Source organism: Streptomyces sp. BRA346 (genome assembly GCF_052851135.1).
This window is the reverse complement of sequence record NZ_JAIWIH010000051.1, coordinates 1-56,359: the sequence shown is the minus strand read 5'-3', so window position 1 is coordinate 56,359 and position 56,359 is coordinate 1. Positions and strand designations below refer to the sequence as shown.

Genomic DNA, 56,359 nt, shown 5'->3' with positions numbered 1-56,359 from the left:
GCCCGGGCCGTGTTCGCCGGTGGTGCGAGCGTCGAACACCTCCTTGGCCAGGCTTCGCCAGAAGGGTTCCGTACCGTCGATGTCGACGTTGGTGTGCAGATAGATGCGGTCGTAGCCGGGGGTGTCCGCGACGAAGTCGCGGGCCGCCTCGACCAGGGTGCGGGCAAGCCCGCGGCGCCGGTGTTCGGGGTGCACGTAGACGCGGACCAGTTGTGCCGTGGTGTCCTTCGGGTAGCGCTCTGCGAGCCGGCGGGGGTGCGGCGGGTGGGCGGGGCCGCCGGACCGTACGCCGGTCGTGGCGACCACCTCGCCCTGGTGGACGGCCACGAGTAGCAGATGCCGCGGGTCGTCGAGATACGTGTCCTTGATGTCCACCGTGTCACGGTGCCACTGGGGTACGTATCCGTAGCCGAACTCCCGGTAGAAGGTGTCGAGCATGACCCGGCGCGCGCCGTCGACGTCGTCCGGTGTCGCGGGGCGCACGGTGTACTCCTGGTGCGCGGTGTGTGTCACTGAGGGTTCCTCCCTGTCCGGCCTGGGCCGAGCGTGCGGCAGCGCGGGCGGCGGGATCCGGTGCCGCGCCGCCCGGATCCCGCCACACTAGCCAAATGAAAACGCTTTTCAAAAACGCTCGGCGTGTCTCACGGCACCGAGGGCAGACCGGGCCCCGCACAGCGCACATCCGCCCTCGGCTCCGCCCCGTCGACGAGGTACGTGGCCACGGCGTCGTCCACGCAGGCGTTGCCACGGCTGGCGAACACGCCGTGGGAGTAGTCGTTGTCGAGGGTGATCAGGCGTGAACCCGGCAGGTGATGGCGCATGCGGCGCGCCCCCTCGATGGGCGTGACGGGGTCGTGGGCGGAGGCCACCAGCAGAGCGGGCGGCGCGTCGGGGCTGCCGAGCGGGGTGCGGCGGGCGGGGTGGTGGTGCCAGTAGGCACAGGTGGACGCCTCCATGCCGGTGAGGACCGGCTGGGGGTCGAGGCGTCGGGTGCGGCGGATGTCCGTCACGATCCGCCGGGGTGTGGGGCCGGGGCCGTCGGCGCATTTGACGATGCGGTTGGCCGCTTCGTAGTTGCGTGAGTCCGGGCCGGTGAAGTCCTCGTCGGGACGGAGCCCGGCGGGGCTGCCGTCGCGCAGGTAGCGGCGCAGACCGTCGGCGAGATCCGCCCAGCGTTCGGTGCGGCCGAGGGCGCGGTACACGGCTCGGTCGAACTCCGCGGGGCCGAAGGCGTTCACGGGGGCGGCGGTGAGTCCACCGCGTACGCGCAGGTAGGCCCGGCGTACGGCCTCCGCGCTGCCGCCCAGGCGGAAGTGGCCCGGATGGGCGGCCGTCCAGGCGAAGAAGGTGTCACGCTGCCGCAGCAGTGCCCGGCTCTGGATGACGTCGAAGTCGTACCAGTCCCAGGGTCCTACGACGCTGTCCAGGACCATCCGGCCCGTGCGATGCGGGAAGGCGGCGGCGTAGGCGGCGCCGAGGTAGGTGCCGTAGGAGACGCCGAGGAAGTCGGTCTTCCGTTCGCCGAGCGCTGCGCGTATCGCGTCCATGTCGCGTGCGGTCTGGTCGGTGGACAGGTACGGCAGGGTGTCTTCCGCGCCCGCCGCGCAGTCGTCGGCCACGCCTCGCAGCGATGCCAGATACTTCTCCTCCGCCGCCGGGCCGACGGGTACGGGATCCGCTCCGGGGCTGCGGAAGAGGCCGCCCATCGGGCCGCAGTCGACGGGTGCGCTCCGGCCGACGCCGCGCGGGTCGAAGCCGATGACGTCGTACGAACGGCGCACGCTCTCGGGGAGTTTGGCCCGCTTGGTGACCGCGTAGGGCAGCCCGGAACCGCCCGGCCCGCCGGGGTTGACCAGCAGGGCGCCGCGCCGCTCGGCGGGCGTGCCGGAGGCACGGACGCGCGAGACGGCTATGTCGATGCGCGGTCCACGGGGGTGGTTCCAGTCCAGCGGCACGCTCAGCCGCCCGCACTCGACGCGCTCCGGGGCGGGCGGCTCGGGTACGGATGCGGGGCAGGCGCCGAAGCGGAGCGCGGGTGCCGAACCCGCGGAGGAGACAGGGGCGGCGGACTGGGCGGGCGCGGCGGGGCCGACCGTCGTGGCGACGGCCGTCAGGGCGCACAGCAGTGCCGTGCGGTGCATGGGTGAGGTCACAACGATTTCTTCCTCGGGACTTCGTTCCATCAGGTGACAATGAAAACGATTATCGATAGCGTGTCCGCGACGGTATCCCACACGACTGGAAAAGGGGAGCTGTGGCTCATCTGTTGGTGGTCGAGAGCTGGGTCGGGTCGATGAGCCGACTGCTGCCACGGGCGATACGCGAGGGTGGGCACGAGTTCACCTTCCTCACCCGCGACCTGCACCACTATCTGCGTTCCGCTCCCGAGGGCGCGGCACACCCGCTGCTCGGGGCGCGCAACGTGATCACCGCGGACACCAATGACACCGAGGCGCTGCTGCCGGAGGTCGAGCGGCTGCACGCGGTGTTCGGCTTCGACGGGGCGATCACCTCCTGCGACTACTACCTGCCGACGGTCGCGCGTATCGCCGGACACCTCGGCCTGCCGGGGTCGAGGCCGGAGGCGGTCGAGAACGCCTGCCGTAAGGACGCCACCCGTCGCGTCCTGTCCGACGCCGGGGTGCCCGGGCCCCGCTTCGCCGTGCACGAGGAGTGGGCGGACATCGCGCGGGCCGCGCGGGAGATCGGCTACCCGCTGGTCGTCAAGCCCGTCGACCTGTGCGCGGGCATGTACGTACGGCGCGTGGACGATGAGGGCCAACTCGCCGCTGCCTGCGCGGCGTTGGCCGACTTCCCGGTCAATGCGCGCGGGCAGCGACGCGCGCCCACGGTCCTGCTCGAAGAGCTGCTGGACGGCCCCGAGGTGAGTGTCGAGACGGTGTCGCACGGGGGTGCGGTCCATGTGGTGGGCGTGACCGACAAGAGCGTCGGCGGGGTGCCCGCGTTCATCGAGACCGGGCACATGTTCCCCGCCGCGCTGACGGCCGCCGACACGGAGGCCGCCGAGCAGACCACGTTGAGCGCGCTCAAGGCGCTCGGGCTGGTGGACGGCGTGGTGGCGCACACCGAGGTCAAGCTGACCTCCGCCGGGCCGCGCGTGGTCGAGGTCAACCCGCGCCCCGCCGGGAACCGCATCACCGAACTCGTCCGCCACGTCACCGGCATCGACCTCGCCGCCGCCTGCGTGGACGTCAGCCTCGGCCGCGCCCCCGATCTGCGGCGCACGGACACCGGGCTGCGCAGTGCCGCCATCGGCTTCCTCGTGCCGGAGCGCACGGGCACGCTCGCCTCGCTGGACGGCGCCCCGCTACGGGACGCTCCCGGCGTGCTGGAGGTCCAGCTCGCGGAGCCGGGCAGGCAGGTGAAGGCGGCGGGCAGCAACAACGAGTACCTCGGGCACGTGATGGCCGGGGACCCGGACGGGGTCGGAGCCCGGAAGCGGGTCGAGGCGCTGCTCGCCGAGGTGCGGTCCGGACTGGTGATCCGATGACCGCCGACACCTCCGACATATCCGTCGGCAACACCGCCTGGGCCCCTTCCGTGATCCGCGGGGCGACGTACGACGATCTCGTGAGGCGGGTCCGCTCCGGCGAACTCGGACCCGACCCGCGTACCCGGCGGATCGCCGTGGCCTTCACCACGCGGCAGGCCGTACGGCACGACGGGCGCGGCACCGGCTACCGCAACGAGGTGCTCAGCCTGCGGCTCGCCGAGGCCGTCGGCTCGTGCGCGGTCGAGCCCGGCGCCCTGCCCGACAGCGCCGTGGAGGAGTGCGTCGGCGCCGATGTGGCCGGGCTTCTGGACCATCCGCTGCTTCCGGTGCGGGTGGCCGCGCTCGACGCCTACCTGATGCACATCGCTCCGCACACCCCGGAGCACGGGGCCCGTCCGGTCGCACTCCCCGCCGGGACGTCGCTGGAGAAGTCCCGGGCGCGGGCGCGGGCCGTCGTCGAACTGCTCGACCAGCCGCCGGGGGCGACGGTGCTCGTGATCGGCGTCGTCAACTCCCTCCTGGAGGCGCTGCGTTCGCACGGAATCGGCTATGTGCCGTGCGACCTCAAGGGTGGGGTGACGGAGTGGGACGAGCCGGTCGTCACCGACGCGCTCGCCGAGGCCGCCCGCTGCGACGCGCTGCTCGTCTCCGGGATGACACTCGGCAACGGAACCTTCGAGCCGCTGCGCGAACACGCACTGCGGAACGGCAAGCGGCTGGTGCTGTTCGCGCAGACCGGCAGCGCCGTACTGCCCCGGCTCCTGGGGCACGGGGTGAGCGCGGTGTGCGCCGAACCGTACCCGTTCTTCTGGCTGGACGGCGGTCCCGGCACCGTCCACCACTACCGGGCCGACCGCCCCGGGGGTGCCCGGTGACCGCGACAGCCGTCCGTCCCACAGCCCGCCGGGAACTGCTCGCCCTGCTCGGCCGTACGCCCATGGTCCGCATCGCCTCCGACCTGCCGGGTCCACACCCCGGCTTCTGGGCCAAGCTCGAAGGGCTCGCGGCGGGCGGTATGAAGGCGCGGGCCGCCGTGTCGATGCTGCTGGGCGCCAGCGAACGGGGCGAACTGCGCCCCGGCGCACCGGTGGTGGAGTCCACCTCCGGCACCCTCGGCATCGGGCTCGCCTTCGCCGGACAGGCCCTCGGCCACCCCGTGGTGCTGGTCGGCGACAGCGAACTGGAACCGTCCATGCGCCAGTTGCTGCGCGCCCACGGAGTGCGGCTGGAGCTGGTGGACCGTCCGGCGGAGAGGGGCGGCTGGCAGGCCGCCCGCCTCGCCCGGCTGCGGGAGCTGCTCGCCGAACTGCCCGGCGCGTACTGGCCCGACCAGTACAACAACCCCGACAACGTCGCCGGCTACGCGTCACTGGCCGCTGAACTCGCCGCCCAGCTCGACCACCTGGACGTCCTGGTGTGCAGCGTCGGCACCGGTGGCCACAGCGCGGGGATCATCGGCCCGCTGCGGCGGCACTGGCCCGCGCTCCGGCTGGTCGGCGTCGACGCCACCGGCTCCACGATCTTCGGTCAGCCCGCGCGGCCCCGTCTGATGCGCGGGCTGGGCAGCAGTATCCACCCGCGCAACGTCGCCCACGACGCCTTCGACGAGGTCCACTGGGTCGGCCCGGCGGAAGCCGTGGACAGCTGCCGTCGGCTCGCCCGGGGGAGTTTCGTCAGCGGCGGCTGGAGCACCGGCGCGGTCGCGCGGGTCTCCGCCTGGGCCGCCCGCGTCCACCCCGGGGCGGTCGTCGCCACCATCTTCCCCGACGGCCCGCACCGCTACCTCGACACCGTCTACGACGACGACTTCGCTGCCGCCCACGGCCTCGACCCGGCCACGGCGGCCACCCGGCCCGTCGAGATCCCGCACGCCGGTGCGGCCGAGGCCACGGGCTGGACGCGATGTACGAGGGTCACCGACCCATTGACTGCCGACCTGCTGTGGCCCGCCCCACCGGGGGCCGTCCCCCACCACCCGGAAGAAAACCTGTGAAAGCCAGCCAGCGCACCATCCGTCTGAACCTCACCGAGCCGCTGCGCATCTCACGCTCGACGATGGCCGCCCGCGACGCGGTATGGCTCAGCGTCGAACACGACGGGGTCAGCGGCCACGGCGAGGCCGTCACCAGCGTCTACTACGGCCTCGATGCCGAGACTTTGCGACGACTCCTCGCGGCCGTCGGCACGGACCTGGGCCGCTTTCGCCACCCCGAGAGCGCCCTGGAAGCCCTGCGGACGGGCGAGCTGCCCGGGGCGAGCACTCCCCCGGCCGTGACCGCCGCCCTCGACGCGGCGCTCCTGGACCTGGTCGGCAAGCGCGAGGGCACCCCCGTGCACCGCCTCCTCGGCGCCCCCGAACCTCCCGGCGCCGCCACCGCACGCACCATCGGCATCACCTCGCCGGGCCGTGCCGCGGCCGAGGCCCGCCGCCTCGCCGCGCGCGGCTTCGAGGTCCTCAAGGTCAAGGCGGGAACCCCCGACCCCGAGGACGACGTGGAGCGCGTACGCGTCATCCGCGACGCGGCACCCGGTGTCCGGCTGCTCCTCGACCCCAACGGCGCCTGGACCGTGGCGCAGGCCATGGCGCTGCTGCCGCGCTTCGCCGAACTCGGTGTGGAGGCCGTCGAACAGCCCCTCGCACCAGGCCACCCGGACGCGCTGGGAACTCTCGCCGAGCGCTCACCCGTGCCGATCATCGCCGACGAGGACGCCGTGGGCCTGGAGGACGTACGCCGTCTTGCCGGACGCGTCCAGGGCGTCAACGTCAAGCTCGCCAAGTGCGGCGGTGTGCACGCCGCCCTGCGCATCGCCGAGGCGATCGAGGGCAGCGGCACCGCGCTGATGCTGGGCTGTCTGACCGCCAGCAGCCTCGGCCTGGCGCCCGCTGTCCACCTCGCCGACCGCGCCCGCTGGGCCGACCTCGACGGACACCTGCTGCTGGCCCACGACCCGTGGTCGGGCATCGGCGGTGCCGACGGCTTCGTCCGCGCGAACACCGCTCCCGGGCTCGGAGTCCAGATGCGGGAGGTGAGCCGTGAAGACGTGGCATGAGATGCGCCGCTTCCCTGTCGCGATCCAGCTGCTGCTGGTCAACCAGCTCGGCGTCAACACCGGCTTCTACCTGCTCATCCCCTACCTCGCCACCCACCTCGACGAGAACCTGGGCATGTCGGCCGCCGTCGTCGGCATCGTCCTCGGCGTGCGCAACCTGAGCCAGCAGGGCCTGTTCATCATCGGTGGCTCCGCGGCCGACCGGCTCGGTGCCCGCGGCGTCATCATCGCCGGATGCGCCCTGCGCACGGTCGGGTTCGCGCTGTTCGCGCTCGGCGACAGCCTCGCCGTCCTGATCGCCGCGTCCGTGCTCAGCGGGTTCGCCGGGGCGCTGTTCAACCCCGCCGTGCGTGCCTACATCGCGCAGGAGGCGGGAGAGCGCAAGGCCGAGGCGTTCGCCCTGTTCAACGTCTTCGCCACGACGGGCGCGTTGATCGGCCCGCTGCTCGGCAGCGCACTGCTCCTGGTGGACTTCCGTACCTCGGCGCTCACCGCCGCCGCGATCTTCGCGGTCCTCACCGTGGCGCAGGCCCTGGTGCTGCCCGCGCGCGAGGTGGAGCCGAGCAAGGGCACGGTGCTCGCGGACTGGCGCGAGGTGCTCGGCCACCGCGCCTTCCTGGCGTTCGCGCTCGCCATGGTCGGCATGTTCACCCTGGAGAACCAGCTCTATCTGCTGCTGCCCGACGGAGCACGCCGGGCCACCGGCTGGGACGGCGCCGCCGGGCTCGTCTTCCTCGTCGGCACCCTCGCCAACCTCACGCTCCAGCTGCGCATCACCCGCGCCCTGAAGGTGAGCGGCGACCGGGCGCGTTGGATCACCGTAGGGCTCGGTCTGATGGCGCTGGCGTTCCTGCCGCCCACGCTGGTGGCGGGCGGCTCCGGCGGACCGGACGGCATCGCCGACGCGGTACTGCGCGCCCTGCCCGTGCTGGTCGGGGCGCTGCTGCTCTACCTCGGGGTGATGGTCGCGCAGCCATTCGTGATGGAACTCGTCCCCGGCTTCGGACGGCCCGAGCTGACGGGCACGTACTTCGGCATCTTCTACGTGGTCTCGGGCATCGCCGCCGCCCTCGGCAACGCCGTCGTCGGCTGGGCCATGGACGCCGGCGAGCGGGGCGACGCCGACTGGCTGCCCTGGGCGTGCTGTGCGCTGTTCGGGCTCGCCTCCGCACTCGGCGTGGCCTGGCTGCACCGGCTGGGCTCCCTGCCGACGACACCGAAGTCCGCTGCCCCGGCCGTGGTATCCGGCCACCCCGGACACGGTGCGACGAAGGAGACGAGGGAGAAGAGGGAGACGACATGACGACCACCACGGCGGGCTCGGGCGCCCACAATCTGCTCACCGACAACCCCGAGCTGTACGAGGCCAGGTTTCCCGATCCTGATCGGCTGGCCGCCCGCTGGACGGAGGACTGCCTGCGCCGGCACGGCGCCGGGCCGCGCGTCCTGGACCTGGGCTGCGGCACCGGCCGCGACGCCGCCCACCTCCACGGCGCGGGCCGCGACGTGACCGGGGCCGATCTCTCCGAGACGATGCTCGCGCACGCCCGCAGGCACCACCCGGGGCCCGCGTACGTCCGCGCCGACCTGCACGGGTTCGACCTGGGACAGGGCATGTCCGACGCGGTGGTGTGCCTGGACAGCGCGCTGCTGTACTGCCACACCAACGCCCAGCTCGACGGCTTCCTGTCGTCCTGCCGGCGCGCCCTCGTCCCGGGCGGGCTGCTCGTGGCGGAGATGCGCAACGGGGCCTACTTCCTCGGCCGTACGGACCTGCTCGACGCGCCTGCGGTCGGTGAGTTCACCTGGCAGGGCACCGCTTACCGGTCCACCACCACGCTCACGGTGGACCGCACGGCCCAGCTCCTGCGCCGTACCCGCGTATGGACCGCGGACGACGGATCCGCGCCCGTGGAACAGCACTCCGCGTGGCGGCTGCTGTTCCCGCAGGAGCTGCGCCATCTCCTGGCCGCGCACGGCTTCGAGGTCCTGGAGCTGCACGACGGACCGGGTCCGCGCACCGAGCCGCCCTGGCGCGAGGGCCACTCCCCCGGCCGTACGACCGACGCCGACCGGCTGCACGTGGTCGCCCGCGTCACCGAGCCCGCCCCCTCGGCTTCCTGAGGGCCGCGCCCGCGTCCCGTCGCCACTTCTCACACCCCGAGGAATCCCCATGCATGACGAACCCGCCCGCCACCTTCTTCCCGTGGGCGATCAGTTGGACGAGCACCACTTCCCCGGCCTGCGCCGCCGCGGCTTCCTCGCCGCCGCCGGTGCCGCGTCACTCGGCGCGTTCGCGCTCACCGGATGCGGCGGCACCGACGACACCCCGGGAGGGGACGGCAGCGCCGGTCCCCCCCGGCGCGGCGGACGGCTGCGCGCAGCGTTCGCCGGCGGTGGCGCGAGCGAGACCCTCGACCCGCACCTGACCAACCTCTTCGCCGACGCCGCCCGTGCGAAGGCCCTCTACGACAAGCTCGCCGACTACGACGCCGACCTGTCCGCCCAGCCCCGACTCGCCGAGAAGTGGGAGGCGAACAAGACCCTGGACCGCTGGCAGGTCACCCTCCGCAAGGCCACGTTCCACGACGGCAGGCCGGTCACCGCCAAGGACGTGCTGCACAGCTACCGCCGCATCGCCGATCCCCAGAAGGCGTTCCGCGCCAAGGCGTCCCTGGAACCCATCGACCTCGACGCGAGCCGCGCGACCGGCGAGCGGGGCATCGAGTTCGTCCTCAAGCGGCCCACCGCCGAATTCCCCAACGTCCTGGCCGCGTTCGGCGCGTACATCGTGCCGGAGGGCGCCACCGACTTCGACAAGAAGCCGATCGGTTCCGGCCCGTTCCGTTTCGTGTCCTTCTCTCCCGGCCGGTCTGCCGTCTTCCGCCGCAACGAGGACTACTGGGACGGTGCCCCGCACCTCGACGAGCTGGAGTTCGTCATCGCCAACGAGGAGTCCGCCCGGGTCAACGCCCTGCTCGGCGGGCAGGTCGAGTACGCCCACGAACTCAACCCCACCACCGCCCGCGCCCACGAGGGCAAGGGGCAGATCACCGTCATCCGGCTCCGGGGCAGCGACATGCAGGGCTTCGCGATGAAGACCGACCGGGCCCCCTTCGACGACAAGCGGGTGCGCCAGGCGTTCTTCCTGATCGCCGACCGCAAGGAACTGATCGACGGCGCCCTGTCGGGCGCGGGGGTGATCGGCAACGATCTGTTCGGCAAGGGCTACGAGTACTACGCCGACGGCCTCCCGCAGCGCGAACAGGACCTCGACCGGGCCCGCGCCCTGCTGAAGGCGGCCGGTGCCGAGAAGCTGAAGGTCACCCTCGACACCTCGGCGGTGGCCACCGGGTTCACCGAGGCCGCGAGCATCTTCCGCGACCAGGCCGCGAAGGCGGGCGTCACCATCAAGGTGAAGACGGGCAGCAAGGACTCGTACTGGAGCGACATCCTGGACAGCGGCGCCCTGTGCTCCTACCGCTCCGGCGCCATGCCCATCGAGGCCCACATCTCCCAGCGGCTGCTCATCGACTCCAGCACGAACGCCACCAAGTGGCACCACAAGGACTTCGACGCGCTCTACCAGCGGGCCCAGTCCACCAAGGACAAGGCCGACCGCGCCGCCGTCTACGCGCGCATGCAGCGCCGCCTGTACTCCGAGGGCGGCTTCCTGGTGTGGGGCTTCGCCGACGCGATCCTCGGAACCGCGCGCAACGTCAAGGGGGTCGAGTCCAAGGCCCCCGCCAACACCCTCGACTGGGCGCGTTTCGACAAGGTGTGGCTCGCATGAGCCCACTGCGATCCTTCGTCGCCCGGCGGCTGCTGCTCGGCGTCGCGCAGACCGTGGCCGTGGTGCTGCTGGTCTTCGCGCTCACCGAGGCGCTGCCGGGCGACGCCGCGGTCGCCCTGGCCGGCGACCAGCCCGACCCCGCGCGCATCGCCGCCATCCGTGAGTCGCTGCACCTGGACCGGCCCGCCTACGAGCGGCTGGCCGACTGGGCCGTGGGCCTGCTCCACGGCGACCTCGGGACCTCGCTCACCTCCGGCCGCCCGGTCAGTACGTACATCGCCGACGGCTTCGGGCCGACCCTGCTGCTGGCCGCGCTCGCCGCGGCGCTGCTCGTTCCGGCCGGTTTCGGCCTCGGGGTGCTGGCCGCCCGGTACGAAGGCCGCCTGGTCGACCGGCTGGTCAGCTCCGTGACGCTCGCCGTGTACGCGGTGCCCGAATTCGCTCTCGGAAGTCTGCTGGTGACCGTCCTCGCGCTCCGGCTGGAATGGCTGCCGCCGACCGCCGTCGGCTACGGCACCGACCTGCTCGGCCACCCCGCCGCGCTCGTGCTGCCCGTGCTCGTCCTGCTGTCCCGGCCGGTGTGCTCGCTGTCCCGGCTGGTGCGCGCCGGCATGGTCGACGCGCTCGCCTCCCCGTACGTGGCGCAGGCCCGTCGCTACGGCGTCTCCGGAGCCAAGGTCCGATACGCCCACGCCCTGCCGGTCGCCCTCGCTCCCGCCGCCCAGCAGTTGGCCCGCACCATCGACTGGCTGCTGTGCGGGGTCGTCGTCGTGGAGGCCCTGTATGTGATCCCGGGCCTCGGGACCGTGCTGCTGAACGCCGTCGCCGAGCGGGACGTGCCCGTGGTGCAGGGTCTCGCCGTCGTCTTCGGCGTCCTGACCGTCGTCCTCAACCTGGGTGCCGATCTGGTGACCCATCGGCTGGCGCCCCGGGCGGGGGTGGCCGCGTGAGCTTCCCTCCCGTCGCGGAGCGCGCTCCGCGCGAAGGCGGCCGCCCCATGCCGGTGCCCGGCCATGAGGCGAAAGGGCGTACGGGCCGCTTCGTGATCGGCCTCGCCGTCATCGCCGTACCCCTCGTACTCGCCCTCCTCGGCCCGCTCTTCGCGGGCGCCCCCGGCCCGCGGGACGCGTCCCTCACCCTCGGCGACGGCCACTGGCTCGGCACCGACTTCGTCGGGCGGGACGTGTGGCAGCAAGTGCTGCACGGCGGGCGTCCGGTCGTGCTGACCGCGCTCGGCGCGACCGCACTGTCCTATCTGGTCGCCCTCCCGGTGGGACTGGTCTGCGCGCTCACCCACCACCGCTGGCTGGAGGAGCTGCTGATCCGGCCCCTGGACGTGCTGCTGGCCGTGCCGTCGCTGCTGCTGATCCTGCTCGTCGCCTCGGTGTTCTCCCCCGGCGCCGTCGGCCTCGCCCTGCTGGTCGCGCTGGTCAATGTGCCCGACGCGGTCCGTATCGTGCGGGCCACCGCGGCCGAGGCTGCCGCCCGCCCGGCGGTCGAGGCCCTGCGCATGCAGGGCGAGACGTGGTGGCGCATGGCCGTCGGTTACGTCGGGCGCTCCATGCTGCGCACCCTGGCCGCCGACGCCGGCACCCGGCTGACCGGCGTGCTGTACCTGGTCGCCACGGCCGCGTTTCTCGGCGTCGGGGTCGCGCCGGACGCCGCCGACTGGGCGGTCATGGTCGACCGCAACCGCACCGGTCTGTTCGTCCAGCCGTGGGCCGTGGTCGTCCCCGCCGTACTGATCGTCGCCCTGACGATGGGCACCAACCTCCTCTTCGACGCCGCGCTCGCGGGCAGCCGACGGCACACCCGAAACCGGGACGAGAAGACCAGGATCAACCGGAACCGGGCAGGAGAGCCACGTCCGTGAACCATGACAACGACACCACAGACTCCGCAGCGCCCCTCGGCCACGGCACCCGGCCCGCCGCCGAGGTCCGCGGCCTTCGCGTGGAGATCGGCGGCAGGGCGATCGTCGACGGCGTGCATCTCAAGGCCCTGCCCGGCAAGGTCACCGCCCTGGTGGGCGCTTCCGGCAGCGGCAAGACCACCACCGGCCTCGCCCTGCTCGGCGAGTACCCGCCCGGCGCGCGGGTCGGCGGCGACGTCCGCCTGGCCGCCGAGGGCCGGGTCGGCTACATCCCCCAGCACCCGGCGGCCGTCCTCAACCCCGCCCGCCGAGTCTCCGCCCTCCTGACCGACATCGCCCGCTCCCAGGTACGCCACCTTCCCCGCGCCCGGCGCCGGGCGGCGGCCCGCGAACGTGTCCTGCGGGCCCTGGAGGAAGCCCAGATCCCCGGCGGTGAGGCCCTGCTGCGGCGCTACCCGCATCAGCTGTCCGGCGGCCAGCAGCAGCGCGTCGTCCTCGCCCAGGCGCTTCTGCTCGGCGCCCGCGTCATCGTCGCCGACGAGCCCACCACCGGACAGGACGCCCTGACCAAGCGCCGTATCGTCGACCAGCTGGCGGCCGTCGCCGCACGGGGCATCGCCGTCGTGCTGCTCAGCCACGACCTGGACGTGGCCCGCGCCCTCGCCGACGATGTCCTGGTCATGCGCGCCGGGAGGATCGTGGAATCGGGCCCCGCCGAACGCCTGTGGAGCGCACCCCGCCACCCGTGGACCCGCGAACTACTCACCGCCCGACCGGAGTTCGCGCCCCCCGCCCCCTCAGCCGGAATCGGTGAGCCCGTCCTGCGGATACACGGCCTCACCGCCCGCCACCGCGACGGCGGCGCCCATGGCCGCCCGACCACGGTGCTGCACGTCCCCGAACTCAACCTGCACCCCGGCGCGTGCCTGGCCGTCGTCGGCCGCTCGGGCAGCGGCAAGACCACGCTCGCCCGCTGCCTTGCCGGACTCCACCGGGACTACGAAGGGAAGATCATCCTCGACGACACCGCTCTGCCCCGCACGCTGCGCACCCGCGACCGCGCGCAACTGGCGGCCGTGCAATACGTCTTCCAGGACTCACGCGCCGCCTTCGACGAACACCGGCCCGTCCTGCACCAGGTCGCCCGCACCGCGATACGCCTGCGCGGCACCGACAAGGACACGGCACGGCAGGAGGCCCTGGCCACCCTGACCCGCCTCGGCCTGCCGGAGGAACTGGCCGCCAGGCACCCCGGGCAGCTCTCCGGCGGCGAACTCCAGCGCGCCGCCCTCGCCCGCGCCCTGCTCGCCCGGCCCCGCGTCCTCATCTGCGACGAGATCACCTCCGGCCTCGACACGGTCAGCCGCCGCGGCCTGCTGGAGCTTCTCGCCCAGTTGCTCCAGGACCGCGACGACCTTTCGCTGGTCCTCATCACCCACGATCTGGACATCGCGGCCCTCGCCCACCACATCGCCGTCCTCGACGCCGGAGAACTCGTCGAGCAGGGGACGGCCCCCCGCGTACTGACCGCACCGGAGCACCCCTTCACCGTCTCCCTCATGGAGACCACGGCACGCCTGGAGGCGGGAACGGGACGGTGAGCGGTTCCCGAGAGGTCCAGGCTGCTCAACAACGGTGGGTCGGTCGGCGGCGGCTCCGGCCGGGACACCGGGGCGGGGGCCACCAGCGGCCGCCGGCGCACCGTCTCCTCCGCCTCTCAGTTGAGGTGCGCGACATGCCGTGGGGCGGGCGCCGCACGCAACCGGTCCGGGAGCGTGCCGTCCTCCGGCATTCCGGCGCGCAGCCGCTCTCCCACGGCCTCCGCGTCGGCCTCGGTGACGAGAGGTCCGATGCGCACGACCGGCCCGCTGGGCCAAGCGCCGGGCCGATCTCCTGCGCGCTCACCGGCACCACCTGGGCCGACTTCCTCCGCAACCAGCCCACAGCCCTTCTCGCCTGCGACCTCTTCGAAGTCCGCACTCTGACCGGAGCGCGCCTGTACGCCTTCGCCGTCATCGAGCACACCACGAGCAGTCTGATTTCGTGATCTTGCGGCGGACCCGGCTGGGAACGGGTACGGCCACCGCGTGATCATCACGCCCGGCCCCGCGGACGCGCCCTTTACCACCCCATGCTCGCGAGCGGGGCCCCACCCTACGCCGGGGTGTCCGCGACCCTCGAGATGAGGAAGCACTGCACGAGAGCGGAGAGCACGGCACGATCAGCCCACGAAAACCGCGGCCGACCTGTCGGCGAAGCACAGCGACCTCATGACGAAGCACGAGGACCTCGGCGTTGTTCGCGGCGGTCGATCGGCCCAGCAAGAGCAAGCAGCCCAGCAGCCGGCAGAAGATCAGGAGAGCAGTTGCAGACCCACAATCATTGATCATGCCCACACGCAGGCAATCGCAAAGTCCCAGGTCAACCACCGTACGACAATAAAGACACCCTTCACAAAGCACCGCTCGACTCACCGGGACTGCTGAACGGATGCCGGATCGCGGCCGGCGGCCAGGCAGGAGCGGTATATGGCCGCCGGAAAGTGCGATGCCCGGAGCCAATCTCGAACGGCTCGCCATCTCCGGGCAGTTGGACCTCGGCCCTGGTGTTGGGCGGGACGCACACCTCCACCACCAGCGTCTCGCCCTCGATCCGCCAGCCCGCCTCCGCGCGGCCGTACGGCGTCTCGTGCGCCGCCTTGGCGAAGACGAGGTCCGCGCCAGGGACGGGCGCGATACGCAGTCGGCGCCAGCCAGGTTCGGCGGCCTCGAGCCCGGCGACCCTCCGGTGCAGCCAGTCGGCGACGGCTCCGAGGGCGTAGTGGTTGAACGAGGTCATCTCGCCCGGGTTGATGCTCCCGTCAGGCAGCATCGAGTCCCATCGCTCCCACACGGTCGTCGCCCCCATGGTCACCGGGTACAGCCACGACGGACAGCCCTGCTCCAGCAGCATGCCATACGCCAGCTGCGGCTCGCCGCCCGCGCAGAGCGCGTCGCAGATCAGCGGCGTACCGGCGAACCCGGTTGCGATGCGGAAGCCGGACTTGCGCACGAGCAACGCCAACCGCTCGGCGGCACCGAGCCGCTGACGTACCGTCGGCAGCAGCGAGAAACACAGGGCGAGCGCGTACGCCGTCTGCGCGTCGCTCGACAACCGCCCGCCCGGGGTGACGAACTCCTCGCCGAACGCGGCCCGTACGGACCGCGCCAGCTCCTCGTACCGCACGGCGTCGTCCTCCTCGCCCAACAGCCGTGCGACTTCTGCGAGTACGTCGGCCGAGCGGGCGACGTACGCGTTCGCGACGAGGTCGCCGTCGGTGCGGGCGGCTCCGGGGTCCTCAGGCGGGGCGGCCGGGTCGAGCCAGTCGCCGAGCTGGAAGTCCTGACGCCACAGGCCGCCGCCTTCCTCGACGAGACGCGCACTGGTCTCCACCCAGCCGCGCATGCTCGGATACTGGGTGCGCAGCACCCCCAGGTCGCCGAAGCGCCGGTAGAGCGTCCACGGCAGCAGCACGGCGACGTCGGCCCATACCGCGTGCGGGATCCCGCCGAACTCCAGCGGCAGCACGTCGGGGACCACCAGCGGCGGCACCCCATCGGCGCGGGCGAACTGTTCGGCGGCGAGGTCGCGCAGCCAGCCGCCGAGCATGCCGGAGCAGTCATAGAGGAAGGACGCCGTGGGGGCGAAGACCTGGATGTCACCGGTCCAGCCGAGGCGTTCGTCGCGCTGCGGGCAGTCGGTGGGGATATCCAGGAAGTTGCCGCGCATCCCCCAAACGACGTTCTCGTGAAGGCGGTTGACCAGTTCGTGCGAGGACTCGAACCAGCCGGTGCGGGCCATATCGGTGTGCAGGACGACGGCTTCGACAGCGGAAGGGTCCAATTCGCCGGGCCAGCCCTCCACTTCGGCGTAGCGGAAACCGTGGAAGGTGAAGCGGGGTTCGTACGTCTCCACGCGTCGGCCCGCGAGTGTGTACGTGTCGGTGGCCGCGGCGAGGCGCAGTGGGCGTACGCCGAGTTCGCCGTGTTCCAGCACCTCCGCGTGCCGCAGGGTGATCGTGTGCCCGGCCGGTCCCGAGACGCGGATGCGCAGACGGCCCACGAGGTTCTGGCCGAAGTCGAGCACGGTCCTGCCGGAGGGTGTGGTGATGACCTCGACGGGGGTGAGGGTCTTGGTACGGCGCACGGGCGGGCCGGTCGGTGCCACCAACTCGGCCTCAGGGGCGGGCAGTTCGGTGACTGGTGACCAGTCGGAGGTGTCGTGCCCCGGTTCGGACCAGCCCGGCCGCGCCAGCCGGGCGTCGTACACCTCACCGTCGTACAGCTCCGACCGCACCACCGGACCGGTTGTCGCGCGCCACGCCTCGTCGGTGCGGATCGTGGTCACGGTGCCGTCGGGGTGGGTCACCTCTAGTTGGGCGAGGAGCGCGCGATGATCGCCGTAGAGGTTGCGTCGGCCGCCGTGGAAACCGAGCCGGCCCGTGTACCAGCCCTCGCCGAGGAGAGCCCCGATCGCATTGTCGCCCTCGCGCAGCAGGTCCGTGACGTCGAAGGTCTGGTAGCGCAGGCGGTGGTGGTACGAGGTCCAGCCGGGGGCGAGGACGTGGTCGCCGACGCGGGTGCCGTTGATCTCGGCCTCGTAGACGCCGTATGCCGTGATGCGGAGGCGGGCCGATGCGACGGCCTTGTCAAGGGTGAAGGTGCGGTGCAGCAGGGCCACCGGGAGCGAGGCGTCGGCAGGTTCCCGGTCGGGGGTGATGGGGCGGGCGGTCCAGTCGGTACGGGTGAGCAGTCCCGTCTCCGCGTGGGTGACCGGCGACCAGGCGGAGGGCTCGGCGCCCTCGCCCCAGACCTGGACCCGCACCCCGACCCGGCTGCCCGAGCCGAGCGCCGGGCCAGGCCACGCCACCAGTACCGAGTCGGCGCTCGCCACACGCCCGGTGTCGGTGAGGACTGTCCCTTCGGCGTCCGTGATCTCGATCCGGTACGCCTGCTGGATCCAGCCCGGTGTGTCGGTCTCGCTGCGCCAGCTCAGGCGGGGGCGGGACTCGCCGATGCCGAGCGGTTCGCGGTGGTGTTCCAGGACAGGCGCGGTGACCTTCATCGAATGGCTTCCTTCTCCCGTACGGCGGTTGCGACCGTGGCCCGGCCCTGCGGTGCGATGCCGCGGACGATCCACACACCCATCACACCGGAGCCGGCGACGCACGCTGTGGTGATCCACAGCACCGCCGAGCCGCTGGCCGCCATCAGCGCGGGCGTCGCGAGGCCGGCGAGACCGCACAGGGCGCGGCTGAGGCCGTAGGTCAACCCCTGTGTGGTGGCACGGAGCTCCTCGGGGAACGCCTCCTGGGACCAGATCTTGTAGTTCGCCTCGCCGGCGAACTGGTTCACGACGTTGTACAGCAGCAGGAAGAAGATCATCGCCGCGATCACCGATCCGCCGGTCGAGGCGGCCACGGCAAAGGCGAGGACCTGGAGCGCCGCGCAGACGTAGAAGAGCCGGTCGCGCCAGGGGGTGTCGGCCAGCCGTACGAAGGCCAGCGAGCAGGCGAGAGCCACGGGGAGGCCGGCCAGGCCGATTCCTGTGGCGAGGGTCTGAGAGGCGCCGCTGACGGTGGTCAGGAAGTAGGTGCCGTACTGGCCCATGGTGTTGGCGGCGAGGTTCCAGGTGAGGTAGAAGCCGCCGGTCGCGAGGAGCGGCACGAGGATCGGCTTCGCGGCGAGGCGGCGTAGCGCTCGGGCGTCAATGCCTTCGGCCCCTCCGCCCTGCTCGGCCTCCTCCAGCACCGGAGACAGACGCAGGCGGTTGCGCAGAACCCAACTGATCAGGGCGACGACACAGAGGTGGGCGAAGAGGATCTGGGCGGAGAGGTAGCCCAGCGTGGAGGTGCCGAAGCCGATCGCGATCGCGGCCGTGATGCCGACGACCCACATGGTCTGGGTCGCGCCGATCAGCCGGCCCCGGACCGAGCGCGGCGAGTGCTCGGAGACCATGGCGAGCGAGGTCGGCAGATCGGCACCGGCCGCGAGACCGCCGACGATCATGCCCGTGAAGAGAACGGCGCTGTTGGGGGCGAAAACCAGCAGGGCGGCACCGATGGCGTACACAAGGATGTCGATGCCGTACACACGCTTGCGTCCGAAGCGATCGGCGAGGCGACCGCCGACGAGCGAGCCGAGGGCGATGGAGAAGGTCAGAGCGGCACTCAGCGCGCCGACGCTCCAGGACGACAGGTGGAAGCGGCTCTGCCAGAAACCGAGTGACAGACCGGAGGAGACGATGATGCCGGCGTCCAGATAGGAGGCCATCCCGGACAGGACAGCCAGGCGCCACTGGGCGCGGGTCACTCGAGGCTTGCCGGGCCAGCTGGAGATGGCGTCGTTGCTCATAAGAGCGGCCTTTCGGGGAGCAGAATTCGGGGACGGAGGGCTGGATTCGTCACGGCGGGAATGACACGTGCAACCGCCCCTGAAGCAGAACGTGAAACGTTTCAATGAATCGTGAGCCCGTGACGGCATCCCGTCAAGGGCTCCGACAGAGGAATCTGCACAGCCTTGCGAACGGCCAGAGGCGCTCCCAGCTGCCGATGAGCGACCGGGACAAGGATGCGGAGATCCTGGCCCTCCGCCGCCAGATCACGGTGCTCGAACGTCAACTCGGCGGTGACCGAGTGCGGTTCCCTCCGGGCGACGGGCGTTCCTGGCGGCTCTGCTGCACCGGTTGCCGTTGCCGGTTCTGCGGCAGGTGCGGCTGCTCGGACGTCCTGACACGGTGCTGCGCCGGCATCGCTGCCCGTCGGGGACCCCGCCCGCGAGGACGTGGCGCTCGGCCCGATCATCGACCGGCAGCAGCTGGAGCGGGTGCACGGCATCGTCACCGACAGCGTCGCGGCGGGCGCGACGCTGGCCGCGGGCGGCGAGATCGACGGCGCCGGCGCCGGCACCGCGATCCACTCCGACGCCGACACGCCAATGCCTCCCGCCCCAAACGGCCAGGGCGCCCCCACAAGCCGGGATTCTCCCGGTCACCGAGGTGTTCCACGACGTAGTCCCGCACGTCGTCCAGGACCTCTTGCCGCGTCCCACTCGATCCGGTTCAGCAGCCGGTGGATGCGATCGGGACCGCCATGACCGGCCTCCTCCGCCAGCGTCCAGCCGTTCTTCCGCTCCAGCGGCGCGACCAGCCCCCGCATACCCGACGGAACCCTCAGCGTGTCGCCGTCCGCCGCCCCAGCAGATACGGCGCCCCGACCAAGGCATCGGGCCAGGGGCAGCAGCGGATGAGCCCTGCCGTCTGCTGCGGGCGGAGTGTCCGCGGATGGCGGGTTCGTGGTGGGACTGATCAGGCGTTCACGAGCGGCTTGATGGTGGTTTCTCGCTGTTGTGCCCAGTTCTCCAGTGTGGTGCGGCAAGCGTGGTCGAGGTGGCGCACCTGGGAGAGGTCGAGTTCGACGGGTCGGTCGTGAGGGACTGCTTCGAGGGTGGCGACAATATAGGGCAGGCGGAGGAAGGTGGCGTAGCCGGTGAGGGTGACGATGAGTCGGCCGTCGGTTGTCTCGTGGGTGTCGAGGTGAACGTTGGAGGTTTCCCAGGCGCTCTTGATCACGGCGAGGACGATGCCGAGGAGGACGCCTTCGAACATATTGGTGGTGATGATGGCGACCGCGGTGGCGGCCAGGATGAGGGCTTCGCCGCGGTGGGTGCGCCACAGGGGCAGGAGGTCCTTGACGGGGATGAGTTTGCAGCCTGCGTGGATGAGGACTCCGGCGAGTGTGGCCAACGGGATGATGCCGATCGCGGCCGGCAGGAGGGCGGCGAAGAGCACGAGCCACAGGCCGTGCAGGATGCGGGACAGCTTCGTCTTGGCCCCGGCCTGGACGTTGGCGGAGCTGCGCACGATAACGGCGGTCAGCGGTAAGGCTCCGAGGATGCCGCAGACGGTATTGCCCACGCCCTGAGCCATCAACTCCTTGTCGTAGTCGGTGCGGGGGCCGTCGTGCATGCGGTCGACGGCGGCGGCGCTGAAGAGGCTTTCGGCCGAGGCGATGAGGGCGAAGGCGATGACGGTACCGAGGGCGGCGAGGCTGCCCAGCGAGGTGAAGTTGTCCATTCCCGGTGGCTGGATGGCGGACAGGAGTCCTTGGACTTCGACGCGGGGGACGGACCAGCCGGCCACGGTGGTGGCGGCGGTGGCCAGTGCGACGCCGGCGAGCGGCGCGGGCAGGATCTGTGCCTGGACCGGGAGTTTCTTCCACAGGACGAGGACGGCGATGGTGGCTGCCCCGATGGCGAACGCGGTGAGGGCCTGGCGGGAGGTGGCGATCTCGGTGACCAGGCGGGGCACTTGGAGGATCTTGTCGAGCCCCGAGCGGGGCTGCTTGACGTTGGCCATGGTGTAGAGCTGGCCGAAGATCAGAACGAGGCCGATGCCCGCGAGCATGCCCTGGACGACGGCTACCGATATCGCGCGGAAGAATCGGCCGAACCCGAGGGCACCCAGGGCGAGTTGGACCAGGCCCGCGAGCAGGACGATGGCGCCGAGAGCGCCGAGCCCGAATTCCTGCACGGCCTCGAAGACCAGGACGGTCAGGCCGGCGGCCGGGCCGCTGACCTGTAGGGAGCTGCCGGGCAGGATGCCGACGACCAGGCCGCCGACGATGCCGGTGATCAGGCCGAGTTCGGCCGGCACTCCCGAGGCCACGGCCACTCCCACGCACAGGGGCACGGCGACCAGGAAGACGACGAGGGAGGCTAGGACGTCATGCCGCAGGTGGGCAGTTTTTCCGAGGGTGGGGAGCATCAGTGGACTTCCTCGCACGACGGAAGTGAAAGTGGGGAGGTAGCCGGCGGCCCATGGTGCGGGCGGAAGCCGGTCACAGCGGCCGGAAAGACGTCTCGTCCGGCCCGTACTGCTGCACCGCTCCGGTGTGCACCTCGTAGTACCAGGCGTGCACTGCCAAGGTGCCCGCCGCGACCCGCTCTGCGATGCAGGGGTGGGTGTGCAGCCGCTCCAGCTGAGTGACCGCGTGGCGCTGGACCGCCTCGGCGAGGTCCGGCGTAGCAGGCGTGGTGGTCTCGGGCTTGGTTGCCGCGCGCTCGAGCCAGCCTCGTACGGCGGGCAGGCCCGACAGATCGCCTCCGCTTACCAGAGCCTTGACCGCGCCGCAGTGGGAGTGTCCGCACACGATGACGTCGCGGACGCCCAGCACGCTCACCGCGAACTCGATGGTAGCCGCCTGACCGGTGAGGTGGTCTCTGCTGTACTCGGGAACGATGTTGCCCGCTGTGCGCAGCTCGAAGAACTCGCCCGGCCGTGCGCCGGTGATCAGGGACGGCACCACGCGCGAGTCGGAACAGGAAATGAACAGGACCTCGGGGTTCTGACCGGCCGAAAGGGCGCGGAACTCCTCAGCGCGCTCGGCCACGTGCGTGGTGAAGGATCGTGCGTTGTCAACCAGGAACTTCATGGTGGCCCTTTCTCCTGCGCCCCAAGCGTGCCTGTGGCGCGGGTGTTCAGGTCATCAGGGGAAGAGTGGTCTCCGACGTGCCCGAAGGACATGGCAGCCGGTGTGCTCCTGCGTCATCGTCGACGCGGACAGGCGATCCGAGGACGGGACGACGCTCGCGCCTGGTGCCGATCGCCCCGCCACCGCACGGCGGCGTGGCAGGAACGCCCGTGGCCCGGGGAGCGACCGTACCCACCGGAGTCTCGGATCGTATGGAACCCGTCGCCACTCCATCAGCACATCTCCGCCGAGTATGTGTCCGTTGGCCAGACCATGCGTACCGCTGTGTCAGTGCGTCAAGGCGACACAACTTGGCTACCGCGAACATCTCTTTGCCTGAAGATTACCTCACGACCGAAGGTCAAGTCATGGTCAATAATTGCTCCATTCAGGAATTGTCGCATTACCGAACATGACGTGCGCAGGCGTGCGCCCCGCACGATCAAGCCACAGTCGCGGTAGAACGAACTGGATGTCCGAAGTGTGAAGCCCCTGGGCAGTCTCGTATGGATCAGTAGAGCCCAGGCCGACGCGGACGGGGACCTCGACTGGGTCGTGCCGGTGGACTCCACGGTCGTGCGGCAGGCCCTTGGCATCCGTCCTCACCCCCGGACAGGCCGGGGATGCTCCCGCTTTCGCCGAAGTGATGTCCCAACTCGCGGCCGCGGCGCACCAATCATGATCTGTGACTGTCGATGGAGACTCATCGGCCGTCGCCCGCCCTTTCGGCAGATTCGCATCTGCGCGGCCGTCCAACGGGGCCGATCATGTGCCAGAGGTGGGGCCCATGGCGATGAACGAGCTCATGTTGCTGACCAGTGCATAGCGAACACCGCCTCATCATCCCAACCGACGACGTCACAGGATCAGGAGGAAGAGGAAGAGGAAGAGGAAGAGAGGATGAAGCCGGTGTAACCACTCCGGGTCGCGGCGTCGCACTCCTCCCGGTACCGGTCCAGTCCGCCCGCGTAGGCGAGGAACACGCGGGGTTTGCCCGGGACGTTCGCTCCCGTGTACCAGGAGTCCGCCGCCGGGTAGAGCGTACGGGCGGCGATCTCTGCCACGCGCACGCCCCAGTCCGCCTCGGCGCCCGGGGCGACGTCGATCTCCGTGAGGCCGTTTCTCCTCAGGTGGGCGATGCAGTCGGTGATCCACTCGACTTGCTGTTCCAGGGACACTGCGATGTTGGTGAGCACGGACGGACTCAGCGGCCCCAGGAGGGTGAAGAGGTTGGGGAAGCCGACCGAGGCGAGCCCCAGATAGTTCCGGGGGCCGTCCGCCCACCTCTCCCGGAGCGTCACGCCGCCCTTGCCCACGATGTCGATGGCGAGTTGGGAACCGGTCAGGGCGTCGAAGCCGGTGGCGAAGACGATCGTGTCGAGGACGTGCTCCCCGTCCGAGGTCCGGATGCCCCGGGGCGTGATCGTCTCGATCGGGGTCGTGCGCAGGTCCACCAGCGACACGTGCGGCAGGTTGTAGGTGGCGTAGTAGCCGGTGTCCAGACAGGGACGTTTGGTCGCGAACGGGAACGTGCGCGGGGAGAGCAGTTCGGCAGTCGCCGAGTCGGTGACGATCGACCGGATCTTGGACCGGACGAACTCGGCCACGGTCTCGTTGGCCGCCTCGTCGGTCAGGATGTCAGTGTAGGTGCGCAGTAGCCCGTTCAGGAAACCCGAGTCCCAAGCGGCCTCGTAGGCGGCAGTGCGCTCCGCCTCGTCCGCCTCCAGAGCCGACCGGGTCGGTGGCTCGAAGACGGTCCCGCCCCGGGACAGCCGTTGGGCCCGCCTGAACTCCGGGTAGCGAGCCTTGAGTTCCGCGACCTCCGTGGCCCGCAGCGGGCGGTTGTGGGCCGGCAGCACGTAGGCCGGGGTGCGCTGGAAGACGGTGAGGGCGGCCGCCTCCTCGGCGATGACGGGGATGGCCTGGACACCTGAGCATCCGGTACCGATCACGGCGACCCGCTTGCCGGTGAAAGAGACGTCCTCGCGCGGCCACCGGGCGGTGTGGTAGATGGGGCCCGTGAAACTGTCGGCGCCGGATATCCCGGGGTCCTTGGGGACCGACATGCAGCCCGTCGCAAGGACGACGAACCGGGTGGTGACGGCCCGTCCGGTGTTCGTGGAGACCTGCCAGAGGTGACTGTCCTCGTCGTACACGGCGCGGGTGACCCGGGTACGCAGCATGACGTCCCTGCGCAGGTCGAAGCGGTCTGCGACGTGGTGGATGTAACGCAGGATCTCCGGCTGGGAGGCGTAACGTTCGCTCCACTCCCACTCCTGGTCCAGTTCCGGGGAGAAGGAATAGGAGTAGGACATGCTCTCTATGTCGCAGCGGGCCCCGGGGTACCGGTTCCAATACCAGGTTCCGCCAATGTCGTCACCAGCCTCGAGGATTACCGCCGTCAGGCCGAGCTCGCGCAGCCGGTAGAGCTGGTAGAGACCGGAGAGCCCGGCCCCGACGATGACGGCATCGACCGGGTGGGCAGCGGAATGCGGGCCGGGGGTGGCAACCATCGGGGTCTCCTGTTCTGCCGGATCATCTTGAGGACCGGATGCGGACACGTGCGGTGTGAAGGGCGGCGAGGTGGACGGTGGCGGTGTTTCCATGACGAACGGCCGGGCCGCGTCACTGCGCGAGGTCGGCCCTTCCTCACGGGCGCCGGCGTGTGCCGCTCAGCGCCACCGTCGGGATCACCGCCAGGGCGAGGGCCCCCGCCGCCGTCGCCAGGGCCGGGTAACCGCTGCTGCCCACCACCAGGCCCGAAACCATGCCACCCGTCGCGCCCGCCACGGACATCCCCACGTCCGCCAGGCCCTGCACCGCAGCGCGGTTCTCGGCGGGGGCGGCGTCCGTGATCAGGGCCGTGCCGCCGAGCAGGGCCAGGTTCCAGCCGACGCCGAGAAGTACGAGCGCGCAGGCCAACAGCGTGGCGGAGGTCGGTGGGACGAGGCCCGCGAACAGGCCGGCGCCCAGCAGGACGGCACCGGCCGCGGCAGCGACCCGCCGTCCGCCGATCCGGTCCGCGAGCAGGCCGCTCAGCGGTGACGGCAGGAACATCGCGCCCACGTGCAGGGCGATGACCAGACCCACCGCCTGCGTCGCATGGCCGTGGCCGGTCATGTGGACGGGCGTCATCGTCATCACGGCGATCATCACCAGCTGCGCGGTGATCATCACCGCGGCGCCGGTGATGACACCAGGGGTGTCGCGCACCGGGCGGTGGACCTCTGTGCCGGGCTCGGCCACGGCATCGCGGGCTTTCTGGGGCTGCGCCAGGAGCAGCGGATCCGGGCGCAGCCACACCAGCAGCACCAGGGTCGCGGCCGTGTAGGCGGCCGCCGCCAGCAGGAAGGGGCCCGCCAGCCGTGGGATGCCCCAGGCGTGGGCGAGGCTGCCGGTGGGGCCGATCAGGTTCGGGCCCGCGACCGCGCCCAGTGTCATGGCGAACAGCACGGTTCCGGCGGCCCGGCCGCTTCGCTCGGGCGGGGCGAGGTCGGCGCCCGCGTAACGCGCGAGCAGCCCCGTGACCGTACCCGCCCCGTACACGAAGAGGGCGGCCAGTAGCAGGGCGGGCCAGCGCGCCGCGGCTCCCGCGACCACGCCCGCGCTGCCCAGTGCGGCGATTCCATTGCCGAGCGCCAACCCCGGGCCGCGCCCGAAGCGCTGACAGACGCGGCCGAGGACCGCGGCTCCGAGAGCCGCACCGATGGTGTACAGCGCGGCCGGCAGCCCGGCCAGGCTGGTCGAGCCGAGCAGGTCCTGGGCGAGCAGCGCGCCGACCGTGATGCCGGCCGCCATGCCGGCGCCGCCGAGCGTCTGCGAGACGACGATTACCGTCAGAGCACGGCGCTGTTCCCGGGAGAAGCCCGCCGCCGGGGTCAGCGGGGCCGTCTGGGTCACGCGCGGCCCCGCGCCGGGGCCGCCGGGCTGTCGGGCGTCTGTGCGTCGTCGGCCAGGGCGGCTATCTCTCCCAGGGACATGCCGAGTTCGTCGTGCAGAAACCGCACGATCGTCCAGTGCGGCAGGCCGTCGGCGTCGAACGGTCCGAACGCGGCCGTGTAGAGAGGGATCCAGCGCAGGGCCTCCTCGGCGGCGGCCTTCCGCCCGGGGGCTTCCTGGTAGGCGTCGTAGGAAATGCTCCGGTGGTGGATAAAGTGACCGCCGGGCAGCCGCTGCTCGCACAGGTCCCGGTACTCGCGCGTCTGCAGGATGAGGTAGTGCCATATCTCGTCGATGTCCTGCTCGACGGGGAGGAAGAGGCCGCCGAGCCGGTCGGGGTGGCGGGAGACGAGGTAGAGGTAGCGCAGGCACTCGCGGACCTGGTGCCGGATTACGGATGCGGACGGAGCGTCGGACTTGGCCGTGAAGTGCCGCACCACCTCCTCGTGCAGAGCCGGGCCGAGCAACTCCTCGGCGGTGGGCGCCCGTTCAGCGGTGGTGTCCGAGGGGGCGTGGGCTGCGGATGTGGGCATGAGGCTCCTGTCGGGAGGTCGTCACCGGGCGCGTCGGACCGGCACGCGCGCAGGAACGGCCGTTACGGAAGGGGGTCTCAGGACGGGTCGGGCATGGTCAGCCAGGCGTACTTGCCGGAGCGCCCGATGGGTATGCCGGCGCGGTGTTCCACCTGACAGGCGCGCCCGGTCAAGGCGCTGACGGACGCGGACAGCTCGGCCGCCTCGCCAGGTGTGAGCGGCGCGTCGTCGAAGGTCGTGTACGACAGGCGGCACTCGCCTTCGCCGCTCAGGTGCAGCTGGTACAGGAAGACGCGAGTGCAGACGCCGGCGATACAGGCGTCGAGGTCGGCCTGGGAGACGAGCCCTTCGGATGTGGGCAGCAGTTCCTTCTCCCGCCCGCAGAAGGAGACGATCCGCTCCGGGTCGGCGCTGCCGTCGCGGGTGCGGACGCAGTCACCGGATCGGTAGCGGACCAGCGGCATGTATGGGTTGCGGACGCTGGTGACGATGAGGCTGTGGATGCCGCTGCCCGGTTCCACCGGGATCAGCTCGACGCTCATGTCCTCCAGGTAGGGCTGGTAGCAGCCTTCGGCATCGCGATAGAAGAGGTAGCCGAGTTCGGTGCTGCCGAAGAGGTCGACCACCGGGCAGTCGAAGTGGGCGCGCAGGTAGGCGCGGACGTTCGACGGCGTGTACTCGTAGGCGTGGACGATACCGGCCGGGCGGGGAAAGTCGTCCCACAGGCCCCACGCGGAGACTTTACGGACCAGGTGCGCCAAATGGTAACCGGAGCAGTCCAGCAGATAGGAGCCGCTGTGGTGGGCGGTGGCCGCCTCGCGGATCTCGGCGAGCATGCGCTCGACCTCGCCGCGGTCCCAATCGGCCGGATTCAGGCGGCGGTTGAGATACAGCGTACGGTCGTCGAGCCAGCGTTCACCGGGTGTCGTACCGGGCTTGCGGGCGTTCACGCGGGCCACGTGCTCGGTGGCGAGGACGGTGGTCAGTGAGACCCGCCGGGCGCCGTCGTGCCACGAAGCGCCGAGATCGGGGTGCTCGCTCCACAGGCGGTAGTAGGAGCGGAGCAGGAAGTAGGGCGGCCGGATGAGCTGCATGCGGGCGTGGTTGGTACCGGTCGACAGCACGAACTCGGCTTCTCCCGCCTCCAGTGCGCGGGCCAGCTCGGGAGTCATCCAGTTGTCGGGGAAGCCCCGGGCGATCTCCGGCTTCTCCAGGATCGGGAAGTGGCCGCGCTCGATGGAAGCGCGGTAGATCGGGATGTCGCGCACCCTGTCCAGGACATCTGCACTCGGCATGCGGTTCACGGGGGCTCTCCGGGGGCGGTGTCGGCGGCGGGAGGAGCGAGCAGGACTGCCGGCGCGGCGAAGGCCGCGCCGGCAGCGAGGGGCATCAGCGGGTCAGGAGATGCAGCCGCTCTTGGGGGCGGCGCTGATACACCCGTCCTTCGCGGCCTGCGCGGAGTTGGCGGCGACCCACTTGCGCCACACGGGCTCCTCCGTCATGCGCTTTATGAGCTGCTCCATGGTGAAACCTCCTGAAATAAGAGGGATCCGGCATGTTTTCGTGACGGGATGGTTTTGTGGTGATCAACCATCGGCAATGAAGGTAAAGAGATAGTCAATCAATCGTCAAGGTGGGACGAGTCAATTGACCTGAAACCGCACCCCTGCCACGCGGCGGCCGATCGGAGCCACGGCCGCACACCGTCGCCCGTGCCCCAAGCCCTGCGATCGCCGCGCTCCGGACCCCCGGCCATGGAGTCGACGCCCTGGAGGTGTCCGAATCCGCACCGCGTGATGTCGCCTTCCAAGGACGGGCCCTGGATGGCCAGGAGGACGACCGCACGGCTCTGCGGAACCGACGGCAACGGCGCTTCCCGCTTCGGCTGGACAAAGATCTCAGACTGACCCATGCCGTCGATGCGGCCGTCGGCGCAGCGACGGCCGCCCACCGACAGCCGGGACACGGCGCCGCGCAGCGCGCACAGCATCACATGCCAGTCTGACGTGGGCATGACGGTCGAGATTCACCGCAGTAGCTTGTGGTCAACGCGGCCCCGGCCGGTGCGCTGGGCGGTGTGGCCGCGCGCGTCCGGCGGGCCGAGTTGCCACCAGCCCGTCCGGGGCATACGTCCCAGTGGCGGACAGTCCTCCCGACGGTGGACCATGGTCAGGTGAGGGGTTCGGTGAAGCGAGAGGGCCGGACCATGGACCGAGGCGAATATTGTGACGCACACGGACTCGGCATCCGCACGTACATGCGCCAGTCCGCATCCGGAAATCCCCTGCTGCGGCGCTCCGACCGGGTCCAGTTCTGGGTGTCCGTTCTGCTGATGGTCCTTCTGGCCGTCGGGCTTCCCGCCGCGTCGCTGAATGCCGGAAGTGCGGTCTACACGTCCCAGATGCACACGGCACAGGTCCAGGCGGCACAACGTCACCGGCTCACCGCACACCTCATCGGCGATCCCGTGAACAGCGGAACCGGCAGGTATCTGGGCCGGGTCCGCTGGACCGGAGCGGACGGCACCGAACACACGGCCGTCGCCCACGTGGCACGCCGCGCGACCCGGGGCGCCGACGTGACGATCTGGGTGAACCGCCGCGGAGACGTCGTCGAGGCACCCTTGCACCCGGCTGTCGCGAGGACCACCGGGTGGATCGCGGGCACCGTCACAGCGGGTGCCGTGACGCTCCTCGTCCTCAGCCTCCGGGCGGGCGTCGCTCGCGTCATGGACCGCCGCAGGCAGGCTCGGTGGGGCGCTGAGTGGGACCTGCTGGAGCCGCGGTGGTCCCGGAGGCTTCCCTGAGCGCGAGACATGCTCTCCGCAGCCGAGCACGCCACCGCACCCGGGCGTCGCCGCCGTCCCTTCGGCCGCCGACGCTCACGCGGCCGCGGAAGGGCCCTGCATGTCATCGGTGCGGAAGGCGATGCGCTCGCTGACCGAGACCACTCCGTCCACGCTCCGGCACAGCCGGACGATGATCGGGATCAGGCTCCGCGTCTCCACCGATCCACTCAGCGTGACCTCGCCTTCCCCCACCTCGACCGTCACGGCCGAGGGAGCCAGCCGGAGGGTCCGGCGCAGCACGTCCAGGAAGACCCGCAGCAGATCACCGCGGCTGACGATACCCAGCAACGTGTCGGTCTCGTCCACGACGGGAAGCCTTTTGATGTCGTGGACGGCCATCAGCCGGGCGGCCTCGGCGACCGTCCAGTCGGGGCGTACGCACACGGCGGGGGCCGACATCAGCTCCTCCGCCCTCGCCCCTTCGGCCTTCGCCCGCTCCCATGCCTCGGGGTGCGGGAGCAGCACCCGGCCGGACGGATCGGCCTGACCCGACACCTTGCGGAGCAGGTCGGCCTCGGACACCACGCCCATCGGGCGGTCGGAGGCGTCCACGACCGGAACCGCCGTGACGTCGTTCTCCGCGAGGAGCGAGACGAGTTCCTTGAACGGCATGTCGCGTGGCGCCCGGACCACCCCGCGGGTCATGAGTTCTCCGACTGTTCTGTGGTGCATCTGCCGCCTCCTTCGAGGGACTCGTACGAACGCCGGGCCGGTCCCGTTGCCGGCTGCCAAGGGTGACAGCTCGCGAACGGCCGCCAGATGTGCCTCACGGCCCATGCGACCGGCCATTCGGCCCAGGACAGGGCCTCCCCGCCGTGCCATGGTGGAAAGAGAAGGAACGAGCCGCAGGGAGGCGGGGAATGCATGCCCATGTCGGTGACCAACTGATCGTCGAAAGCCCGACCACAGGCGCCACCAGGCGGGACGGTGAAATCATCGGGCTGCACCATGACGACGGAACACCTCCCTACGACGTGCGGTGGTCGGATTCCGATCGCGTCAGCCTCGTGTTCCCCGGCCCGGACGCACACATTCACCACATCGAGCACGCGTCGGTTCGACCGCCGTCCGACGATGCCGTCGCGGCGCTGGCACGGGACGCCGCAGCCGCCCCGTCGATGCACAACGCCCAGCCATGGCGGTTCCAGTACTTCCGAGGCAGGCGCGTCTTCCACATCCGCGGAGACCTCCGGGGTTCCCTGCCGCACTCCGACCCGGAACTGCGCGCCCTGCACATCGGTTGCGGTGCGGCCCTGATGAATCTGCGGATCGCGGTCGCGCACGAGGGCTGGCAGGCGTCCACTCGGCTGCTTCCCGTTCCCGCGGAACCGATGCTGCTGGCATCCGTGACGCTGACCGGCCCCTCCGACGGGGGCGACGACCTGGCGTCCCTGTACCCCGCTGTGCACGCCCGGCACACCAGCCGTTATCCCTTCACCGAGAGAGCGATTCCCGAACCCGTGCGCACCGCTCTCGCCGACGCCGCACACCGCGAACACGTCTCGCTGTCGTTCGTGTCGGGGTGGCACCTTCAGGCCGTCCTGGACCTGGTGCTGGAGGCCGAGGCCCGCAATCTCACCGATCCCGGTGTGGCGGTGGATCTGACCCGCTTCACCCGCAGGGCGGACGATACGCGGCCCGCCACGGAAGGCGTCCCGGAGTACGCCTTCGGGCCACGCCGCCGGACCGGCAAGGCGCCGGTGCGGGACTTCGCGGGTGGCAAGCCGGTCCCCGGCCGCCCGGCTGTCGACTTCGAGAGCGCCCCCCACCTGGCCCTGCTGAGCACCGGACGCGATCGGCCCGAGGACTGGCTGCGCACCGGACAGGCCCTGGAACGGGTTCTCCTGCGGGCCACCCTCGAGGGGCTGGCCACGTCGTTCGTCACCCAGGCCCTGGAATGGCACGACCTGCGCTGGCCGCTGCGCGACCCGATGTCCGGCTCGGCGTATGTGCAGATGGTGCTGCGACTGGGCTACGGGCGGCCGGGCGCACAGACCCCCCGGCGGCCCGTCCACGAGGTGCTGGACATCGAGCCGTAGCCCGCTCACGCCGACTCGCTCTGCCCGGCGGCCCTGAAGTGGCATTCGACGTCCACGACACCTTCCACGGCCCGGGCGAGGCGCGCGGCCACCGGAATCAGCGCGGTGTCGTGCAGTGCCCCGCTGAGCGTGACCACACCCTCGTCCACCCGCACGTGGAGGGCATGCCCGAGGGCTGGGAAGAGGGGAGACACCACCGTGCGGCGGATCTCCTCCGCGATGTCCTCGTCCGGCCGGAGGAACACCTTCAGCAGATCACCCCGGCTGACGATGCCCTGCGACTTCCCCTCGGCATCGACCACGGGGAGCCGCCCGTCCGACGGCCATGATCCGTGCCGTCTCGGCCGGAGTGGCGTCGGTGTGCACGGTCACCGCGGGGCGCTCATCAGTTCTTCCGCCGTCACCGCCCCTGCCTTCGCGAGGTCGGGCAGGTGGCGCATCTGCTCGAAGCGGGCCGGATCACTGTCACGGAGCTCCTCCTCGGGCAGCAGGTCCGCCTCGGAGACGACGCCGGCCACCCTCCCCTCACCCTCCAGGACCGGCATGGCACTCACATGCCACTGGCCCAGGGTCTGCACCATTTCCTTGAACGGCGCGTCCCGCCCGACGGCGACGACCGTTCGGGTCATCACATCGCTCACGATGTACGGAGTCTCAGGCACGGGCCCTTCCTCCTCTCCTCGGACACCCCGGATGTCTCCGCCGCGCCACCTCTTCCGGTGTCCGGCGGGCGGGTGCCACCGGCCACAGGGGCTGGTGGCCGGGGCCGTATGACTCGCTCCGACGCGCTCAGCAGATCCGGGGCAGTTGCTCACCGAGCGGGAGGTCCACGATCCGGGTTCCGCCGAGGCCGGTGCGGGCCACCACCATGCCCGGGTGTTCGGCCACGCACTCGCCGATGACGGCTGCCTCCCGACCACTGGGGTGCGCGCGCATCGCGTCCAGGACCGCTTCGGCGTGCTGCCGGGGCACGAATGCCACCAGACGGCCCTCATTGGCCACGTACATCGGGTCCAGGCCGAGGAAGGTACAGGCGGTCGCCACCGCGTCCGGTACGGGTACCGCCCCCTCGTCCAGGACCACTCCGGTGCCCGACACCTCCGCGATCTCGTTGAGCGCCGCGGCCAGGCCGCCTCGCGTCGGGTCGCGCAGGGCGTGGACTTCCGGGGTGACGGCCAGCATGGCCTGGACCAGTCCGGCCAGCGGCGCCGTGTCGCTGGCCACCTCGGTGCCGAAGGTCAGTCCTTCGCGGACGCTGAGGATGGCGATGCCGTGCTGGCCGATCGGGCCGCTGACGATCACCACGTCGCCCGGCCGGGCGCGCTGCGGACGGATGTCCACGCCGTCGGGGATCAGCCCGATCCCCGCCGTGTTCACGTACACACCGTCTCCGTGGCCGGAGTCGACCACCTTGGTGTCGCCGGTGACCACGGTGACGCCCGCCGTACGGGCAGCGGCGCCGAGCGCCTGCGCGACCCGGCCGACGGCGCCCAGCTCCGTGCCCTCCTCCAGGATGAACGCGCAGGACAGGTACGCGGGAACGGCGCCGCTCATGGCCAGGTCGTTCACGGTGCCGTTGACGGCGAGATCCCCGATGCAGCCGCCGGGGAAGAACAGCGGGCGGACGACATAGGAGTCGGTCGAGAAGGCCAGCCGGGCGCCACCGAGCGTGACGGTGGCCGAGTCGGCGAGCCGTTCCGGCGCCCCGTCGCCGTAGGCGGGGAGGAAGAGGTGCCGGATCAGCTCGGCGGAAAGCGCTCCCCCGCCACCGTGGCCCATGACCACCAGCGGGTGGTCGCGCAGTGGCAGCGGACAGGACCAGCCGGTGGTGATGTCAGTCAACGGACGCCGTCTCCTCCGTGCGGGGCATGGTCATGCGGCGGTACAGGTAGTAGGCGGCGCACGCGCCCTCGCTGGAGACCATGGTGGCGCCGAGCGGTGTGCGCGGAGTGCAGAGGGTGCCGAAGGCCGCGCACTCGTACGGCTTCACGAGCCCTTGGAGCACCTCACCGCTGCGGCACACGGCGGGCTCGTCGGCGGCCAGGCCGGTGACGTCGAACCGGTGCTCGGCGTCGTAGTCGCGGTAGGCGTCCGACAGCCGCCAGCCGCTGCCCGGGATGGTGCCGATGCCTCGCCAGGCACGGTCGGTGGTGGTGAACACCTCGCGCAGCACGTCCAGCGCGACCGGGTTGCCCTGCGCACGCACGGCGCGAGGATAGGCGTTCTCCACGCGGTGTTCGCCCCGCTCGAGCTGGCGGACCGCCCTGCGGATGCCTTCCAGGATGTCCAGCGGCTCGAAACCGGTGACCACGATGGGCACCCGGTAGGTGTCGGCGAGGTCGGGGTACTCGCCAGTTCCCATCACGCTGCACACGTGCCCGGCGGCGAGGAACGCCTGTACCCGGCAGTCCGGCGACCGCATGATCGCCTCGATGGCGGGCGGCACCCGGACGTGCGAGACCAGCAGGCTGAAGTTGCCGATGCCGAGCCGTCTGGCCTGATGGGCCGTCATGGCGATGGCGGGGGCGGTGGTCTCGAAGCCGACGCCGAAGAACACCACCTGCCGGTCCGGGGTCTGCTGGGCGATGCGCAGCGCGTCCAGTGGCGAGTAGACGACCCGGACGTCGCCGCCCTCGCTCTTGACGCGGAACAGGTCCCGGTCGGTCCCCGGCACCCGGAGCATGTCACCGAACGAACAGAAGATCACGTCCGGGCGGGAGGCGATTTCGAGCGCCTTGTCGATCACTTCCAGCGGGGTGACGCAGACGGGGCACCCGGGCCCGTGGATCAGCTCGATGTCCTCGGGCAGCAATTGGTCGATGCCGTGCCGGATGATCGAGTGGGTCTGACCGCCGCAGACCTCCATCAACGCCCACGGTCGGGTGACGGTCCGGGCGATGTCGTCCAGGAGCCGCCGGGCCAGGTCCGGGTCCTGGAACTCGTCGATGTACTTCACCGGTTCTCCTCCTCGGGCGGGTTGTCCGCCTCGGCAGCGGCACGTGTCCAGGCGTCGCCGAACTCCTCCTCCAACGCCCCGATCTCCTCGAAGAGCCGGAGGGTGGCAAGGGCCGACTCCTCGTCGAGCCGCTGGATCGCGAAGCCGACGTGCACAATCGCGTAGTCGCCCACTTCGATCTCCGGCAGATAGGCCAGACAGACGTCCTTGACCACCCCGCCGAAGTCGACCCGCGCCATCGGCGTGCCGTCGCGCTCCTCGACGCCGACCACGCGGCCGGGTACCGCCAGGCACATGTGTCCTCCTCGGTTCCTCAACGGTCGGCGATATGCGCGGCGACGACCGCCTGCCCCAGGGCCAGGCCGCCGTCGCCGGGCGGGACCACCGTGTGCCGGAGGACGGTGAACCGGTCCTCCGCGAGCCCGGTGGCGCACAGGTCGTCCAGGAGGGCGTTGGTGAACACCCCGCCGGTGAGGGCGACTGTGCGCACGCCCGTGGCGCGGTGCGCCGTGCGACAGGCAGCGCGTACCGCGCCGGCGACCGCCAGGTGGAAGCGGGCGGCGATCAGCGGGGCGCCCGTGCCCGCGCGCAGATCGGCAACGATCGCCGCCAGCAACGGGGCGGGCGCGCCGAGTTCGAAGGCATAGCCCTTCCGCACCCGGCCCGCGCTCACCGCCGCGGCCTCCAGCTCCATCGCGGCCTGGGCCTCGTATCCCACCCGATGGCAGACGCCCACCAGCGAGGACACGGCATCGAACAGCCGCCCCACGCTGGACGTCGGGGTGCAGCCGAGGCCGCGCGCCAACTGGATGCCCAGCAGGCGCAGTTCCTCGGGCGAGCAGGTGGCCGTGCACGGCAGGTCGGGCGACCAGGCGATACCGGCCGCGCGCAGGTGCGCCAGGGCCATCCGGTACGGGTTGCGCACCCCGGCGTCACCGCCGGGCAGGGGTACGTACGCCAGGTGCGCCAGGCGGCGATAGCCGGCGTAGTCGGCCAGCAGCACCTCGCCGCCCCAGGCGGCGCCGTCGTCGCCGTAACCGGTGCCGTCGAAGGCGACACCGATGACCGGCTCGTCCAGCCCGTGCTCCGCCATGGCGGAAGCGATGTGGGCGTGGTGGTGCTGGACCAGGGTGAGCGGCCGACCATCGCGGCGTGCCCATCGGGTGGACCGGTAGCCGGGGTGGCGGTCGGCGGCGACACTCACCGGCTCGACGCCGGTGAGGGTCCGCAGATGGCTCCCGGCGCGTTCGAAGGCGTGCTGGGCGGCCGGGCCGTCCATGTCGCCGATGTGGGCGGACAGCCAGGCGGAGTCGCCCTCGGCCAGGCACAGCGCGTTCTTCAGGTCGCCGCCGGCCGCGAGGACGGGACGGACCACCACCGGGAGGCGGATCCGCGCCGGGGCGTAGCCGCGCGAGCGGCGAACCGGCAGCGGCGAACCGTCCGCGCGGACCCGGACCACCGAATCGTCGCAGGCCACCGCGATGGGCCGGTCGTGCCACAGCCATGCGTCGGCCAGTCCCTCCAGGCGGACCGTCGCCTCCCGGTCGTCGGTGACCAGTGGCTCGCCGGAGACGTTTCCGCTGGTCACGACGAGTACGGCGGGGCCGGGGGGATCGCCCGGCAGACCGAACAGCAGCCGGTGCACAGGGGTGTAGGGCAGCATGACCCCGATGTCCGGGCTGCCCGGACAGATCTGCGGTGCGAGCGGGGACGGGTCCCGGCGCCGCAGCAGAACGATGGGGCGGGACCGCCCCATCAGGATGCGGCGCTCCGCCGGGCCGAGGTGGCCGAGCCGGGCGGCGGTGCCGGGGTCGGGCGCCATGACGGCGAACGGCTTGTCACCGCGGGCCTTACGGCGCCGTAGTTCGCCCACGGCCGCCGGGTCGGTGGCGTCGCAGACCAAGTGGTAGCCGCCGATGCCCTTGACCGCCAGGATCCCCCCGGCGGCCAGCATCCGCCGGGCCTCGGCCAATGCCGCCCCGCCCTCCTGGTGTACGGCGCCGGTGAGTCTCAGGCGTGGCCCGCAGTCCCAGCAGGCGACCGGCTGGGCGTGGAACCGCCGGTCGGACGGGTCCGTGTACTGCGCCGCGCAGCGCGGACACATCGGGAACGCCGCCATGGTGGTCGTGGCCCGGTCGTAGGGCGTCGCGGTGGTGATGGTGAAGCGCGGGCCGCAGTCGGTGCAGGTGATGAACGGGTGCCGGTGGCGGCGGTCCGCCGGATCGGCCAGTTCCGTCAGGCAGGCGTCGCAGGTGGCGGCGTCGGGTGGGACCAGGGTGCGGCCGTGCCCCGCCGCGCTGGGCGCGATCGCGAATCCGGTGGCGCCGGTCGGGGGCAGCTCGGACGTGGACACCGACACGATGTCCGCCAGTGGGGGTGCGTCCGCCGTCAGCCGGTGGCAGAAGGCGGCCACCGCCTCGGGGCTGCCCTCGATCTCGATGCGGGCCCCCGCCGGGTCGTTGGCCACCTGCCCGGACAGGCCCAGTTCGGTGGCCAGGGCGTGGACGAACGGACGGAACCCGACCCCTTGCACCACGCCGCCCACCGCCAACAGGCGTCGGACCGCCGGGCGAGGGCCGTTCGTCGTGGCGGAGCGGCACACGGCCAATGGCTGTTGCATGGGCACGGCGCTTCCGTCCGGTGTGGTCATGAGGCTGTGCGGGCCCGGCTGTGGCCCGAAGGCCGTTCCGGTCAGGCCGTCCGTCATGGTAGGAACCGGACCGGCCACCGTGGGGAACCATGACCGCGCGGCGGGCCCGAGCACCCCGGACGGCCCAGTCGACGGACGATGTCGTTCGAGCGGACGCACTATGCGGTTCCCCGGCCGTGCGTCGGCGCGCTCGCGTGCCCGAGCCGCTCGTGCGCCTGCTCGATGGCCGTGGCCACGTGGCGGATCAAGGCGGGGAGCGCGTCGGCCACCGCGGTGCTGAGCCCGCGGCCGAGGCCGAAGTCGCCTCCTTCCACGGCGTGCACCGTCAGCTCCCGGGGCATCCGGTCGAGCGCGGCGGCCAGGGCGAACGTCTCGCCGAGCCCGAGGGCGTGGGTACTGGCGGAGCGTGCCGCGCATCGCGCTGCCTGCTCCGCCGTCAGGCTGTGCAATCGCCCCGGCTGCCCGGGGTGGGCGTGCACCACCTCGACCACGATGACCGCGTCCTGAGGGCGCCACAGGCCGAGCATGCGGCCTGGCTCGCCATCGCTGTCGGTCAGCCACGTGTCCGCGGAGGCCGCCCGGGCGCGCAGCGCCTCGATGACAGCCGGGCCGGCGCCGTCGTCGCGGCGGAACGGGTTGCCCACGCCGATGACCACCACCCGGCCCGTCATCCGCGCTCCACGGTCAGATCCAGGAAGTGGGCGGAGCAGGAGATGCACGGGTCGTGGTTGCGGACGGCCCGCTCGCTCAGTGCCGTCAGCTCCCGGTCGTCGGCCGGCTCGCCCGGCGCGTCCAGGCGGGACTGCACCTGACGGCGGAGGTCGTCTTCGATGGCGGCCTGGTTCTGCGCGGTGGGCGGCACGATGCGGGCGAAGGTGAGCGTGCCGTCCGCGTCCATGGCGTAGCGGTGGTAGAGCAGCCCGCGTGGTGCCTCGGTGGCCGCGCAGCCGGTCGCCCGGCGGGGTGGTACCTCGACGTACGGCCGCGGCGGGGGCTCGTAGGCGTCGATGATCCGCAGTGCTTCGGCCACGGCGTGGACCACTTCGACAGCGCGGACGATGATGCTGCGGTATGGATTGCGGCACACCGTGCCAGTGGCCGGGTCGCCGAGTCCCGCCTCTCGTGCGGCGTCGAGGGCGGACGGGTGGAGCCACTGTCCGCTGATCGCGTACCGGGCCAGGCACCCGGTCAGGTAGTGGTGGCCGTCCAGGCGGGACACCAGGGCGGTCGAGTGCGGGACCTGGTGTTCCACCACGTGGCGCTCGAACTCCTCCACCGGAAGCACTCGTACGGGGGTGGCGCGCTCCGAGCCCGCCCCCGCGGCCATGACGGTCGGGGTTCCGGAGTCGATGGCGTACCGGCCGGGGTCGCGCATCGCCAGCAGCGGACCGTCGTAGGCGGCGTCGGAGAAGTCGAACCCGGCCACCCAGCGCACGGCCTCCCGCGCGTCGTCATGGGCCCGGCGCAGCCGCTCGGCCAGGGGGGCGAGTTCGGCCGGGGCGGGCACGCGGTAGAAGCCTCCGATCCGGACGTTGATCGGGTGGATGGCGCGGCCGCCGAGCTGCTCCATGATGGTGTTGCCCGCTTGTTTGATCCGCAGGCCGCGTTCCACGGCCGCGCGGTGTTCGCGGGCGAGTTCCACGGCGCTGGGATGGCCGAGGAAGTCGGGGGCGTGCAGCAAATGGATGTGCAGGGACTGGCTCTCGATCCATTCGCCGTAGTAGAGCAGACGCCGCAGTTGCGCGAGCGGGCCGCCGACCGTCACCCCACAGGCCCGCTCAATGGCCTGGCACGCGGTCGTCTGATAGGCCACCGGGCAGATGCCGCAGATCCGTGAGGTGATGTCGGGTGGTTCGCCATGGCCGCGGCCGACGAGGAAAGCCTCGAAGAAGCGGGGCGGCTCGTAGATGCTCAGCCGCGCCTCGGCGACCGTCCCGTCGCGCACCGCCAGGTGGAGGGCCGCTTCGCCCTCCACCCGGGCGAGTGCGTCCAGACGCAGCACACGGGACCCGCGGTGGCTCATCGGGGCTCTTCTTCCGCCGGGGGCTGGGGGGCCTCCTGGGCCGCGAGCCCGGGTACGGGGCCGTATTCGGGCGAGGCCGCGTTGAAGGTGCGGAAGACCCGCACGATGTCCCGCTCGGTCATGCCGTCGTGCCGCAGCTCGCGCACCATGGCCTCCAGGTTGGGTTGGATCATCGGCCCGAAGCAGCCGTAGCATCCGCGTCCGTAGGCGGGGCAGAGGGCGCCGCACCCGGCGTGGGTGACCGGCCCCAGGCACGGGATGCCCCGGGCGACGGTGATACAGGTCGTGCCGCGCCGCTTGCACTCGAAACAGACGCTCTGACCTGAGATGTTCGGCTTCCGCCCGGCCAGAAAGGCCGTGATGACCTCCAGCAGTTGGCCGCGGTCGATCGGGCAGCCGCGCAGCTCGAAGTCGACCGGTACATGCGCCGAGATGGGGGTGGAGGTGTCCAGGGTGGCGATGTACTCCGGGCTGGCGTAGACCGCGGCGCGGAATTCCTCGACGTCCGCGAAGTTGCGCAGGGCCTGGATGCCACCCGCGGTGGCGCAGGCGCCGATGGTGACCAGACGGCGGGAGATCTGCCGGATGTGGTGGATGCGCCGGACGTCTTCGGCGGTGGTGATGGACCCGTCCACCAGGGAGAGGTCGTACGGTCCGGTGCCCGCGAGGGTGGCCGGGCCCCGGGAGTCCTCCGCGCTGGACAACTCCAGGAAGTGCGTGATGCGCACCCGGTCGGTGAGCGGGAGCAGTTCGTCCTCGCAGTCGAGCAGGGTCAACTGGCAGCCGTCGCACGAGGCGAACTTCCACACGGCGAGGGAGGGGCGGGGGTCGGGCTCCATGTCACAGCTCCCTGACGGCGAGCAGGGGTCCGGTGCGGTCGTAGCCGACCACCGGACCGTCCCGGCACAGCAGCAGCGGTCCGAGCTGGCAGTGGCCGCAGTGGCCGGTGCCGCAGCGCATGTTCCGCTCCAGCGACACCTGGACGCGGTGTGCCGGGAGGCCGCGGGCGAGCAGCGCCCGGGCGGTGTGCCGGATCATCACCTCGGGTCCGCAGACCAGCGCGGTGGTCCGGTCCGGGGCCGACTCGACCCGGTCCAGCAGGGTGGTGACCACGCCCACGCTCCCACGCCAGCCGGGGCCGGGCCGGTCCACGGTGATCTCCACTTGCGCGGAGGAGCGCCTCCAGTCCTCCAGTTCCCCCCGGTAGAGGAGGTCCTCGGGTGTGCGGGTCCCGATCAGCACATGAAGGCGGCCGTAACCGTCCGTGTGGTCGAGTACGTGGCGCACCACGGGACGCAGCGGGGCGAGCCCGATGCCGCCCGCGACGACCAGGAGGTCGGATCCGGCCGCCGCGCCGAGGTCCCAGCCGGTGCCGTAAGGGCCGCGCAGGCCCAGCACGTCCCCCGGCCGGAGGCGGCACAGCGCGCCGGTGACCGCGCCGATGGCGCGCACCGTGTGCACCAGACGGTGGCCGCCCGGGATCGCGCTCACCGAGATCGGCACCTCGCCGACGCCGAAGGCGTACATCATGGCGAAGCGTCCAGGAGAGAAGTCGGGCAGCGCCCGCCCCACGGGCGCCACCTCCAGCGAGACGCAGTCGGCGTTCTCCGCCGAGACGGCGGTCACCCGATAGGGCAGGGGCAAGGTGGTCACGGCGGAACGCTTCCGTGCGGTGTGTACAGGTCGAGCAGCCGCAGCCGGGTGACCTGGAGCCGGTCGGCGATCAGCGCGGCGCAGCGCAGCATCAGCTCGTACCCGAGTTTCGGATCGGCCTCGCACAGCTCACGCACCTCGCCCGCGTCGAATTCCCAGGTCCGTAACGGTCCCAAGGCCCGGGCGCCCAGATGCCAGCGGTACGGCGGGAAGATCCACGACCATCCGAGCTGCTGCCGGGGGCCGAGGGTCTCCACCACCTGGGCAGGGCGGCCGGGGACGTACACGTCCAGGGCGACCTCGCCGGAGCGGATCAGCCAGAACCGGTCGGCGACGCCGCCCTCGTCGAAAAGCCTGCTGTCCGCGCGGAAGTCGCGCTCGTCGGCGAGGCTGAACAACCGTTCCCGCTGGAGTTGCGGGAGGGTGTCCAGCAGCAGCGGCCACGCTGTCATCGCGACTCGTCCTCCGTGCGCCGGGTCCAGTCGTGCAGGGCCGCGGCCTCCTCGGTGATGTCGATGGCGACAGGACACCAGACGATGCACCGCCCGCACCCCACACACCCCGACGAACCGAACTGGTCGTACCAGGTCCCCAGCTTGTGGGTCAGCCACTGCCGGTAGCGGCTGCGCGGCGAGGCACGCACCGGCCCGCCCGGAAGGTACGAGAAGTCCAGGTCGAAGCAGACGTCCCAGACGCGCCAGCGTTCGGCGTGGTCCCCGGTCAGATCGGTGACGTCCTCGGTGGTGGTGCAGAAGCAGGTGGGGCACACCATGGTGCAGTTGCCGCAGGTCAGGCACCGGGAGGCGACGTCGTCCCAGCGGGGTGCCTCCAGCGTCTGAGCCATGAGCCGCTGCAGGTCGGTCTCCGGCATCGTGCGGCCCATCCGGTCCGCGGCCGACGCGACGGCGTCCACGGAGGCCCGGCGGACGGTCTCGGAGGCCGGTTCGCCGGGCAGTTCCGCGAGGACCTCGGCGCCCTCGGGGCTGCCCGCACGGGCCCAGAATCGGTGTCCCTCGTCATCGACCAGTTCGGTCAGCACCAGGTCGTAGCCGGGCCCGGCGGCGGGCCCGGTGCCCATGGAGACGCAGAAGCAGGTACCCCCGGGCTCGGTGCACTCGACCGCCACCAGGAACGCCCCGGACCGCCTGCCCTGATAGACCGGGTCGGTATGCGGCCCGGCGGTGAGAATCCGGTCCTGGATGGCGATGGCCCGCAGATCGCAGGAACGGACACCGAGGAACGCGAAGCGTGGCGGCAGGGTGTCGTCCGGCTCGATGACGAGCTCTCCGCCTGTCCGCTCGGCCTTCCACTGGCGCACCCGGGCGGGGTGCAGGAAGGTCTTCCACGATTGGGGGCCCGCCGCGTTGGCGAAGGCCGCGCCGTCCGCTCGCGAACGCAGCCGATACCGCCCGGCTTCGAGGTCCACACCCCATCCGTACGGCAACTGGTCGGCCGACTCGAGCTCGGCCAGCACGATGGCACCGTCCCGCACCGTGGGGCCGACCACCGTGAACCCGCGCGTCAGCAGCACGTCCACCAAGGCCGCCAGGCCGTCCTTGCCGAGCACCGCCTCGTGGGCCGGCGAGGAGGTCGACGTGCTCATGATCGCGCAACCCACCCGTCGGCCACGTTCGGCAGGCACCCGCCGCCGCGTCCGGTGACTGTCCACGTCATCGTGCCGACTCTCCTCGCCCGGCCGTATCCGCGTCCTGACGCCCGGCCTCACCGTTCGATCTTGCGAAACCCATCTGCGCACATGTGCCGTCAGCGGCGGGGGAAATCGGTCTTCGACACGGCCGTGATGGACCGGACGGGCAGATCGGGACACCCGTGCGGCGCCATCGCCTCCCGTAGCCATGACCTGGCTGCATCGGCCGGGCAGGTTTATGTCCGTGGGCCGGTGGTACCGGGGGCGTCCAGCGGGTGGACGCCCAATGTGCGCGGCGCGCCGTACGGCCGCTGGCCCGCATCACTCGGACGCCGCCTCGGACCGGTGGCACGGCATACGCGGGAGGTCGCGATGGAACTGGTCGAGGAACGTCCCTATCGCTACCGCATCGAACGGCGCGAGGGCATGCGGGTGCCCGGGATCGTGTTCGCCTCCCGGGACCTGCTCGCCGACGCCGAGAAATCCCTCGAACAGGTGGTCAACGTGGCGGGTCTGCCCGGCATCGTCACCGCTTCGTATGCCATGCCGGACATCCACTGGGGTTACGGGTTCCCCATCGGCGGTGTGGCGGCCACCGACCTCGACGACGACGGCGTCGTTTCGCCGGGCGGGGTCGGCTTCGACATATCCTGCGGCGTGCGATTGCTGGTGGCCGACTGCGACCGGCGGGAGCTGGCCCCCGTACTGCCGGCGGTCATGGACGGCCTCGGCCGGACGATCCCCCGAGGTGCCGGTCCCGGCGGGGTGTGGCGGCTGAGCGGCCCCGGCGAGCTGGAGCGGCTCCTCGAAGGGGGTTCGCGCTACGCCGTGGAGCGGGGATACGGCGAGGAGCGCGATCTGGTGCGTTGTGAGGACGGTGGAGCGGTCGCCGACGCCGATGCCGCTCAGGTCGGTGCGCGGGCCCGTGAGCGAGGTCTGGGCCAGGTCGGCAGCCTGGGATCCGGCAACCACTTCCTGGAGGTGCAAGAGATCGCCGAGGTGTACGACGAGCCGGCTGCCGCGGCCTTCGGGCTCACCAGCGGCCAGGTGTGTGTCATGATCCATTGTGGTTCGCGCGGGCTGGGTCACCAGATCTGCGCCGATCACGTCAGGGCGATGGGCCCCGCCATGGCCCGGTACGGAATCAGCGTGTCCGACCGGCAGCTGGCCTGCACGCCCGTGCGCTCGCCCGAGGGGCGCGCCTACCTGGGTGCGATGGCCGCGGCCGCCAACTACGGCCGCGCCAACCGCCAGCTGCTCACCGACGCGGCCCGCAGGGTTCTCGACCGCGCCGCCGGGGCCCGGCTGTCGATGGTCTACGACGTGTCCCACAACCTCGCCAAGATCGAAACCCACAGTGTGAACGGGTCACGGCGTCGGCTGTGCGTGCACCGCAAGGGTGCCACGCGCGCCTTTCCACCCGGGGATCCCGATCTTCCGGAGGACCTGCGGGAGGCCGGGCAGCCGGTGCTGATCCCCGGCACCATGGGGACGGCGTCCTACGTGCTGGCCGGGGTGGACGGCGGGGACGCCTTCTACTCCGCCTGTCACGGCGCGGGCCGTACGATGAGCCGCCACCAAGCCACCCGCACCATCACCGGCAGGGAACTGGTCGCGCAGCTGGAGCGGGCCGGTATCGCGGTGCGCCCTCGGTCTTGGCGCGGGCTGTCCGAGGAGACCCCCGAGGCGTACAAGGACGTGAATGCGGTGGTCGCCGCGAGCGAGGGCGCCGGACTGTGCCGCAAGGTGGCCCGTCTGGTCCCGCTCGGCGTGGTCAAGGGCTGAGGCCACCGCCCGGTTCCACGTCTCATACGTCGACGGTCACCGCGCACGACCAGCCGTAGGGGTCCGGTCCGATCAGAAGCCGGTGCCACGACACGCCCTTCGGCACGGCTCCGATGATCTCCACGGCGGCCAGCTCGGCGAGCGCCAGCCGTACCTCCAGGGCACCGTCGCAGGCATCCGCTTCCACCTCCACCACCAGCCGGCCCGCCACCTCCAGCCGGAAGATGACCTCCTCCAGGAGCGCGGTGAGCAGTTCTTCGTCGCTCCTTCCGGTCAGCCGCACCCGCTCCACGGCGGTCGCCCGCGCCGCGGAAACATCTGTGAAGCACTCCACCATCCCGAGCGCGGCCTCCGCCAGACAGCGCTCCCGTGTCCGCCCCCACGCCTCGATCCGCACGTCGGCCGTGTGGGGCACCGCCCGGTGACCGCTCTCACCCCGCCGTCGCACCTGCGGGGCGTCGTCCTTGTCATCGGCCATGGCCACCATGGTCGTGTGCGTGCGGGACGGCGATGACCGGGCAGCACGCGTGGTGCAGTACGCCCTGGCTGACGGAGCCCAGCGCCATGCCGGTGAAGCCGCCGTGACCGCGTGTGCCCACGATCAGGCCGAGGGCGTGTTCGGACGCCTCGGTGAGCATCTGTACCGGGTGGCCCCGCACGACCTCGTGGTGCAGTTCCACCTCCGGGTGGGTGGCGGCACGCCCGGCCACCGTCTCCGACAGCAGTCGGCGGCACTCCCTGACGGCGGCGTTCTCGTCCAGGACTCCCAGGCTCGGAGGGTGCCACACGTAGAGGGCCCGCAGGACCGCGTTGCGCAGGGCGGCCTCGTCGAAGGCGATGTCGACGGCAGCGGCGGAATGAGGACTGCCGTCGACTCCGACCACGAAGTACGGCGGTTGCCGGGTTACGTGCTCCGGCTCCGGCACGACCACCACGGGGCAGGGCGCATGGGCGATGAGCGGCAGGGCGACGGCGGCGGAAGTGAAGAGCTCCTGGCGAGCGCTCAGATGCCAGGAACCGAGCACGACCTCGGTGGCGTTCTGCGCCTGCTCACGCAGAACCCACGCGGGGTGCCCCTCCGCCAGCAGCCCGGACACCTGCACCCGCGGGTGCAGGGACTCCACGTAAGCCACCGCCTCCTTCAGCAGGCGGTCCCCCGTCACGTGCAGCGCCTCGTTCCACTCCTCCCAGGATGGGCGCCCTCCCGTGGGCCGGTAGCCGGGGGTCGGCACGTTCTGCGCGAGGACCAGCAGCAGCGGCAGGTGGCGCCGATCCGCCGCGTCGGCCGCCCAGGCGAGCGCCATGCGTTTCCCTGGGTCGGGGTCGATACCCACCACGATCGGAGGACGTCCTTCTGTCCGTGTCATCGCGACTCCCACGCTGGTTCTTCGACGACCCGTCTCAGCCCGATCCACAGCGGGATGACCGCAGGATGGTGGAGCGGACGAGGCCATCCGCCCCATCACCGCGCATCTGCCACGGCTCAGGCTTCGGTGATCTCGACGTGCCGTGGCTTGGCGGCCTGGGCCTTGGGCACGGTGACGGTCAGTACCCCGTCGACCAGCTTCGCCTTGATCTCGTCGGCCTTGATGTCGACCGGCAGCAGTGCCCGGTACTCGAAGCGGCCGGTGCGCCGGGTGCTGCGACGCAGGACGCCTTCGCGCTCGCGTTCCTTGTACTCTCCGGCGATGCACAGTTCCCGCTGGCTGATCTCGACGTCGACGTCCCCACGTTTGATTCCGGGCAGCTCCGCCTCGACCACGTAGGCGTCGTCCGTCTCCTGTAGATCGGCCAGGGGTGAGAAGCCCCTGAGAGCAGGTTCGGTGCCGGTGGCCTCCAGGAGGCGGTTCATCCGCTCGAAAAGGTCACCGAACTCGGCGGCGATCGGCTCGCCCCAGCCCAGCGTGTGGAAGGGGTGTTCCAGGAGCGGGCCGGACCGGCGGTGTACGGGCAGTGTCATCGTGGTTCACCTCCGCCGAACGACGGTATTCGGGTCATTTTCATCGTGCGCGCCTCCGCCTGGCGGGGCGAATCGGGCGCGTACGAGCCCGCAGGGCCCTCGGTCAGGCAGCGGGCTGGAGGAGCAAGGCGCGGATGTCCTGCGGGAGTTGCTCCAGCGCCGCCTCCACGTGTCCGGGGGAGCCGTGCTCGCGGACGGCAGCGGTGATGGTGGGGGCGATCCGCAGGACGTCCTCGGCGGAAACCCTGGCTTCCTGGGCGAAGCGGTTCACGTATCCCTCGCGGTCGTACTTGAGCGGTACGACACTGGGGTCCCAGCCGTCGTAGTAGACGCCCCGCAGCAGTTCGGGGAGCTGTGCGGCGAAGTGGACGGCCACGTCGACGGTGAGCCGGTCGCGGAGCGTGTGCAGCCAGACACGCAGGGCCCGGTGGGCGAAGTGACGGTCCTCCGTCCCCAGAGCTTCCGACACCGCTTTGAGCCAGATGTTCGCGGTGTGGATGGCGTGCTCGAAGTCGGGTGGGCGCGTGGTGGACATGGGTCTTTCCCTTCGGTCGGTCCGTGGCCCTGTGCACCGAGGTGGGATGGCACGCGTCCGCCCGGGCAGATCGGGAAGCGGTCGGCTCGCTCGTGGTCAGGCCGCCCAGTGGGGCGCCGAACGGGGGCGCACGTGTCCTCGGCTCTCCCAGCCCTCTGACTTTCATGCTATGGCGAAGACGACCGGTCCGCAGCGCCGCACGGCATCACCTGCACGACGCACGAGGCGCCCTCCGGATCCGGTGGCGAGGTGCGCCACCAGGAGCAGGGCCTCGGCTGAGCTCGTCCGGTACGCCAGGGGCGGGGACGTTGGCCATGCGCACAGAGCCTGACGGCGATAAGTGTGGAAGGTGGACACCCCGGCGCGAGGAGGATGTCATGAAGCGATCGGCACCACTGCAACCTCTTGAGATCCAGGTGGAGTCCCGGGGGCAGATACCACCCGGCGCCGTCGAATACGCGCGGGAGAAGGTGGCGGCCCTCATCGGCCGGACGCGGGGGCCGGTCCTGTTCGCCCGCGTCAAGCTGACCCACATGGCCAACCCCGCCATGAAACGACCGGCACTCGCCCAGGCCAACCTGGACGTCAACGGGCGTCCCGCCCGCGCACACGTCGCCGCCGTCACGGTGCCCGAGGCCATCGACCTGCTCCAGGACCGTCTCGCCGCACGGTTGGAGCGCCTGGAGGAACACTGGGAGGCGCGCCGGGGCCGCGGGTCCGCGCCGGGACCGCACGAGTGGCGCCACGGCAGCGAGCCCGCTCACCGCCCCGCCTACTTCCCGCGCCCAGCCGAGGAACGCCAGGTCGTGCGGCACAAGTCCTTCTCCCTGGCCCGCGAGTCACCCGACGAGGCGGCCTTCGACATGGAGATGATGGATTACGGCTTCCACCTGTTCACCGACATCGGCACCGGCGAGGACAGCGTGCTGTACCGGTCCGGCCCGACCGACTACCGCCTCGCCCAAGTGCATCCCCGTCCGCACCTCGTCGGCCCGGTGGCCGTACCGCTCACCGTCAGCGACGTCCCCGCCTCTCGCATGAGCGTGGCCGAGGCGAAACAGCGGTTGGATATGACCGGACTCCCGTTCGTGTTCTTCAGCGACGCCACCACCGGGCGGGGAAACGTCCTGTACCACCGCTACGACGGCCATTACGGCCTGATCGTGCCCGCCGGATAGCGGCCCCGGCCGTGCCCGCCGGAACCCACGTGTGAAGCCGGGGAGCGACGCGTTCAGTGTCGGGCCGCCGGACGAGGGGCCCGGCCATGCCGGTCGCGCGTCCGGCTGATGCCGCTGCCCTGCGCACCATCGACCCCGTGGTCACCCCATCGACCCCGTGGTCACCCCATCGTCGACAGCCGGCACCGCGCGCCCCGTACCTCCAACCTCGCTCCGCGGAGAACGGATGCACACCGCAACGGGAGTCAGGACCCGATGGGGGGCACCGGCTCGCCGAGCCGTCGGGCAGCGGTGTACCAAGCTCGGGTCAGCGCGCTGCGGGCCAGGTCCAGGGCTTGGTCCTGTTCGCCCTCGAGGCGCAGTGGCGAACCGACGTGCACCTGTAGCCTCGGGCGGCGCAGTGGGGCGCTGCCCAGCCTGGCCAGCAGTGCGACGGTGTCGTGCGGTGTCAGTGCCCGGGCTCCGGCCTGGCCGAGGGGCACGACCGGGGCACCGGTCCGGCGTGCGAGGTGGAACAGGCCCGGATGGAAGGGCCGGGGCGGGGCTTCGCACACGTCCTCGCCGTGTGGGAGTCCGCCTTCCGGGTAGAGCAGGACGGACCGGCCCGCGGTCAGCACGGTTTGGGCGTCCCGCAGTGCTTGTGTGGCTCGCGGGTCGTGCCGGTGCACCGGGATGTGCCCCTCCCGCGTGAGGAGCCGACCGAGCAGGGGGAGCCGCCAGAGCCCCGCGGTCGCCAGGACGACGGGTTCGGTATCGAGACGGCGCAGTGCGGCGAGGACGATCACAGGGTCGCTGGGGGACGTGTGGTTGGCGATGATGATGCTGCCCGCGGGCGGTACGGTCCCGGTGTCGGTGGTGACGTTCAGGCGGCCGAAGACGGGCACGACGGCGCCTGCGATGCGGCTGAGCACGGCGTCATTCCCCTGTGTGGTCGGCCAGTGCGGAGTCGAGCTCGACGACGTCGACGCACTCCTGACCGAGGAAGCCGAGGACACGGCCCCGGACGTGGTCGGTGACGAGGTGGGTCACGGTCGCGGGCCTCAGTCCGCGGGCCTTGGCGACCCGGTTCACCTGCTGGTACGCGTAGTCCGGGGAAATGTGCGGATCGAGGCCGGAGGCGGTGACGGCGTCCACCGGGATCTCCCCCGGGGCGGCCCCGTCGAACGCGGCGATGACGGCCTTCCGCCGTTTGACCGTCCTGACCAGCTCCGGATTGTTGGGGCCGAGGTTGGAGGCACCAGAGGCCAAGGGGTCGTATCCGGCGGAGGGGCGGGGCTGGAACCACTTCGGGTCGGGCCGCGGCGCCTCGTGGGGGTCGCCGGGACGTCGTGCGGGCAGGGTGAAGTTCTGGCCGAGCAGGCTGGAGCCGATGGTCCTGCCGTGCCGCTTCACCCGCGAGCCGTTCTACGCACCGTCGGCGGAGAGAAAGCCGACGCAGCCGGACAAGGTGGTGAGCCGTGGTGTGTCCGTGTCGTCGATGCTGACGCCCGTGCGCTCGCTGAGGGTTTCGACGAATCTCAGGAAGTCGAGCGAGTCGAGTTCGAGGACCTCACGGAACGGGTCCTCCGGCCTCAGGACGGTGAGATCGGCATCGGGCACGATCTGGGCCAGGGATTCCTCGACGGCGCTCAGGGCTTCGGTGCGGTTCATAGTTCCTCCGGACGCTGCAAGAGGCGGTCGACCGCGGTCAGATAGCGGGCCCCGATGGCTCCGTCGGTCGCCCGGTGGTCCGCGGAGACGGTGGCGGTGACCGTCGGCCGGACGCCGAGCAGACCGTCGACGGCGCGGGGACGCTCGACGATCCGTCCGAATCCGACCAGCGCCACCTGCGGTGGGTAGATCACACCGAGGACGGTTTCCACCCCTTGATCACCGAGGTTGGTGACGGTCAGGGTGGGGTCCGCCACCTCCGATCCGCGCAGACGGCCCGCACGGGCGCGGGTGACCAGGTCCTTCAGCGCCGTCATCAGCTGCGGCAGGCCCAGGGTGTCGGCGTCACGCAGGGCGGGGGTGACGAGCCCGCCGCCGCGCAGGGACACCGCCACGCCCAGGTGCACGCTGTCGCCCGCGATGAAGTGGTCCTCGGTCCAGAAGCCGTTGAGCTCGGGAACCTCACGGGCCGCCAGGGCGGCGGCCTTCAGCAGGAGGGCCGCGGGGAGCAGCCGCTCGGCCACCGGACTGCTCCGGTTGTGGTCACGCAGCCAGTCCGTCGCGGCGGCCATGTCGACCGTCGTGGCGAGGTAGTAGTGCGGGATCTCCCGTTTGGAGCGGGCCATCAGACCGGCGATCGTCCGGCGCATGGCCGAAGCCTGCTCACCACTCGTCCGTGCCGGCCGGGCACGGGCCCTCACCGGGCCGGGGGCTTTCGGGCCCGGAGCCTTCGGGCCGGGGGCCGCCGGGCCGGGAGCGGCCCCGCGTACGTCGTCGGCGCGGATGGCTCCGTCCTTGCCCGTCCCGTTGACAGTGGCGAGGTCCACGCCCAGTTCACCGGCCAGGCGCCGGGCGAGCGGGGTGACCCGTGCCCGGGACGGCCGGGCGGCGGCCCGCTCCACGTCGGCGCGGGTGACGCGGCCACCGGGCCCGGAACCGCGGAGGGTCGCCAGGTCGATGCCGTGCTCCCGGGCGAGGTCCCGCACCAGGGGCACCGCCTCGGCCCGCACGCGCTCGCGTGGAGGGGCGAGGGAAGGCTCCTGGGAACGGGCGGGAGTGGGCTCGGCCGGGATGGGTGGCACACCCTCCGGCTTCCGTCGCGGCGGCCGTCTCCTCTCCGGCTTCCCAGCCCGCTTCGCCGTCGGCTCGATCAGTGCGAGCGGGGTGCCCACGGGCACCGTCGTACCCGGTTCGACCAGCAGCCGCCCCACCGTCCCGGTGTCGAAACACTCCACCTCGATCGTGGACTTCGCGGTTTCGACGACCGCGACCGGATCGCCGCGGCTGACCGGCTGGCCGGGACGCACCAGCCACTCCAGGAGCGTCCCCTCGTCCATGTCCGCGCCCAGCGACGGCATCGTGAACTCGGTCATGGCCGGTCCACCGCTCGGTGTGCCGCCGCCACGATGTCGGCGGTCCGAGGCAGCGCCGCCTCCTCCAGCCGCCTGGCGTACGGCATGGGGCACTCGGCGCTGCACACCCGCTCGACGGGCGCGTCCAGCTCGTACAGCGACTCCTCGGCGATGCGTGCGGACACCTCGGCGGCCAGGCTGCCGGTGCGCCAGCCCTCGTCGACGACGACCGCACGGTGGGTCCGGGCCACCGAGGAGGCCACCGTCTCGCCGTCGAGCGGGCGCAGCGTCCGCAGGTCGACCACCTCGGCGCTGATGTCCTGGGCGGCCAGCTCATCGGCCGCGCCGAGCACCTTGGGCAGCGAACCACCGTAAGTGATCAGGGAGACGTCGGTACCGGGCCTGCGGATGGCCGCGTGGTCCAGGTCCACCGGCGCCGCGACGGGGCCGAGGTCGCCCGGGAGGTTGTACAGTCCGCCGTGCTCGAAGATCAGCACCGGATCGGGGTCGGCGAGTGCCGGATCCAGCATCCCCCGGGCGTCCTCGATGGTGGCCGGGGCGACCACCCGGATCCCGGGGATGTGGGCGTACCAGCCCTCGAGACTGTGCGAGTGCTGCGCGGCGAGCTGGCGGCCCGCGCCGGTCGTCATGCGGATCACCAGCGGGACGGGCAGCTGTCCGCCCGACATGTGCAGCAGCGTGGCGGCGTTGTTGAGGATCTGGTCCAGGGCGAGCAGGCTGAAGTTCACGGTCATGATCTCGACGATCGGCCGCATCCCGGCCAGCGCCGCCCCGATGCCCGCACCCACGAATGCCGACTCCGACAGCGGGGTATCGCGGATCCGGTCCGGCCCGAACTCCTCCAGCAGGCCGAGACTGACGCCGAAACAGCCGCCGTACCGTCCCACGTCCTCCCCCATCAGGAAGACGCGGTCGTCGGCGCGCAGGGCATCGCGGAGGGCTTCGCGCAGTGCTTCCCGGTACGTGGTCTTCGACTCTTTCGCCGGACCGGCTCCCATGGGCTCAGCTCCCCTCCGCCGTCGCGCTGGTGACATGGCGCAGCAGGGTTTCGGTCGGCTCCTCCGGTGCCTTTTCGGCTGTTTCGACGGCGTGGTCGACCTCGTCGGCGACCTCGCGTTCGAGACGGGTCAGCGCCCTGTCCCCGAGTTCGCCGCGCTCGCGCATGCTGCCCATGAGCCGCTCGATGGGGTCCTGTGCCTTCCACCGCTCGATCTCGGCTTTGTCGCGGTAGCGGTCGGGGTCGTACATGGAGTGTGCCCGGAAGCGGTAGGTGCGCAGTTCGAGGAAGTACGGTCCGGCTCCCGCCCGGATGCCCTCGGCGGCCCTGTGGGCCGCGGTCTCGACGGCCTCCACGTCCATGCCGTCCACGGCCCAGGCGACCATGCCGTAGGAAGCCGCACGCAGGGCGAGGTCGGTCTGTGCCTCGTGGCGTTCCAGTGCCGTGCCCATCGCGTACCGGTTGTTCTCGCAGACGAACAGCAGCGGCAGGCCCCACAGGGCGGCGAGGTTCGCCGTCTCGTGGAACGCGCCTTCCGCGAATGCCCCGTCGCCGAAGAAGCAACAGGTGACGCGGTGTGCCGCACGCATGCGGTCGGCCAGAGCGAGCCCAGCGGCCAGCGGGATGCCGCCGGCGACGATCGCGTTCCCGCCGTAGAACCGGCGGCTCGCGTCGAACAGGTGCATGGATCCACCGCGGCCCCCGCTGCATCCGGTCGTCCTGCCGTACATCTCGGCCATGACGGCTTCGGCCGGAAGGCCGCGCGCCAGTGCGTGCCCGTGTTCGCGGTAAGTGGAGACCACCGCGTCGTCGGGCGTCAGCGCCTCGGTGACACCGACGGCGACGGCCTCCTCTCCGATGTAGAGGTGGACGAAGCCCCGGATCTTCGCGGCGCTGTACAGCTCGACACAGCGCTCCTCGAAGCGGCGGATGCGCAGCATGGCGTGCAGCAGTTCGCCGCGGTGCGCGGCTTCCGCTCCGGCGCGGGGTGAGGAACGCCGCGCGCGGGTCTGACGGGCCGAACTCATGCGGATCCCTCCAGGGTGGACAGGTCGCCGGTGGGCAGGCCGAGTTCGCGGGCGCGCAGCAGTCGGCGCATGACCTTGCCGCTGCGGGTCTTGGGCAGGTTCTGGTCGAAGGCGATCTCCCGGGGCGCGACGGCGGGGCCGAGCCTGCGCCGGGCGAAGGCGAGCAGGTCGCGTTCGATGGCCGGTGTCGGCTGGACGCCGGGGCGCAGCGAGATGAATGCCTTGACGATGTTCCCGGCGACGGGGTCCGGTCTGCCGATCACTCCCGCCTCGGCCACCGCCCGGTGTTCCATCAGCGCGCTCTCCACCTCGAACGGCCCGATCAGATGCCCCGCCGACTTGATCACGTCATCGGCACGGCCCACGAACCAGAACCAGCCGTCCGCGTCCCGGCTGACCAGGTCGCCGGTGAGGTACCAACCGTCCGCGAACGCGGCCTCGTACCGCTCCTTGTCGTGCAGATAGCCACGGAACATCGACGGCCAGTCCGGCCGCAGTGCGAGCTCCCCCTCGACTCCCGGCCGGTTCTCCACTCGCACCCGGCCATCGGTGACCAGCGCCCGGCCGTCGTCCCCGCACCTCAGCACCGATGCCTCCACACCCGGCAGCGGCCTGCCCATCGAGCCGGGACGGATCTCGCAGGCCGCGAAATTCGCGATCATGATGGAGCCGGTTTCGGTCTGCCACCAGTTGTCGTGGACGGGCAGCCCCAGCACCTCGTGGCCCCACACCACCGCCTCGGGGTTGAGCGGCTCGCCGACCGAGGCGACGAACCGCAGACGGGACAAGTCGTAGGAGGCGGGCAGGTCGTGAGGACCCTGCCGGGGCGTGGCCCGCATCAGCATGCGCAGCGCGGTGGGCGCGGTGTACCACACGCTCACATGCTGTTCCGCGAGGATCCGGTACCAGCGCCCGGCGTCGTATTCGCCCTCGTCGACGACCACGGTCACACCGTGGACGAGCGGGGCAATGATCCCGTACGACATGCCGGTGACCCATCCCGGGTCGGCGGTGCACCAGTACACGTCCTCGGGATGCAGGTCGAGCGCGTATGCGGCGGTGGCGTAGTGGCCGAGCACCGCTTGGTGGACGTGGACCGCGCCTTTGGGAGCACCGGTGGTGCCGCTGGTGAAGTGCAGCAGGGCCATGTCCTCCGGTGAGGTCGCGGGGATGGCGAAGTGGTCGGAGGCACGGGACATCAGCTCGTCGAATGACAGCGTGCCGGGAAGGTCCCCGGCGCCGGGGCCGACGATGATGACATGGTCCAGTCCGGGCAGTGCCGCACGAAGCTCGGCCACCTTGCGCCGGTAGAGCGCGGCGGTGGTGACCAGCACCCGGGCGTCGCCCAGGCGCAGCCGCTGTGCCACTGGGTCGGGGCCGAAGGCTGAGAACAGCGGACACAGCACGCTGGTGTTCTTGAGTGTGCCCAGCACCGCCGTGTACAGCTCGGGGCAGCGGCCGAGCAGGGTGAACACCCGGTCGCCGTGGCCCGCGCCCAGCGAGCGCAGCGCGTTCGCGAACCGGGCGGTTCGCTTCGCCAGTTCCGCGTAGGTGACGGTGCGGACGGTGGCGTCCCGGCCGACACAGCGCAGCGCGGCCCTGCCCCCGCGCTCCGAACCGGCGTGCCGGTCCACCGCCTCGTGGGCGATGTTCAGCCCGCCGCCGGGGAGCCCGGCAAGCGCGGCGCGCGCCCGTGACCAGGAGAACTCCGACCGCGCCCGGTCGTAGTCGGTCAGGTTCGGTGTGACCCGTGGTGCGGATTCCTTGCGGATCGTCTCCCAGACCATGAGGTTCCTTCCGCGTATGTCCCGCCCCCGTCATTCGTGGGGGACGACGGCGACCGGACAGGCCGCGTGGTGTACGGCCGCCTGCACTACGGGGCCGAGGCGGGGACCGAGGGCAGGCGGGTGTTTGCGCCGTCCCACCATCAGCAGATCGCCGTCGGTGGCGGCCCGTACGACGGCTCGGGCCGGGCTCTCCAGCCGGACGTCGTCGACGACCCGCACCCGGGGGAACCTCTCCCGCCAGGGCCTCAGGACCTCGTCCAGTTCCCGTCGTGCCCGCTCCGCGAGATCCCGGGCCGCGTCGGTCTCCGCCCCCGTGGCGGCTGCGTACGCCCGGTCGGGCTTCCTTCCGTGGACGGCGTGCAGCGGCACACCGCGGGTGAAGGCGGTGACGTAGGCGAACTCCAGGAGGTTGTCCTGGGGGCCGTGCAGACTCAGGCCCACGACCACGTGCCGCCGGCGTTCCCTCGCCTCGTCCGCGCGGACCAGCACCACGGGCCGCTCGGCCCGGCCGACGGCGTGCAACGCGACGTCGCCCAGGAAGAAGCTCGCCACCCGGTCCAGCCCCCGGGAACCGAGCACCAGCATCCTCGACCGCGCGGCCGCGTCGAGCAGGGCCGCCTCGGGCTCGGCCCCGACCAGGTCCTCGACGATGGTCAGCCCCGGGTGGAGGCGGGACAGTTCGCTGTGCGCGTCGTGCACGATCCGTTTCGCCCAGTAGTTCTGGTCGTCCGCCGCGGGGCTGTCGGGAGTGGGCGGGGACAGCAGGATCCACGCGTGCGTCAGACGCAAGCCCAGTTCGCGCCGCTCCGCCTCGTCTGCGGCCCAGCGCGCGGCGGCCAGGCTCTCGGCCGAACCGTCGAGGCCCACGGTGACCACTTGTTCCATGGCAGTCGCCTCGTCTCGCAGGAAACCCCTCTTGTGCGTGGTGAGTACCCCCAATGAGTGCGAACCATCGCCCCGGCCCGGCTCCGCGTGGGCCGCTGTGGTCGACGCGCAGAGCCTGATCAACTGACCCCGGTGAGGTGATCGACCACATCGTCGACGTCGTCATCGCCCGGATCGATTCGACCAGCTCGGGGGCGAGCGCCACGTCCGCCCGGCCCTCCACGGTCACGACCCCGCCCTCCACCGCCACATCGACGGTGCCCGGGCGGAGGTGGTACTCCTCGCCGAGGATCCGGGATTCGATCTCCTCGCGGATCTCGGCGTCGTCGCGGACGAGCGCCCTCAGCAGCCCTGCCCGCGTCACCACACCGACGAGCCGATCCCGGTGGTCGGTGACCGACAGCGCTTGAGCCGCGAGCGCGCGGCGACCCACGCGGCTTCGGCAACCGTATCCAGTGGACGCACAGTGACCGCGGGGTATGTCATGAGCGCGACCGCCGTCTCGCCCTGGCCCTTCTCGTACAAGCGGTGCTGTTTCCACTTTCCGAGCGGGCCCGGCCGGTGGGTGCTGGCCATCACGGCGGCCTTGGCCAGCAGATCCGACTCGGATCCCACGCCGATGACGCGGTTCCCCTCATCGACTACGGGAACGGCGCTCAGACGCTCGCGGGAGAGTGTACGAGCAACCTTGAGGAACGGCATATCGTCCGGCACCGAGACGGCGGGCGCCTCCATCACGTCGCGCACCCTCGGTGGCATGGACAACGCGTCCAGCCACGGCCGCGCTGCTCCTGGAGCGACCGGGCCGTCATGGCAGCACTGCACCGGCTCGTCAGCAAGCAGCGGCGTACCTACCTGGCCTTGCTGGTCTCTCCTCGGTCCGTCCTGCGCTGGCACGCACGCCTCGTAGCCCGGAAGTGGACCTGTCCCTCCCGTCGTCCGGGCCGACCACCGAAACCAGAGGCCCTGCGGCAACTGGTCGTGCGTCTGGCGCGGGAGAACCCTGGATGGGATACCGCCGCGTACACGGAGAGCTCGGCGGCCTGGGGCACAACGTCGCCGCCTCCACCGTCTGGTCGATCCTGAAGAAGGCCGGGATCGACCCGTCGCCACAGCGTACGGACCGCTCCTGGGCCACCTTCCTCAAAGCCCA

General features: G+C 71.4%; 51 protein-coding genes and 4 pseudogenes (1 of these 55 cut by a window edge). 16 read left to right on the top strand and 39 right to left on the bottom strand.

From position 1 onward, the window contains the following. Window positions 1-438: the 5' portion of a GNAT family N-acetyltransferase gene (locus tag LCH29_RS39500; protein WP_446466524.1), read on the bottom strand. Its footprint begins 33 nt before the window's first position; only the first 438 of its 471 coding nucleotides appear in the window; it begins with the start codon at window positions 436-438; the stop codon falls past the left edge of the window. Window positions 439-641: 203 nt separating this feature from the next. Continuing rightward, window positions 642-2,153, bottom strand: coding sequence for an alpha/beta hydrolase (locus LCH29_RS39495; RefSeq protein WP_446466506.1), 1,512 nt, complete (start codon window positions 2,151-2,153; stop codon window positions 642-644). A 101-nt stretch (window positions 2,154-2,254) separates the two neighbouring features. On the opposite strand from LCH29_RS39495, the gene LCH29_RS39490 reads away from it, so the two are divergent. From LCH29_RS39490 to LCH29_RS39445, 10 genes are read left to right on the top strand one after another with little or no spacing between them, the layout of a single operon-like run. After that, complete coding sequence (locus LCH29_RS39490) at window positions 2,255-3,511, top strand: ATP-grasp domain-containing protein (protein ID WP_446466505.1); 1,257 nt, start codon at window positions 2,255-2,257, stop codon at window positions 3,509-3,511. Continuing rightward, window positions 3,508-4,389: a Rossmann-like domain-containing protein gene (locus LCH29_RS39485; RefSeq protein WP_446466504.1), complete on the top strand. Its 882-nt coding sequence runs from the start codon at window positions 3,508-3,510 to the stop codon at window positions 4,387-4,389. Before LCH29_RS39490 ends, LCH29_RS39485 begins: the two co-directional genes overlap by 4 nt. Then, the gene (locus LCH29_RS39480; protein ID WP_446466503.1) at window positions 4,386-5,507 is read left to right on the top strand and encodes a PLP-dependent cysteine synthase family protein; all 1,122 of its coding nucleotides are present in this window, start codon (window positions 4,386-4,388) and stop codon (window positions 5,505-5,507) included. The genes LCH29_RS39485 and LCH29_RS39480 overlap by 4 nt, the downstream gene beginning before the upstream one ends. After that, window positions 5,504-6,565: a dipeptide epimerase gene (locus LCH29_RS39475; protein WP_446466502.1), complete on the top strand. Its 1,062-nt coding sequence runs from the start codon at window positions 5,504-5,506 to the stop codon at window positions 6,563-6,565. Before LCH29_RS39480 ends, LCH29_RS39475 begins: the two co-directional genes overlap by 4 nt. Further along, entirely contained in the window at window positions 6,549-7,868 is a 1,320-nt protein-coding gene (locus LCH29_RS39470) for an MFS transporter (RefSeq protein ID WP_446466501.1), read from the top strand. Before LCH29_RS39475 ends, LCH29_RS39470 begins: the two co-directional genes overlap by 17 nt. Beyond that, complete coding sequence (locus tag LCH29_RS39465; protein WP_446466500.1) at window positions 7,865-8,689, top strand: class I SAM-dependent DNA methyltransferase; 825 nt, start codon at window positions 7,865-7,867, stop codon at window positions 8,687-8,689. The genes LCH29_RS39470 and LCH29_RS39465 overlap by 4 nt, the downstream gene beginning before the upstream one ends. A gap of 49 nt (window positions 8,690-8,738) precedes the next feature. Beyond that, entirely contained in the window at window positions 8,739-10,358 is a 1,620-nt protein-coding gene (locus tag LCH29_RS39460; protein WP_446466499.1) for an ABC transporter substrate-binding protein, read from the top strand. Beyond that, complete coding sequence (locus LCH29_RS39455) at window positions 10,355-11,308, top strand: ABC transporter permease (RefSeq protein ID WP_446466498.1); 954 nt, start codon at window positions 10,355-10,357, stop codon at window positions 11,306-11,308. Before LCH29_RS39460 ends, LCH29_RS39455 begins: the two co-directional genes overlap by 4 nt. A gap of 47 nt (window positions 11,309-11,355) precedes the next feature. After that, window positions 11,356-12,231 carry an ABC transporter permease gene (locus tag LCH29_RS39450; RefSeq protein WP_446466523.1) on the top strand — a complete coding sequence of 292 codons (876 nt, stop codon included), beginning with the start codon at window positions 11,356-11,358 and terminating at the stop codon, window positions 12,229-12,231. Further along, on the top strand, window positions 12,228-13,832 hold the full coding sequence (locus tag LCH29_RS39445; protein ID WP_446466497.1) for an ABC transporter ATP-binding protein: 1,605 nt from the start codon (window positions 12,228-12,230) through the stop codon (window positions 13,830-13,832). Before LCH29_RS39450 ends, LCH29_RS39445 begins: the two co-directional genes overlap by 4 nt. 116 nt (window positions 13,833-13,948) lie before the next feature. On the opposite strand, the gene LCH29_RS39440 is transcribed toward LCH29_RS39445, so the two are convergent. Further along, on the bottom strand, window positions 13,949-14,089 hold the full coding sequence (locus tag LCH29_RS39440; protein ID WP_446466526.1) for a hypothetical protein: 141 nt from the start codon (window positions 14,087-14,089) through the stop codon (window positions 13,949-13,951). A 51-nt stretch (window positions 14,090-14,140) separates the two neighbouring features. On the opposite strand from LCH29_RS39440, the pseudogene LCH29_RS39435 reads away from it, so the two are divergent. Next, a pseudogene (locus LCH29_RS39435) lies at window positions 14,141-14,260 on the top strand (integrase); the annotation flags it as partial. Between the two features lie 422 nt (window positions 14,261-14,682). On the opposite strand, the gene LCH29_RS39430 reads toward LCH29_RS39435, so the two are convergent. Together LCH29_RS39430 and LCH29_RS39425 are read right to left on the bottom strand one after the other, a co-directional pair. After that, window positions 14,683-17,334: a family 78 glycoside hydrolase catalytic domain gene (locus tag LCH29_RS39430; RefSeq protein ID WP_446466496.1), complete on the bottom strand. Its 2,652-nt coding sequence runs from the start codon at window positions 17,332-17,334 to the stop codon at window positions 14,683-14,685. Continuing rightward, window positions 17,331-18,623 carry an MFS transporter gene (locus tag LCH29_RS39425; RefSeq protein WP_446466495.1) on the bottom strand — a complete coding sequence of 431 codons (1,293 nt, stop codon included), beginning with the start codon at window positions 18,621-18,623 and terminating at the stop codon, window positions 17,331-17,333. The genes LCH29_RS39430 and LCH29_RS39425 overlap by 4 nt, the downstream gene beginning before the upstream one ends. Before the next feature lie 384 nt (window positions 18,624-19,007). On the opposite strand from LCH29_RS39425, the pseudogene LCH29_RS39420 reads away from it, so the two are divergent. Next, a pseudogene (locus tag LCH29_RS39420) lies at window positions 19,008-19,211 on the top strand (aldehyde dehydrogenase family protein); the annotation flags it as partial. Between the two features lie 40 nt (window positions 19,212-19,251). On the opposite strand, the pseudogene LCH29_RS39415 reads toward LCH29_RS39420, so the two are convergent. The 9 genes and pseudogenes from LCH29_RS39415 to LCH29_RS39375 all read right to left on the bottom strand — a co-directional run. After that, window positions 19,252-19,426 (bottom strand): annotated as a pseudogene (locus tag LCH29_RS39415) (IS701 family transposase); the annotation flags it as partial. 149 nt (window positions 19,427-19,575) lie between these two features. Continuing rightward, the gene (locus LCH29_RS39410) at window positions 19,576-21,033 is read right to left on the bottom strand and encodes a SulP family inorganic anion transporter (protein WP_446466494.1); all 1,458 of its coding nucleotides are present in this window, start codon (window positions 21,031-21,033) and stop codon (window positions 19,576-19,578) included. 73 nt (window positions 21,034-21,106) lie between these two features. Beyond that, window positions 21,107-21,700 (bottom strand): carbonic anhydrase, encoded by a 594-nt coding sequence (locus LCH29_RS39405; protein ID WP_446466493.1) that lies wholly within the window; start codon window positions 21,698-21,700, stop codon window positions 21,107-21,109. 905 nt (window positions 21,701-22,605) lie between these two features. Continuing rightward, a complete protein-coding gene (locus tag LCH29_RS39400) occupies window positions 22,606-24,252 on the bottom strand; it encodes a flavin-containing monooxygenase (RefSeq protein WP_446466492.1) in 1,647 nt (548 codons plus the stop codon). Window positions 24,253-24,388: 136 nt separating this feature from the next. Beyond that, the gene (locus LCH29_RS39395) at window positions 24,389-25,639 is read right to left on the bottom strand and encodes an MFS transporter (RefSeq protein WP_446466491.1); all 1,251 of its coding nucleotides are present in this window, start codon (window positions 25,637-25,639) and stop codon (window positions 24,389-24,391) included. Next, complete coding sequence (locus tag LCH29_RS39390; RefSeq protein ID WP_446466490.1) at window positions 25,636-26,211, bottom strand: hypothetical protein; 576 nt, start codon at window positions 26,209-26,211, stop codon at window positions 25,636-25,638. The genes LCH29_RS39395 and LCH29_RS39390 overlap by 4 nt, the downstream gene beginning before the upstream one ends. Window positions 26,212-26,288: 77 nt before the next feature. Beyond that, window positions 26,289-27,515 carry a hypothetical protein gene (locus LCH29_RS39385; RefSeq protein WP_446466489.1) on the bottom strand — a complete coding sequence of 409 codons (1,227 nt, stop codon included), beginning with the start codon at window positions 27,513-27,515 and terminating at the stop codon, window positions 26,289-26,291. Between the two features lie 93 nt (window positions 27,516-27,608). Continuing rightward, window positions 27,609-27,734 (bottom strand): hypothetical protein, encoded by a 126-nt coding sequence (locus LCH29_RS39380; RefSeq protein WP_446466488.1) that lies wholly within the window; start codon window positions 27,732-27,734, stop codon window positions 27,609-27,611. Between the two features lie 98 nt (window positions 27,735-27,832). Further along, window positions 27,833-28,225, bottom strand: a complete 393-nt coding sequence (locus LCH29_RS39375; protein ID WP_446466487.1) for a hypothetical protein — start codon at window positions 28,223-28,225, stop codon at window positions 27,833-27,835. Window positions 28,226-28,417: 192 nt separating this feature from the next. Between LCH29_RS39375 and LCH29_RS39370 the strand changes: the two genes are divergently transcribed. Beyond that, window positions 28,418-29,017, top strand: coding sequence for an Rv1733c family protein (locus tag LCH29_RS39370; RefSeq protein ID WP_446466486.1), 600 nt, complete (start codon window positions 28,418-28,420; stop codon window positions 29,015-29,017). A 75-nt stretch (window positions 29,018-29,092) separates the two neighbouring features. On the opposite strand, the gene LCH29_RS39365 is transcribed toward LCH29_RS39370, so the two are convergent. Next, window positions 29,093-29,731, bottom strand: a complete 639-nt coding sequence (locus LCH29_RS39365; RefSeq protein ID WP_446466485.1) for a CBS domain-containing protein — start codon at window positions 29,729-29,731, stop codon at window positions 29,093-29,095. Between the two features lie 188 nt (window positions 29,732-29,919). Between LCH29_RS39365 and LCH29_RS39360 the strand changes: the two genes are divergently transcribed. Next, a complete protein-coding gene (locus LCH29_RS39360; protein ID WP_446466484.1) occupies window positions 29,920-31,098 on the top strand; it encodes an Acg family FMN-binding oxidoreductase in 1,179 nt (392 codons plus the stop codon). 5 nt (window positions 31,099-31,103) lie between these two features. On the opposite strand, the pseudogene LCH29_RS39355 reads toward LCH29_RS39360, so the two are convergent. The 11 genes and pseudogenes from LCH29_RS39355 to LCH29_RS39305 form a co-directional block, all read right to left on the bottom strand. Next, a pseudogene (locus LCH29_RS39355) lies at window positions 31,104-31,760 on the bottom strand (CBS domain-containing protein). A gap of 127 nt (window positions 31,761-31,887) precedes the next feature. Continuing rightward, window positions 31,888-32,877 (bottom strand): hydrogenase expression/formation protein HypE, encoded by a 990-nt coding sequence (gene hypE / locus LCH29_RS39350; RefSeq protein WP_446466522.1) that lies wholly within the window; start codon window positions 32,875-32,877, stop codon window positions 31,888-31,890. Between the two features lie 55 nt (window positions 32,878-32,932). Next, entirely contained in the window at window positions 32,933-34,054 is a 1,122-nt protein-coding gene (gene hypD / locus LCH29_RS39345; RefSeq protein ID WP_446466483.1) for a hydrogenase formation protein HypD, read from the bottom strand. Continuing rightward, a complete protein-coding gene (locus LCH29_RS39340) occupies window positions 34,051-34,350 on the bottom strand; it encodes a HypC/HybG/HupF family hydrogenase formation chaperone (RefSeq protein WP_446466482.1) in 300 nt (99 codons plus the stop codon). The genes hypD and LCH29_RS39340 overlap by 4 nt, the downstream gene beginning before the upstream one ends. 17 nt (window positions 34,351-34,367) lie before the next feature. Beyond that, window positions 34,368-36,674 (bottom strand): carbamoyltransferase HypF, encoded by a 2,307-nt coding sequence (gene hypF, locus LCH29_RS39335; RefSeq protein WP_446466521.1) that lies wholly within the window; start codon window positions 36,672-36,674, stop codon window positions 34,368-34,370. Between the two features lie 188 nt (window positions 36,675-36,862). Further along, a complete protein-coding gene (locus LCH29_RS39330) occupies window positions 36,863-37,375 on the bottom strand; it encodes a hydrogenase maturation protease (RefSeq protein ID WP_446466481.1) in 513 nt (170 codons plus the stop codon). Continuing rightward, window positions 37,372-38,727 (bottom strand): Ni/Fe hydrogenase subunit alpha, encoded by a 1,356-nt coding sequence (locus tag LCH29_RS39325; protein WP_446466480.1) that lies wholly within the window; start codon window positions 38,725-38,727, stop codon window positions 37,372-37,374. Before LCH29_RS39325 ends, LCH29_RS39330 begins: the two co-directional genes overlap by 4 nt. Then, window positions 38,724-39,566, bottom strand: a complete 843-nt coding sequence (locus LCH29_RS39320; RefSeq protein ID WP_446466479.1) for an NADH-quinone oxidoreductase subunit B family protein — start codon at window positions 39,564-39,566, stop codon at window positions 38,724-38,726. Before LCH29_RS39320 ends, LCH29_RS39325 begins: the two co-directional genes overlap by 4 nt. 1 nt (window position 39,567) lies before the next feature. Beyond that, on the bottom strand, window positions 39,568-40,380 hold the full coding sequence (locus LCH29_RS39315; protein WP_446466478.1) for an FAD/NAD(P)-binding protein: 813 nt from the start codon (window positions 40,378-40,380) through the stop codon (window positions 39,568-39,570). Next, the gene (locus LCH29_RS39310) at window positions 40,377-40,832 is read right to left on the bottom strand and encodes a cyclic nucleotide-binding domain-containing protein (RefSeq protein WP_446466477.1); all 456 of its coding nucleotides are present in this window, start codon (window positions 40,830-40,832) and stop codon (window positions 40,377-40,379) included. The genes LCH29_RS39315 and LCH29_RS39310 overlap by 4 nt, the downstream gene beginning before the upstream one ends. Continuing rightward, the gene (locus LCH29_RS39305) at window positions 40,829-41,983 is read right to left on the bottom strand and encodes a 4Fe-4S dicluster domain-containing protein (protein ID WP_446466476.1); all 1,155 of its coding nucleotides are present in this window, start codon (window positions 41,981-41,983) and stop codon (window positions 40,829-40,831) included. The genes LCH29_RS39310 and LCH29_RS39305 overlap by 4 nt, the downstream gene beginning before the upstream one ends. A 417-nt stretch (window positions 41,984-42,400) precedes the next feature. Here LCH29_RS39305 and LCH29_RS39300 point away from each other — a divergent pair, with 417 nt between their 5' ends. After that, the gene (locus tag LCH29_RS39300) at window positions 42,401-43,813 is read left to right on the top strand and encodes an RtcB family protein (protein WP_446466475.1); all 1,413 of its coding nucleotides are present in this window, start codon (window positions 42,401-42,403) and stop codon (window positions 43,811-43,813) included. Between the two features lie 22 nt (window positions 43,814-43,835). On the opposite strand, the gene LCH29_RS39295 is transcribed toward LCH29_RS39300, so the two are convergent. The 4 genes from LCH29_RS39295 to LCH29_RS39280 form a co-directional block, all read right to left on the bottom strand. Further along, window positions 43,836-44,291, bottom strand: coding sequence for an archease (locus tag LCH29_RS39295; protein ID WP_446466474.1), 456 nt, complete (start codon window positions 44,289-44,291; stop codon window positions 43,836-43,838). Then, window positions 44,281-45,180: a universal stress protein gene (locus LCH29_RS39290; protein ID WP_446466473.1), complete on the bottom strand. Its 900-nt coding sequence runs from the start codon at window positions 45,178-45,180 to the stop codon at window positions 44,281-44,283. Before LCH29_RS39290 ends, LCH29_RS39295 begins: the two co-directional genes overlap by 11 nt. Window positions 45,181-45,296: 116 nt before the next feature. Then, on the bottom strand, window positions 45,297-45,773 hold the full coding sequence (locus LCH29_RS39285; protein ID WP_446466472.1) for an Hsp20/alpha crystallin family protein: 477 nt from the start codon (window positions 45,771-45,773) through the stop codon (window positions 45,297-45,299). 103 nt (window positions 45,774-45,876) lie between these two features. Then, window positions 45,877-46,308, bottom strand: a complete 432-nt coding sequence (locus tag LCH29_RS39280; protein ID WP_446466471.1) for a DUF2267 domain-containing protein — start codon at window positions 46,306-46,308, stop codon at window positions 45,877-45,879. Between the two features lie 377 nt (window positions 46,309-46,685). Here LCH29_RS39280 and LCH29_RS39275 point away from each other — a divergent pair, with 377 nt between their 5' ends. Then, window positions 46,686-47,486: a ribosome hibernation promotion factor gene (locus tag LCH29_RS39275; protein ID WP_446466470.1), complete on the top strand. Its 801-nt coding sequence runs from the start codon at window positions 46,686-46,688 to the stop codon at window positions 47,484-47,486. Between the two features lie 245 nt (window positions 47,487-47,731). Here the strand turns inward: LCH29_RS39275 and LCH29_RS39270 are convergent, their stop codons facing one another. The 9 genes from LCH29_RS39270 to LCH29_RS39230 all read right to left on the bottom strand — a co-directional run bounded on the left by LCH29_RS39270 (window position 47,732) and on the right by LCH29_RS39230 (window position 55,953). Next, window positions 47,732-48,397 carry a lysophospholipid acyltransferase family protein gene (locus LCH29_RS39270; RefSeq protein ID WP_446466469.1) on the bottom strand — a complete coding sequence of 222 codons (666 nt, stop codon included), beginning with the start codon at window positions 48,395-48,397 and terminating at the stop codon, window positions 47,732-47,734. 4 nt (window positions 48,398-48,401) lie between these two features. Next, window positions 48,402-48,878: a potassium-transporting ATPase subunit C gene (locus tag LCH29_RS39265; protein ID WP_446466468.1), complete on the bottom strand. Its 477-nt coding sequence runs from the start codon at window positions 48,876-48,878 to the stop codon at window positions 48,402-48,404. A gap of 12 nt (window positions 48,879-48,890) precedes the next feature. Next, the gene (locus tag LCH29_RS39260; protein WP_446466467.1) at window positions 48,891-49,136 is read right to left on the bottom strand and encodes an acyl carrier protein; all 246 of its coding nucleotides are present in this window, start codon (window positions 49,134-49,136) and stop codon (window positions 48,891-48,893) included. After that, window positions 49,133-50,509, bottom strand: coding sequence for a 2-oxo acid dehydrogenase subunit E2 (locus tag LCH29_RS39255; protein ID WP_446466466.1), 1,377 nt, complete (start codon window positions 50,507-50,509; stop codon window positions 49,133-49,135). Before LCH29_RS39255 ends, LCH29_RS39260 begins: the two co-directional genes overlap by 4 nt. Continuing rightward, a complete protein-coding gene (locus tag LCH29_RS39250) occupies window positions 50,506-51,507 on the bottom strand; it encodes an alpha-ketoacid dehydrogenase subunit beta (RefSeq protein ID WP_446466465.1) in 1,002 nt (333 codons plus the stop codon). The genes LCH29_RS39255 and LCH29_RS39250 overlap by 4 nt, the downstream gene beginning before the upstream one ends. Window positions 51,508-51,511: 4 nt before the next feature. Continuing rightward, window positions 51,512-52,534, bottom strand: a complete 1,023-nt coding sequence (gene pdhA / locus LCH29_RS39245; protein ID WP_446466464.1) for a pyruvate dehydrogenase (acetyl-transferring) E1 component subunit alpha — start codon at window positions 52,532-52,534, stop codon at window positions 51,512-51,514. Further along, window positions 52,531-54,321 carry an acetate--CoA ligase gene (acsA, locus tag LCH29_RS39240; protein ID WP_446466463.1) on the bottom strand — a complete coding sequence of 597 codons (1,791 nt, stop codon included), beginning with the start codon at window positions 54,319-54,321 and terminating at the stop codon, window positions 52,531-52,533. Before acsA ends, pdhA begins: the two co-directional genes overlap by 4 nt. 30 nt (window positions 54,322-54,351) lie before the next feature. Next, window positions 54,352-55,206 (bottom strand): universal stress protein, encoded by an 855-nt coding sequence (locus tag LCH29_RS39235; RefSeq protein ID WP_446466462.1) that lies wholly within the window; start codon window positions 55,204-55,206, stop codon window positions 54,352-54,354. 360 nt (window positions 55,207-55,566) lie between these two features. Next, entirely contained in the window at window positions 55,567-55,953 is a 387-nt protein-coding gene (locus LCH29_RS39230; RefSeq protein ID WP_446466461.1) for a CBS domain-containing protein, read from the bottom strand. Window positions 55,954-56,359: the final 406 nt, after the last annotated feature.

Excerpts from the sequence above, each read along its gene's own strand:
- LCH29_RS39340 (WP_446466482.1), bottom strand. The coding sequence starts at position 34,350 with ATGTGCCTGGCGGTACCCGGCCGCGTGGTCGGCGTCGAGGAGCGCGAC.
- LCH29_RS39425 (WP_446466495.1), bottom strand. The coding sequence starts at position 18,623 with ATGAGCAACGACGCCATCTCCAGCTGGCCCGGCAAGCCTCGAGTGACC.
- LCH29_RS39405 (WP_446466493.1), bottom strand. The coding sequence starts at position 21,700 with ATGAAGTTCCTGGTTGACAACGCACGATCCTTCACCACGCACGTGGCC.
- LCH29_RS39360 (WP_446466484.1), top strand. The coding sequence starts at position 29,920 with ATGCATGCCCATGTCGGTGACCAACTGATCGTCGAAAGCCCGACCACA.
- hypE (WP_446466522.1), bottom strand. The coding sequence starts at position 32,877 with ATGGGCCACGGTGGCGGGGGAGCGCTTTCCGCCGAGCTGATCCGGCAC.
- LCH29_RS39410 (WP_446466494.1), bottom strand. The coding sequence starts at position 21,033 with ATGCTCCCCACCCTCGGAAAAACTGCCCACCTGCGGCATGACGTCCTA.
- LCH29_RS39320 (WP_446466479.1), bottom strand. The coding sequence starts at position 39,566 with ATGGAGCCCGACCCCCGCCCCTCCCTCGCCGTGTGGAAGTTCGCCTCG.
- LCH29_RS39310 (WP_446466477.1), bottom strand. The coding sequence starts at position 40,832 with ATGACAGCGTGGCCGCTGCTGCTGGACACCCTCCCGCAACTCCAGCGG.
- LCH29_RS39380 (WP_446466488.1), bottom strand. The coding sequence starts at position 27,734 with ATGGAGCAGCTCATAAAGCGCATGACGGAGGAGCCCGTGTGGCGCAAG.
- LCH29_RS39235 (WP_446466462.1), bottom strand. The coding sequence starts at position 55,206 with ATGGAACAAGTGGTCACCGTGGGCCTCGACGGTTCGGCCGAGAGCCTG.
- LCH29_RS39260 (WP_446466467.1), bottom strand. The coding sequence starts at position 49,136 with ATGAACCGCACCGAAGCCCTGAGCGCCGTCGAGGAATCCCTGGCCCAG.
- LCH29_RS39295 (WP_446466474.1), bottom strand. The coding sequence starts at position 44,291 with ATGGCCGATGACAAGGACGACGCCCCGCAGGTGCGACGGCGGGGTGAG.
- LCH29_RS39305 (WP_446466476.1), bottom strand. The coding sequence starts at position 41,983 with ATGAGCACGTCGACCTCCTCGCCGGCCCACGAGGCGGTGCTCGGCAAG.
- LCH29_RS39370 (WP_446466486.1), top strand. The coding sequence starts at position 28,418 with ATGGACCGAGGCGAATATTGTGACGCACACGGACTCGGCATCCGCACG.
- LCH29_RS39400 (WP_446466492.1), bottom strand. The coding sequence starts at position 24,252 with ATGGTTGCCACCCCCGGCCCGCATTCCGCTGCCCACCCGGTCGATGCC.
- LCH29_RS39290 (WP_446466473.1), bottom strand. The coding sequence starts at position 45,180 with ATGACACGGACAGAAGGACGTCCTCCGATCGTGGTGGGTATCGACCCC.
- acsA (WP_446466463.1), bottom strand. The coding sequence starts at position 54,321 with ATGGTCTGGGAGACGATCCGCAAGGAATCCGCACCACGGGTCACACCG.
- LCH29_RS39455 (WP_446466498.1), top strand. The coding sequence starts at position 10,355 with ATGAGCCCACTGCGATCCTTCGTCGCCCGGCGGCTGCTGCTCGGCGTC.
- LCH29_RS39375 (WP_446466487.1), bottom strand. The coding sequence starts at position 28,225 with ATGCCCACGTCAGACTGGCATGTGATGCTGTGCGCGCTGCGCGGCGCC.
- LCH29_RS39430 (WP_446466496.1), bottom strand. The coding sequence starts at position 17,334 with ATGAAGGTCACCGCGCCTGTCCTGGAACACCACCGCGAACCGCTCGGC.
- LCH29_RS39325 (WP_446466480.1), bottom strand. The coding sequence starts at position 38,727 with ATGAGCCACCGCGGGTCCCGTGTGCTGCGTCTGGACGCACTCGCCCGG.
- LCH29_RS39300 (WP_446466475.1), top strand. The coding sequence starts at position 42,401 with ATGGAACTGGTCGAGGAACGTCCCTATCGCTACCGCATCGAACGGCGC.
- LCH29_RS39285 (WP_446466472.1), bottom strand. The coding sequence starts at position 45,773 with ATGACACTGCCCGTACACCGCCGGTCCGGCCCGCTCCTGGAACACCCC.
- LCH29_RS39390 (WP_446466490.1), bottom strand. The coding sequence starts at position 26,211 with ATGCCCACATCCGCAGCCCACGCCCCCTCGGACACCACCGCTGAACGG.
- LCH29_RS39255 (WP_446466466.1), bottom strand. The coding sequence starts at position 50,509 with ATGACCGAGTTCACGATGCCGTCGCTGGGCGCGGACATGGACGAGGGG.
- hypF (WP_446466521.1), bottom strand. The coding sequence starts at position 36,674 with ATGCAACAGCCATTGGCCGTGTGCCGCTCCGCCACGACGAACGGCCCT.
- LCH29_RS39365 (WP_446466485.1), bottom strand. The coding sequence starts at position 29,731 with ATGCACCACAGAACAGTCGGAGAACTCATGACCCGCGGGGTGGTCCGG.
- LCH29_RS39450 (WP_446466523.1), top strand. The coding sequence starts at position 11,356 with ATGCCGGTGCCCGGCCATGAGGCGAAAGGGCGTACGGGCCGCTTCGTG.
- LCH29_RS39485 (WP_446466504.1), top strand. The coding sequence starts at position 3,508 with ATGACCGCCGACACCTCCGACATATCCGTCGGCAACACCGCCTGGGCC.
- LCH29_RS39465 (WP_446466500.1), top strand. The coding sequence starts at position 7,865 with ATGACGACCACCACGGCGGGCTCGGGCGCCCACAATCTGCTCACCGAC.
- LCH29_RS39250 (WP_446466465.1), bottom strand. The coding sequence starts at position 51,507 with ATGGGAGCCGGTCCGGCGAAAGAGTCGAAGACCACGTACCGGGAAGCA.
- LCH29_RS39280 (WP_446466471.1), bottom strand. The coding sequence starts at position 46,308 with ATGTCCACCACGCGCCCACCCGACTTCGAGCACGCCATCCACACCGCG.
- LCH29_RS39275 (WP_446466470.1), top strand. The coding sequence starts at position 46,686 with ATGAAGCGATCGGCACCACTGCAACCTCTTGAGATCCAGGTGGAGTCC.
- LCH29_RS39460 (WP_446466499.1), top strand. The coding sequence starts at position 8,739 with ATGCATGACGAACCCGCCCGCCACCTTCTTCCCGTGGGCGATCAGTTG.
- LCH29_RS39330 (WP_446466481.1), bottom strand. The coding sequence starts at position 37,375 with ATGACGGGCCGGGTGGTGGTCATCGGCGTGGGCAACCCGTTCCGCCGC.
- pdhA (WP_446466464.1), bottom strand. The coding sequence starts at position 52,534 with ATGAGTTCGGCCCGTCAGACCCGCGCGCGGCGTTCCTCACCCCGCGCC.